This window comes from Dyella sp. OK004 (assembly GCF_900114495.1).
GTDB lineage: Bacteria > Pseudomonadota > Gammaproteobacteria > Xanthomonadales > Rhodanobacteraceae > Dyella_D.
The window spans coordinates 1-57,671 of sequence record NZ_FOZI01000005.1 but is presented as its reverse complement, the minus strand read 5'-3'; the positions used below and the strand labels follow the sequence as shown (position 1 = coordinate 57,671).

Genomic DNA, 57,671 nt, shown 5'->3' with positions numbered 1-57,671 from the left:
GGCAGGCTGTATGCCTGCCAGTCCTGCAACTCGCGTCCTTCCAGTTGGACACCACCGACGATGCCTTTGCGGTCGGCCATTGCCTGTCCATAACCCACGTGACCGAAGCTGTCGACCAGAATGTCCAGCTCGTTCCCCGCGTCGCCCGCAGGCGCCGGCACGGCCACATGTTGCTGTTCGCGCAAACCAGGCTTGTGCACGCGCGATACGTAGTCGAGGTAACGGCCACCGCTGAACACCGTCGCGTAATCACGCACGCCATCAATGGCGAGCTTGCCGCCAGTACGCACCGTCTTCCGGTACAGCACCATGCCGTGATCCTGCGCAAACAACAGTTCGTTGGCCTGCGGCCTGGCCACCGCTTTCGCGGGAGGCAAGTTCTCCCAAAGCGACGCATATGGCCTGGCCATGGCTGCCGGAAACGCCATCAACTTCTGCGCGGCCGGCACATCCGGCAGCGGATGCGTGACATGTGCGCCAATCAGGGCGCGAAAGCGATGGTAGTCCGGCGTCGCTTCACCGGCTTCATTGATCGGCGCACCGTAGTCGTAACTGGTGATCACCGGCTCGAAGTTCGAATAGTCGCCATTGGCATTGGCGCCGGCAGTGAACCCGAAGTTGGTGCCGCCGTACACCACGTACAGATTGAACGAGCGCCCCTGCTCCAGCAGCTTGCGCAAGGTGTCGGTGTAATCGCCGCGCTGAAAATCCTTGTCACCCCAATGCGTCAGCCAGCCGGGATAGCCCTCGCCCACCCATACCGGTGCCTCGCCGGCAATCGCCTGCGCCGCGGCGAAATCCGTATCGCCGTCCAGACCCAAGACGGTGCCCGGCAGATAGGTTTTCTCTTTCTGGATCTGGCCAAGGCCGTCGGAAATGGAGAACGGCCCTTCGATCCCGCGCTCGCGCCACATCGCCTGCAACTGTTTGAGGTAGTCCAGATCGTTGCCGAACGACGCGTACTCGTTTTCCACCTGCACCATCAGGATCGGGCCGCCTTTGGCGGTCATCAGCGGTGCGATGTGCGGTGCGATGGCATCCAGATAACGTTTCACCGCCTGCATGTAGTGCGCGTCATCCTTGTGGCGCACGCGGATGTCTTTCTCGCGTAGCAGATACGGCGGCAGTCCGCCGAAATCCCATTCCGCACACACATAAGGTCCTGGCCGCAGATACACCCACATGCCCTCTTCCTGGCATAGCTGGATAAAGCGGACGAAATCGCGGCTGCCGGTCTTCAGATCGAACACGCCCGGCTCCGATTCCAGAGCGTTCCACATGATGTACACCGCGATGGTATTGAGCCCCATCGCCTTGGCCATGCGGATGCGGTGCTGCCAATACTCGTGTGGGATACGCATCGGGTGCATCTCGCCGCTGCGGATCTGGAACGGCCGGCCATCGAGCAGGAACTGCTGCGCGGAGAGCTCGAACCGATGCGCCCGGCCATCTGGCATCTTCTCCACCGGTGCAACAGCACGACCATCCGCCGCGAGCAGGCGCATGCTAGCGGCACCCAGCGGAAACAAAGCGGTCAGTCGCAGAAAATCTCGTCGCTGCACGGGGATTCCTTTGGAACAGGATCAGGGAAGTTGGACGTCCGACTGTACGGTGTCTGCGGCGCAGATACCTAGTCGCCGCGCCACGTTTTGAGCAAGTTGCCACGCGTCACCGCGCGGCTCTGTCGGCAACGCTTCGCTCGACCGCGCCCAGCCCTGCTCCAGTGCAAACCAGTCGATCGCCGCCGGCTTCCGTCCGGCCAGCGATTGTCCCAGCGATGCGAAGTAACGCTGCCAACGCTGCACATACAAACCGCCGACCAGGCCAGACCATTCGCGATTGGCGTAGTCGTGCAGGCCGCCGCCATCGGCACCGGAGCGATCGCCCCAGCTGGCCAGGATCGAACGCTGATCGTATTCAAGCTGCGCGCGCTCAACGTCATTCCCCACCGCGGCTCGCGCATTCATCAGCCAGCGGCCCAACAGGAAATGCGGATCGCTGGCGAGCAGGCGGTCGAGCGCAGCCATGTCGCCCATCCATTGCGCCGTCAATTCATGAAAGCGCGGTGCGTCCTTCGCTTCGTAGGCTGCCTTGATCTGCGGCAGCAGGCTGCGCGCGCGATTGCTGATCGCCTGCCGTGTCACATCGACCAGATCGTAACGATACGCCGATGTCCCGCGCAGTTCAGGCGCCACCTTCAGCAATGCACAAACAGCGCCGTCAAAACGCCTGGCGTCGTAGCGCATCGCCCGCGGTGACCAGGTAGCGGCTGTGCGTGCCTCCAGACTCGGCCTGGCCGCGAACAGACTGTCCTGCGCCTCCGACCACTCGCCAGAGGGCATCGCGAACGCGGTGCCGCCCAGTATCCGCCACGCCTCGGCGGCATGCGCATCGGCGCCGCCGTAGCGGCTCGCCGCATAGTCGGGCCACCAGCGATCGAGATCGAGTGCTTCGGGTCGCCATGCCAACGCGGTGAACAGCGCAAACGCGGCGGGATCGGTGCCGCTGCCCTCGGGCATATAGGCGATGCCGCGCAACTCGCTGCCCGCTTTGCTGCGCCATGCCGCAAAGCGTTGTACCCACACGGCAGTGTTCGCGCCCAGCGTGGTATGTCCGCCGAAGTTGGGAATAGTGCCGAAGGCATACGGCACGCCCGGCCAATCCTTCTCGCGATCCATGCCGTCGTAGCGGTCCGATAGCCCATCGACCACCAGCAACTTACTTCGATCCACCGCTTCGACCACCGCCCTGGGCGGATTGTGCTGCCAGCCAAGCATCACCCAGCGCGCGCCCGGATGCGCGGCCTGCAAGGCCGTCATCACGCCGCGCGCGGCATCGCCCACCGGCACCTCGCCGGCACGGCCACCTTCGTGCAGCAGATCCATCTTGAACATGGTGCTGTCGCCGAACAGCTCACGTTGATGCCGATAGAACGTCGCCGCGATCCGCGCAAACAGCGGCTCACGCGGATCGAGCCAGTCCGGCCGCTGAAAGCCGACCCACTGTCCCTGCGGCACCAAGCCGACTCCGGGATAGCGTGCGACCAGCTGCGGCGGCACCGTACCGAAGTAGCCAGGGAACACCGGCGTCATGCCCAGCTCGCGCAGGCGCGCGACGATTCTTCGGCCCAGTGCTACACGCCGCTCGAACTGATGTGCCGACACCGGTCCACCGAAAGCCGACATGTTCTGCAATAACCACCATGGCTGGTGGGCGGGCGCCGGAATCCATGCGCGCAAGGCGTCGTCGCTGTAGCCGAACTCGCGGAAGGTGCGCCGGTAAACCTCCTCCGCGCCTACCGGCATAAACACTTCATTGATACCGCGCAGCGCCAGCCGATCGAGCTTGCGCTCCCAGCCCGGCCAGTCGAGATAGGCGTCGGAATAACCGTCGTCGACGTCATTCAGGGCGAAACGATCAGGTACCGCGGCGTGGTGTTCGAGCGGCTGCGGCGGAGCCGGCAAGGTCTTGGGCAGGCGATCCAGACTGTCGCCCGGCCAGCCGATGCTCACCATGGGTACGCGTTCGAGATACGCCTCCACGCCAGTCAGCAGTACAGACGGCGAGGTGCCAGCCACTTCGATGTGCCCTGGCGTGCCGCGGACCTCGAAACGCTCGCCACCTTCGGCGCCCAGCGTCACCAGTTCGATCTGCGACTGGTGACGCGGCAGCAGACGCTTCAGCGCTTCGCGTGCGGGCGCGGTGTCAAATGTCGCCGCGGAACCGGCGAAAGCGGTGGACGGAAGCATCGGCGATAGCAACAGGCACCAGGCAACCACGCCCATGCATGCCATCGCACGATGAATATGGATGCCGGCACATTTCATGAGCTCACCCCGCTCCTCTCTCGCGTCATCACGAGAGACTACTTGCTCTTCCGCTTGATCGAGAAGGCGTCAAGCGTGCGACCGGCACGATCCACCACGATGACTTTCAGTTCCTGCTCGCTGGCTTCCACTCGAGCGATCTGGTCCTGACCCAGCGCGAGAATGGGAAAGTCATTGCCTCGGCTGCCCGGCGCAAAACGCTTGAGGTGATGCAGATGGCCGGCAATGAACAGATCCACTTTGGCCCGGTTCGCCAGTTGCATCCACGCATCGTTATGGCCATCCAGCCAACCCCATTCGGGGTCATGCCCGAGTACCACGGTGAAAGGGCCCGTACGGGTGCGCGCCTCGTCGGCGAGCGTTTGCTGGAGCCAGGCAAACTCTTCCTGACGGTAGTCACGCAGATTGTTCAGCCCGGCATAAACGTTGGTGGCATCCGGTTTGTCCTCGCCGGTGTCGACCACCACCAGATGCACCGGGCCTTGATCGCGCGTGTAGAAATACTTGCCGTTCTGCGAATGCAGATAGTCGCCGAGCGAGCGGGCAAACTCGCCCCGGTATTCGTGATTTCCTCGTACGTACAGCAACGGCAGGTGCCCCTGAAGACCCGCCGCCATCGGCTCCAGGAATTTATCCTTCAATTGATTTTCGTTGACGCCGTAATTGAGGCTGTCGCCGGTGTGCACGACAAAATCCACCGGCGTCTGCTGGACCAGCCGCATCAGCGCCTGAATGCGGCCGACGTCCTCATGCGTATCCGTCATCACCGCAAAACGAGTTGCCGGCTTCGCCGTATCGAAGGTAGTGAAGCTATCGACCGGACTTTCGACCGTGCGCCCGCGATCGGGCCAGTAGGGCTTCAAGGCAATCACCCGCCGCGACGAAACCCGATACTGATAGGTATGTCCCGGCGATAGCCCGCGAATCACAACGCGGTGCATCGTGCCGACCGGCACCAGTCCGTCCACCTGCGGCACGACTTCTTGCTCGATCTTGCCTTCGCCGTAGCTGACCTTGGCATCGCTTGGCGCATCCGTCATCCATGCGATCACCACCGAGGTGTCCGCCATGTCGAGCAGCAGCGGCCCCATGGTGATGGCGGGCGTGCTGTCGAAGGTTTTGTAGGGCGCGTTGGCGTCGTCGTCCACCGCCTGCTTGCTGGATGTTCGGGCCGCCATCGCTTGCGAGCCCATCAGTACGAGCATCAGCACCACGCACCATGCGTGACGAGTTCGCCGTTCGTTATATCGCATACCCACCCTCGAATTGCCGCCGTCCGGATACCCGGCGGCAGAAAATCACCGCTAGCGATGTATTGCCGATCTATCTCACTCAGGTACTGGCAATCGTCTCCAGACGCTGGCGATCCTCATGGATCTCCATTGCGCAAGAGTCGATTGACGGGGGCACCCATCGTTGGCTTTCTGAAAGAGGTGCCCCCTGCGCACGTCACTTCACCATGATCAGCCAGCCCTTGCCTGGCTCCACCGGAATCGCTTCGTCCGGCTTGAACGTCGCCGCCGGCTGGAAACCTTCCAGCGCTGGAGCCACCAACGTGGCCTTGGCCTGTCTGAGACCCAGCGCCTTCCAATCAATGGTCAGCTTCACCCGTGTTGGCTGCGGTGCCCACGATGCCAGCGCGATCAGTGTCGCGTCACCCTTGCGTACATAACTGGTTACCAGCACGTCGTCTCGTCCGGTCTGCACTGGCGTGTCATGCACCCACCAGCCCACCATGTCGGACTGCTCTATGCCAAAGCTGTCCCACAGTTTCCACAGGGCATGCAGATCATTGTCTTTCGCCCCACCCTCGCGCGCCCTTCGGGTCATGCCGAACAACATGCCGCGCCACGGGTTGCCATCGCTCTGCAGCATCTCCCCCATCAGGCCATACGGAATGCCCGACATCTCGGTGAGCCAGTAAGCCGGCGAGGTCTTTTCATAATCGAAGTACTCGCCAAACCACAGTCGGTCGAGGTAGGGAAACAGCTCCATGTACAGGAGTGTGCTGCTGATATGGCCATCACGCTCGTTGTACTGATTGGCGGAATGCAGGTCGATCAGCGGGTTTGGGCGATGTGCCTGCAGAACCTTGCGCACGCGCTTCATGGTGGTGCGGTCGTAGGCAACGTCGTCCAAGTACAGGCCGTCGATGCCAACGTTGCGGGCGAGCCAGTCCAACCCTTCGATGTAATAGTTGTGCCAACGACTCTGCCCTGCGTTGATCACCGCGGCATCGCGATTCTGCGGCACGTGCCAGGCAGCGATGTAGTCACCGTCCAGGTGCTCCTGCAACCACGGGAAACCACCACCCTTGCCGCTGCTGATCACCTCATGCCCAAGGCTTTCCAGCATCGGTAGTTCCGGGGCACGGTCGGAGAGCTCACGAACCGTGTCGTAAATCTTGACGCGCATGCCACGCTGGTGGGCCGCATCGACATACGCCCGCATCGCATCAACCTCCAGGAACGGATAGTTGATCCACGGGTTGATCGGTGTGGCGTGGTGGATATTCACCACACTGGCGCCATCGGCCTTGACCGCATCAACGTCCCGATACCCGTGGAAGTAGCGGTTGGCAAAGTGCTTAGCCGGTTCGATGGTCTTGAATGGCGTGACGCGCAGAACGATGTCGTAGTGCAGTGTCTCGCCAGCTTCCATCTGGCGGGGGCCGCCATAAGCCTCGACCCGATAGTCCTTGTCCTCCCGGTGCAGTCGCACGCCGCCCTGTCCGCGGTTGTCCCACGATATCGGCATGCGCAGTGGCTGCTGATGGTAGAAGTTGGTGTTGAGCGGGCGCAGGTAATGTTCATCACGCAGGTGGAATTCCAGCCCGGCATTGATCGTGCCGAGCCAGGCGCCATCCTGGTTGTTCTCGACGTTCCACTTCCACTGGAAGTCGGCGGGCGCCGCGTCACCCTCCCGTCCCAGGCCCAGCTGGTAGCGCGCGACATCGCGGGCCAGCGGCATTGTCAGGCGCACATCCTTCAATGCGGTGGTCTGCGTGGCCGTGAGTGCGATGGCATAGGTCAGCGTGCCGTCCGCCTCCAGGCTGGCCTTCACCTCGGCCTGAAGAGGGCCGGCGTTACCCGCCACTTGCCAGTGCACGCGGGCCGGCCCGTCCTGCTGCACAGCGGGGTGCCCCGTTGCCGACAACGGGTGCGTACCGGCGGCGTCCTCCACGGTGAACGCAATGGGTGCGGCCAGCACGGCGGTGGCATGATCCGCAAAGCCCGTCATGCGCTGATCGAAGCGGCTGCTGATCTGCTCAGGCAGGCCGTTGGCCGCGAGCGCGATGTCGCGCCCGAGAATACCCAGCGTGTCGCCCCGCACCGTGATGGCGGTAAACGGCTTCACCAGCTCGTCGTTCTGCGCCAAGGTGGAGTTGAGCCAGCGCAGGCGTGTGAGCTTGAACGGGTCATCATCGCCGTGGGCGACTGCCTGCCCGTTGCCCACGGTGATTTCCACAGGCAGGCGCTGCCCGGCCACGCCCGCAGCAGTCATGGTCACCTCGCCGCGATAGACCCCGGGCTTTGCCGTGGCGGGCACATCCAATCCCATCCACAGTGGCTGCACACGACCAGCAGCGACGTTGACGCGCGTAGTGAAGGGCTTGCCGGCATAGTCGATGCCGCCCAGGTTGAAACAGGTGAAGGCACTGGCAGGGAGGATGTCCCCCTGGGGATCTCGCAGGTCGCTGAAGGTCACCTGCAGATGCTCCACATCGCCCACAGGCGCCCATGCGCCAAACTGGAAACTCAGGTATTCGCCAGGCAGCGCACTGTCGCGCAAGCTGCCGCCCGGGCCACGCTTCGCCCAGGTTTCAGGCAACGCATCAAACATGCGGATGGGGTTGGCGCGGGTCTCCGGGAAGATCCATAGCCGCTGCCCGGCATGCGCCTTCAACAACGCCTGCAGCTCCGCGGGCGTCGCCGTGCGCTCCATCGGGGTGTACGCGTCGAAATCATCGACGGCCTCGTAGTTCAGCAGCTTGGCGCTGGGCAGACGCCGCCATGCACTGGCATCCGTACCCAACTTGTGCGCCCAGGCCGGGTCCGCCGTGTCACGCACTTCCGCATAGGTAACGGTTGGGTAGTTGGGTCGACCGGCGCTGACATAGGGCTGGTAATACACCGCGTAGGTACCGGCCTTGCTGGCCTGAAACACCAGTTCGCCGCTGGCACGGTCGATCGTTCCACGCCGCACATTGGCAACGGTCTGTCCATCGGGCCCTGTCACGATGACATTGACCTGTTCGGGGTGCGCATCACGGCGGCGCCATGGAATGACGACATGCACGGCATCCGCAGGCTGGGTCACCTGCACCAGATAGCGATGATTGCCCAGCTGATCAGCATTCCAGCGCAAGGTCGGCGCGGCTGCGGCTTCCGTGCCCGCGTGCGCGCCACCCCACGTCGCCACGCCGAGCAGCACGCCGGCCATGATCTTCAGTCTTTCTTCGTGCTTCATTTCCATCCTCATTGATGAAACAGGCTGCACTCAAATCGATGCACACAGCTCATGTCATGGCGCCGATACGTCAAGGAACTTTCCCGACGCGCGATCAGTGATTCCCGGTCTTCGGCTGCAGCGGAGCCGCACCCTCTTCAGCCGGGAGAAAATGCTTCTTCAATAGATCGTTGGCCTTTTCATCCTGCCCGCTTTCACGGAGCACCTTGACGTAGGCACGCGCCAGGTCGTCGGGCATGTCGGCATTGCCGGGGAAGCGTTCGAACATGGCGATTCTTTCGGCGCCGGATTTTCCAAGCGCCTGCATGGCCATGTTCATCCCCACATACAGGGCCGGGTTGGAAGGATCCACCTTGAATCCGTGCTCGAACGCCTTGGCCGCCTCGGCAGGCTGGTTCTTGATGTCCAGCAGCGCACGTCCCATATCGGCATCCAAGGTTGGCGTGTCGGGCCGGATGCTGGCCGTACGACGCCACTCTTCCAACGCTTCATCCACCCTTCCCTTGGAAAACAGCAACGTCCCCAGCAGGAAGTGTGCGGAGGCATCCGAAGGGTTGGCGGCAATCGCCGCACGCAAGACCGTCATCGATGCTCGCCTGTTCGGAAAGACATAGCCAAGCGGCATCCGGGAGGCTCCCTGCCAGTCCTTCTTTCCCGACTGTCCAAGCTGTTCTCGAACGAAACCCCTGTAGTAGGCAAGCATCGGATGCTTGCCGGGCGAGAGCTCGCCCGGCTCGCTCTGAAGCGAGGGGACATCAGGGTAGGTGCGCGACAGCAGAGCGAGCGAGTCGGCGTAGAGTCCCAGTTGGTTGTACTGGGTCACCAGCTCAAGGATCCTGTTCGGATCCGCCGACAGATGAGCATCAAGATCGGGCATCCGCGAACCCAGGTTCGACAGCTCGTTCTTCAAGAAAGCACTGGTCGGGTACTGTGCCAACGATGCCTCTGCGAGCTTCCGCGCGCGATCGGCATGGCCGTTGGTCCGTTCAAGGGCGACGCGGTCTTCCAGGCAACGTTGCACGCTCGACGGGCCCACCGGGTCAGGGCAGATCCCGGCAAGAACGTTCAGCGCATCCGACATGCCATGGTCACTCGCCAGAAGCTCGGCCAGCAGCAGGCCTCCAGACGTGCGGTAGGAAGGGTCACGATAAGCGGCTTCAAATTCGATTCTTGCTTCGCTTCGATGTCCCAGTGCTTCTTCCGCTATGCCGCGGTAATAGCGCGTCTCTCCGTCCGAGGTATCGCGATCTTCCGCCTGTTTGAGCAGACGAGAGGCTTCTTCGAAACGAAACAGGCTCACGCCAAGTCGGCCTTTGGCCTTCAGAAGCTCCACATGGTTGGGTGATGCGGCGAGCCCGTCGGTATAGATCTCCCAGGCCGCAAGCAGGTTGCCATACAGCTCCTTGTCCCTGCCCCGCTGAAGATAGCTGTCTGCGGCGGCAGCGTAAGTCGGCTGCGCGCCGACATGGACTTGATCCTTTGGCGTCCAGTCGTACTTGCCTTCGGTCTGCGTCAAGAGAACCTGATGGTCCTTGCTCTCCAGCGTGAACGTATATTTCCGGTCGGCCGACCGGACTTCAAAGGCATGCGACCAGGTCTTCGCGGGATCAAGCGATACGGGTTCGTCGAGCACGATGTCGTCACCCTCCCGAACCTTTATCCGAGCATCGGGTATCCGTGAATTGGCGTTGAGGGCAATCGTCAGGGTGTCCTTGCCGTTCTTGCCAGCTTTTCTCGCCATGGACACCACCCCGTTCAGATTCGCACGGGAAATCCCGCCGATCTGCCGCACCGGCATCCAGAACTCACTGAATCGAATGACCTGTTGCGGCTCAAGAAAACCGTAGGTTTCCTGGTTGCGGAACAGCCCGTTCTGCAACTCGATATAGCCACTGTCGTTGTCGGACAGAGCCTGGTGCCACGCAAGCCCCTTGGCATCGGCACCGAAGCTGAAGACCTTCTTGGCCGGCAGATCGGCGAACTCGGCGTAATGGACAACCCCCGCATCCGTGCGCGGGTGATAGACCCCCGTGAACGGCTCCCTGCTCGCGTGGACGAATTGCGACACCGGGCCATCCAGATGATTGCCGACGATGCTGAGATCGCGCCCTTTCTCATTGACCGGCCAGGTATCTATGTAGGTGAAACCATGACTCGCCGTGAATGGCGTGGGATAGAAAATCTTCGAATCATCCCAAACCTGGACACCGGCGTTGTTCCACCAGTAGAACCGATGCCTCACGTCGCTTGGATTTGAGAGTGTGACTTTTTCTTCGAGAACCGTGCTGCCTGGGCGGAGCACCAACTCCACACGCCACTCCATGCCATAGACCCGGTCTCGATTTCCGACAACGATCGATGCACTGCCATCCGGCCTGCTGCCGTACGAGTAATCGACCGGAGAAAGCGTGACCCAGTTATGGGACACGGGGAAATTGAACTCCACCCCGAACGTGGCCCAGACACCGCGATAGCCAATGAGGGCCTTCTTGATGGTGGGATTGGCATAGAACATCGGCTGGCCATTGATCTTGTCGATGCACGTATAGATGCGACCGCCAAGATCGGGCAGGACAGAACACTTCAGATATTCGTTTTCAAGAAAGAGCGTGCGGTAGTCATGAAGGCTCTCGGTCGCACGAACCACCCTGCGCATGGTGTATGGGTAGTTGAACCGTTCTTTGTCTTTCCCGTAGATGTCAAAAGGCGGATTTTCATCCGGCGCTCCCTCGTCTGACGTGGGAATTGACATGCTGCCTTCCCAAACCCTTACCTGGGCATGTGCGTTCAAGCCAGGCAGGAGAAGGCCCAGAAAAAGTCCAGCCAGCAAACGCATGTTCAACTCCTCATGATCCTCATGGGATCTGTTTTTTTCATGCAGGCCGTTTCGGGGCGCCGCCCGGCAGATGCCGGACGGCGCACGAATTCCCGCAAGACACCATGGCGCGTTGTCGCCTGTCGTCTCAGTAGTCGTAGGTGACGCCCAACCGCACATAGCGAGGTGGCTGCAACGTGATCGGCGTGCCATAGGCCGGGTTCATGGTGCCGGTGGTGTCGGTGTACAGCGTGCTGTTCACGCCCAGCGGCGCCTGGCTGTTGGTCACATTGAATACGTCCAGGCTGAAGCCCAACTTGTGCTTGGCAAACGCAGGGCGGTAGCGGACACCGAGATCGAGCTGCTTGATCCACGGCAGGCGACCGGCGGCTCCCGGTGCCGCGGGCCGTCCGTTGCACCAGTGATAGCCGGAGCCATAGCCATCCGGGTCGTTAGTGCCCGTGTTGTAGGGATCCGTGCCATACAGGCCATAACAGAACTTGGGGCCACCCGACATCAGGCTCAGGTTGGCGGACACCATCCACTCAGGGGTCACCTGGTAGTAGCCGAACGCCTTCAGCTGATGCGTATGGTCGTTACCCTGCGGGCCGCCGGAATACACCATCAACCCGGGATAGTCCCACTGGGAGTTCTGCGTTCCGCCCGAGCCACCCTGGCTCGATTGCCCCCAGCCCTCGGTATTGCCGTAGCTGCGCGAGAAGGTGTAATCGACCTTGCCGTACCACCGGCCATCAAAGGGATGCTCCAGATAACCCTCCAGCCCGTAGTACTTGCGCACCATGCGAGGGAAGTGCATCTCGGCGTTGGTCATGCGTACGTCGTGGAACACGCCGCTCAAATCCCGGATCGCGAAGGTATTGGCCTCACCGGGATTGATGTAGTAGCAAGAGGCGTTGTTGGTGGCATCGGCCCCCACGACGCCCAAGGCAGCCGCCTTGGCGAACACCGCGTCGGTATCGCAGTAGTCGTCGATCTGCTGACGCAGAATGCGCAGCGTGAGCTTGCCGCCATAGACCCAGTTCGGTCCTGCCGTCTTGGCGAAGCCCGCCATGAATTCATCCTGGCTCATGGCCTTGATGTTCTCCACGGTGACCGTGCGGGGATCGAACACCTGGCCATAGAAATTGTTGCTTGCCACCGGCCCTGCCACATGGGTCAGACCGGTCGGTGTGCCATCGGCGGCGATGCCGGTGTAGGTAAAGTATTCCCTGGTGCGCAGCACGCCGTTGGCGATGCCACCCGGAGACAGTGGCGACCCGAGGTTGTAACGCCCGGCATTGCCGAACACCTTGAAGCTGCCGTCACCGTTCACGTCCCAACTGAAGCCCAGGCGCGGTGCCCACTGCGGCGTGGTTTGCCGCATATAGGGCTGGCCGAGCTTGTTGTTGTTGGTAAAGCCGTCGTTGCGCAGGCCCAGCGATAGCAGCCAACGGTCGTTGACTTGCCACAGGTCTTCGACGAACTGCGCATTCTGCACAGACGTCAGATCGCCACCATCCGCATTGATGTACTTCATCGCGTAGTAGCCGCTGCCGCCGTTCGGAAACCCGATCAGCGCAGGGACACCCAGGTTGGCATTCAACGGCTTGTCGGGATGACTCGTGTAACCGTATATCCAGTTGTAGCCGGGCCCTGATGTCAGATTGATGGCCCCGTTCGCGCTTGCCCGCAAATTGTCGATGCCGGCGGTGAGGGTGTGGCTGCCCAGTACATAGGTAAGGCTGAGGCGAAAATTGCTGGTCTTGTTGTTGGCGCCTGGAGTGGGTGCGTACCTGACCGTCTGTTGACCGATGTTTGGCACACCGCCATTGAGGGCGGGATTCTGGTTGGTGGCACTCAGGATGTAAGCCAGATCCGGGTTGTAGCCCGGCACCTGGTTGTAGAGGTAAGTCGTCATCTTGCCGTACAGCGCCGTCAGGGTGAGGCTGTCGGTGAGATAACTGGTGAACTTGCCGGACCACATCTTGCCGCCGGTCTGATTGGACTGGGCCTGTCCGTTGAGGCCGGTATCACGCAGGGCGTTGTAGTCGTAGTTGTAGATCGTCCCCGACGTTTTGTAGATGTCGGAGGCACCGGTCAATTCAAGCAGGTTGCTGTCGGTGATGTTCCAGTTGATCTTGGTGTACCACTTCGGCGTTTTGTAGGTGTAGTGCGTATCGGTGCCCGCGGTGACATTGCCCACCGTGTTGCCTTGCCGCTGTTCCATCTCGGCGGAGGCGAACAGAAAGAGGCGATCCTTGATCAGCGGGCCACCCAGATAGATATCGTAGGTGGAACGCCAGAAGTTGTTCTGGTTGTTGGGGCTGTACAAGCGCCCGGCCACCGGGGAAGGCGGCAAACCGTTCGCGTAGTAGGTATTGTTCTGACCCGCGCGCAGGCCAGACGGCTCGTAAAGATACTGTCCACCGAAATGCCACACGTTGGTACCGCTCTTGCCCACCATGTTGAGCACGCCGCCATCACTGCGGCCGTACTGGGCGCTATAGCCGCCGGTGTAAACCTCTTCCTGATCGATCGAGCCATAGGGAAGCGTGATACCGCCGTTGGAGCCCATCGGATCCGTCGTGTTGAATCCGTTGATGTAGTACGCGTTCTCCGTGACCGAAGAACCACCGAAGCTGACCAGCGGCGCGCCATTGATACCCGCTGCGCCGATGGATGAGTTGACCGTTCCCGGCGCCAGCAAGGCGGCTGCCTCGGCGGTGCGCGGCAACGGCAGCCGGGCTAGCTGCTCGGACGTCACCACGGTGCGCGAATCCACCGTGCTCACGTCAATCGGCGGCAGTGCATTGGCCGACACGGAGACGCCCGCCAGCTGTTTGGCGTTCGCCGCATCGCCCGCAGCGGGCTCGCTGCCAAACGACACATCCACGCCGGCGCCCACTTTCAGCTGCACGTCATCGCGATGCTGCACCTCTTTGCCGTCATGCATCACGGTGACCGAATACGTACCGACCGGAAGCAAAGGCGCGTTGTATCGCCCCTGACTGTCGACACTGACGGTACGTGTCAGGCCTGTGCTGCTGCGGATGGTGACACTATCACCCGCCTGCGCCCGGCCAAAAATGCTGCTGGTCGTCGACTGCGCGTGCGCAGTGTTCGCGCCAAGCGCAACCAACAAGCCGATGGCGAGCATGGTTCGCCTGAAACCGACAGCGTTGCCTTCGGCAATAAAGCCACCTTTCTTTTCAATACGCATGGATTGCCTCTCCCGTGGTTCGTTATCGCGCTGCGCAGAAACGACCTCTCCCCTCTGCTACAGGCTGTTGTGGTTAACCGTGAAAACGCCTTCTGCCCACGAACTTGCTTGCCTCTTTTCCAAATTACGAGCGCAAGCGGTCGTCAGCACTCACGATGTCGGCGTCAACTCCAGCGTCAGCACCTCGAACGGCGCGAGCCGTATCGTGCCGGTGTGATCGGTATCGAGTTCCTTCGGCACAACATCGCCGCCGCTCTTCCACACATCGCGCACGCTGAAGCGCCGCGCCGCATCGGCCGGCAGCTCAAGCTGACGTGGCAGATCGATCACCGCCGTCTGCGCCTGCGCGCTCGGGTTGCGGAAGGTGACGATCGACTTCTTTGGCGACCATGCCGCCCAGCCGTACACATCCAGCCGGCCCGGATCGCCACCGATCCAGTGCGTATCGCGCAGCACGTCGGCATTGGCGCGCGACCAGCGCGCCGCTTCAGCCAGCACGTCCCAGTCCTGCGTGCTCAGCAGCGACGGGGTGATGTACATCTCCTGCAGCTGGGTGCCGGTGGCGAAGTACGAATGCACTTCGTTGGCGAAGTCATGGCCCGGATCGGTGTTGAGCTTGCGATTTTCCTTCGCGTAGATGATGCCGTGGAGCATCAGCGAGTTGAGCGGGAACAGCGGGCCCTTCACCACGATGTTGTGGTACGTCTCGCGGTCGCGGTAAGTGATCCAGCGCTCGCGCTTGCTGCCGACACCGGTCAGCTCATCGTCCTCACCGTCGCGCCAGATCGAGTCGGCGTAGCGCAGCCAGAACGGCGACGCGGTGGTACCCGTGGTGAGGTTGATGAAGAGATCCGGCTTGGCCGCGCGGATATCCTCGATCAGCTGGATTGCCGCGCCAAAGTCGCTGTCGAACACGCTGCCCGGAAACACCTTGTTGGCATTGCCGGTGCCGTCGAACTTGAACTGATTGATGCCATCCTTGTGCACCAGTTCCATCACGGCGTCGTGGAAGCGCTGGTAGTACTTCGGACCGGACAGCGCCAGGCCGCGATCAATGATTTCGTAACCCGCCTTGGCACCGTTCTCCGCACGCTCCTTGGCCGGCGGGCCATAGCCGCCCCACGGCGACAGCCACATGCCAGGCGCCGCGCCGTATTTCGCGGCGGCGTCGCGCAGCGGCAGAAAACCGTGCGGGAAGTCCTTGCTGAAATGCCAGCTTCCGCTGCGGTCGTCCCAGCCATCGTCGAACAGGAACGAATCCAGCTTCACCTTACGCTTGACGCTCAACTCCTCACCGAAGGTGTGGATGCGGTCCAGCGCCTGCGCCTCGGTGTAAGGCGTGAAGTAACCGATGTCGTACCACGAGTTGTAATGCAGGAACGGCTGGTACGGCCTTGCCCGCTCGCGCTCGATGTACTTGGCGAAGTCACGCCGCAGCTGATCGCCATGCGTGGTGCCGACCACCGCCGAATAGGTCACCGACTGCCCCTTGTGCAGCGGCAGCTCGCGATCGATCCACAGGCGCACCTGGCTGCCATGCACTTCGCTGCTCGACAGCGGATGCTCGAAGCCAAAGTAATCGTTGCCGGCGACCACCGGCGAACCCGCGACCGTGCCGACCACCTCCGCATCTGCCGCCTTGGACTGCAGCAGATCCACCCGCTTGATTGCCTCGTCCTGTTTCAGCGCGGTGATGGTGACGATTTCGCGCAGATAGTCCGAACCGTCGCGCTGCACCCACTGCCAGTCGATGCGGAAGCGGCCGGCCTCGTCGCCGAAACTCGCCTGCACCGCACTGCCGGGAAGACGCTCCGCCAGGCGCGATGCCTTCGGATCGGCCGGCAGCTTTACCTGCCTGGGCGCAGACAGCACACGCAGATCGCCTGCGCCCAGCTTGCTGCCATCCGACAAGGTCAGCGCGAACGGTGCGCTCACCGCGATGTCCTGATGGTTCAGCCCATCGGTCACCACCATGTCGCTGAGCTTGCTACCGGCCAGCTTCCACTTTGCGGCGATGCTCGCATTGCCAAACTGCTGTGCATCGCCCTGCTTGGTGAATGCGGCCGCCTGCTCATTTGGCGCGGCATTCAACAGGCTGACCATGCCGGCCGCCAACATGGCCGCAAGGAATTTGCGCTGGACGACATAGCGGCCGCGAGACGGCGTCGTGCCATGGGTGCATCGCATAGAACCTGAAATTTGTGACATGCCTGAAACCTCATCCTTGTTCGAAGTCCCCGCGATGGCCCTACACCAGCGCAGGCGAATGGAAAGAGAGGGAGCGCGGCCTGTTTGCCGCGCCCCTTCCAATGGAGCGCGTCAGAACTTCTGCTGATAGCGCAGGTACACGTAGCGGCCGATGTCGTACGAGGCGTTGTAGTTGTAGGGCGTGTCGCTGCCCGCATAGCCACCGTAGACGTATGGACCCTTGCGATTGAAGACGTTGTTCGCGCCCAGCGAGAACGTGCCATTCCACGGCGCCTTCCAGTACACCTGCGCATCGTTGAAGGTGACCGAGGCAATCTGCGTCATCGGCTGCGGGCCCGAGCCCGGCGCGTAGTAGTCCGGCAAGGAGCACGGGAACGCCGAGCGCGAATCCGGCGGCGGGAACGCGCACGGCGCCTTCAGCGGCGAGAAGTAACGCATGGTCCAGTTCGCGCCGAAGTCGTGCCACGACCAGTCGATGGTGAAATTGCCACGCAAGCGCCACACCGACATCGCAGTCTGCGACGAGGCAATGCCCGCACCATGGACCTCGGCCGACCCGAGTGTCGGCAGCATGTTGTAACTATCGACGTAGGTACCCGACAGACCCAGCTTGAACTGGCCGAACGAGTACTTGGGCAAGGCATAGGCAAACGAGAAGTCGTAACCGCTCGTCTTCTGCCAGCCCGCATTGGTTTCCAGATTCAACAGGTTGATGATCTGGTTGGAGCCCGCCTGGCGCTGGAACTGGCCGCAAGACGAGGCAATGCCGAACTGGTAGCAGTTGGCCAGCACCTGGTCATTGGTGATGCCGGTGATCAGGTTGCGGATGTTGTAGCGCCAGTAGTCGAGCGTGAAGTTGAAGCCCTGCAACCACGACGGGCTGAACACCAGGCCGACCTGTCCGTTGTACGAAGTCTCCGGCTTGAGATGCGGGTTGCCGCCGTTGAAGCTCTCGGTGATGCCGGCCGCGTCGGCCTGGGTCACCGGCAGACCCGTGAGGTCGACCTGGCGGAAGTTGGCGCCCACGCCGGGCAACCCGCCAAAACCGGTCAGGCAGCGCTGCGCCACCACCGGGCTGTAGCCGTAGCCGGCCGGCCCGTACACCGCATCGCAGGGATCGGTGAAGCCGCCCGCGTTATAGCGCCCCTGATAGAGGTCGTTGACCGTGGGTGCGCGAAAGCCCGTACCGTAGCTCGCACGCACCAGCAGGTCTTCGATCGGCTGCCAGGTCAGCTTGAACGAGCTGTTGGTGGTGCTGCCGAAGTTGCTGTAGTTCGAATAGCGGATCGCGGCGTCCAGCGACAGGCTGCGGATGCCCGGCAAGTCTTTCGCCAGCGGCGCGTTGACCTCGGCATATGCCTCGTTCAAGAAGTAGCTGCCCTTGTTCGGGCCGACCGCGCCATCGGTGGAGTAACCGGCCGCCGCGAACGAATCCGGGCTGTCGTAGCCGGATACGGTGCGATGCTGCACACCGGTGGCGAAACTGAAATCGCCGCCGGGCAGCGCGAACAGGTTGCCGCCGAAATCGGCCGTCGCTGCCTTTTCCTCGCTGCCGTAATGCTCCACGCTGTTGACCTGCAGATACTGCAGCATCTCCGATGTGAGGGTACCCAGCGCATTCACCGGCACGCAGCCGGCGATCACATTGCCCGGCGTGCCGCAGCGGACCACGCCATCGGCGCCCTTGAACGACGGCCCCAGTCCATCGCGCGCATGCAGCAGGTTGAAGTAACCCGTGCGCGTGTTAACACCGGTGATCTTGCTGTCGTAGTAGTTGACGTCCCAGTTGAACAGGTGATCGCCCATGCTGAAGTTGCCTTCCAGCCCGACGCTATAGCGATAGTTCTTGGGATTGTTGTAGCTGTTGAAGGTGATGCCGGCGAGCTTGCGGTAGAACTTCACATCCTGCGGCGTCACCCCCGGCTGGTTGTACGGGTTGTAGTAGCTGTCGGCCGATAGCAGCGACGGAAAGTCGTCATGTCCGCCCATGCCGCTGTACATGGTGCTGGTGCCCGCCGTCGCCTTCTCGTGGTCGATGTTGTAGCCGGCATTGAAGTGCGCGGTGATGTTCGAGGTGATGTTGTAGTGCGTGTCCAGATACAGGTTCTTGGTTGTATCGGCCGTGCGCAGCATGTTCTGGTGGCCGCTGAGATTGTTGTAGGTGTAGTCGCCGGCATCGGCGAGGCTGCCCACATCACCACCGTCATTGAACACACGTGGACGCACCCGGTGATAGTCGCCGAGGTTGAACGGATCGCCGCCCTGATTCAGCACCACCGCGTGATGGCTGCCGTCGGGGAACGCTGCATTGCTGATGATCGGCTGCAGACCCACATAGGTACGGCCGTAGTAAGGATGGCGGTCGGTCCACGGGTAGCTCGAAAAGTCGCGCGAGCTGGTCCAGACCGGGCGCTGGTTCTGGTAGGAGGCGCTGAACACCACGCCCCACTTGTCGGTGCTCTTGCCGAAAGTGAAGTCGTACTGGCTCTGCATGCCGTCGCCGTGCGGCGAGTAGATGCCGTTATAGGTATTGATCTCGGCACCGTTGTAATTCTTGCGGGTGATGATGTTGATCACGCCGGCAATCGCGTCGGAACCGTAGATCGCCGAAGCGCCGTTGGCTAGCACGTCGATGTGATCGATGACCGAGGCGGGGATGACGTTGACGTTGGTGTAGCCACCGTGCGCGGCACCAATGCGCTGGCCGTCCACCAACACCAGCGTGCGCGGTGCGCCAAGGCCGCGCAGGTTGATGAACTGGCCACCCTGGTTGGGGCCGAGATCGCCGGGTGCCGACATGCTGAGATCGGGCGTGGCGGCGGAAGAGATGTTCTGCAAGATCTGGCCGACCGTAGCGAAACCCTGGCGCTCGATGGCAACGCGATCAATCGTGATGACCGGCTGCGCATCCGCCACGTCGACGCTGCGGATGTTCGAGCCGGTAACGGTGACCTGCTGCAAGCGCACGGCCTTTTCGGGAGCGGCGTCCTTGTCCTGCTTCTTCGCCGGCTTCGCGGCGGCATCCGCCGGTGCGGACGTATCGACCTGCGCGAAGACAGTGCCTGCGAACGCGAGGCCGCCCAATCCCCACGCCAACTGCATGGCCATCACCGACTTGCTGATGGACGAAGCGAGCAGGTGCTTCCCCCTGCCATTGACCGTACAGCCACCGCTTTTCTTTGCACGCATGACTACCCTCTCCCGTGGTTCGCTAGCGGACTGCGCGGACACCTGTGTTGCTCCCCGTCCGGTGCAGTCGTTGATGGTTGCCCGTGGAAACTCCACCGCTCCACAAGCGTGTTTTCGTTACCTTTGAAAGCTCCCTCGCAAACAGCCGCGCCTCCCAAGGCACGGCCGCCTGCTCAACTCAGTTCCGTCCAACTCCGTTTCACCGCATCCGCCAGGCGCTGCAAGCGCACCTGTGGAAGCAGGCGCTCCACCATCTTTCGCTCGACGTAGCCGGTCTCCTCGGCAGCCGCATTGGCGGCGCCGCAGGCCACGCCCAGGCGCAACGTCTGTTCCAGCGACATCCCGCGCACGACGCCCACCGCCATACCGGCCAGCAGGCAATCGCCTGAGCCGACCGTGTTGCGGATCTCCGTCAATACAATCGAGGCGTGCCAGACACCGCTGGCGTCGACGGCGACAGCGCCCATCGCCCCCATGCTCACCACCGGCATCGCTACGCCGCGCGAATACAGTTCGAGCGCGGCATCGGCGGCCGCCGCGAGATCCTCGACGGGATGCCCCAGCAACTCGGTGATCTCGTCGCGATTCGGCTTGACCAGGAACGGCTGCGCCTGCCACGCATGCCGCATCACCGCGCCGCTCGCATCGACCATGCAGCGCTTGCCCATGGCATGCACCTGCGTGGCCAGCTCGGCATAGGTGGTCTCCGCCATGCCGCGCGGCAGGCTGCCGGAAAGAATCAGCAGATCGCTTTCATCGATGCAGCGCCGGAAGGTCAGCAGCAGATCGTCGCGTTGCGCCGCGCTGAGCTGCGGCCCCTGGCCGAGTACTTCGGTGATCTTGCCGGATGCATCCTGCACGGCCAGGCAGGTGCGGATGCTGGCCGCGATCTCGACACCATGGAACAAGGTGCCGCGCTTGCTCAGATGCTTCGCGATCAGATTGCGGTGCGCCGCGTCGACCAGGCCCACCAGCTGCACTCGCTCGCCCAGCGCGGCGATGGTCTGCGCGACGTGTAGCCCTTTTCCGCCGGGATAGACCTGCTCGTCCAGCGCGCGATTGATCTCGCCGCAACGCAAGGCGTCGACCTTGATCAGCCGGTCGATCGCCGTATTGAATCCACCGACCGTGATCATGGCGCGTTCGCCACCAGCGCATTCGCCTCTTCCGCATTGGCCTGCCGCGTAGTACCGCCAATGCCGCGCGTAGACAGGCTGCCGCATGCACTGCCCCAGCGCATGCAATTGCGCAGCGGCCACTGGCGCAGCCAGGCGTGCAGGAAGCCGGCATCGAACGAGTCGCCCGCACCGGTGCTGTCCACGGCATCGACCACATAGGCAGGGACTTCGAGCAGCTCGCCTTCATGCAAGGTGGCGCAGCCAAAGCGGCCGCGCTTGACCACCGTACGTGTGCGCCCGTTATCGAGCGCGGTCAGCGCATCGCGCACATCGTGGTACCCGGTGATCGCTTTCAGTTCCTCCTCGTTGGGCAGGAACAGATCGACTTCATGCAGGGTCTCGCTCAGATCGGAGCCCCACTGCCGCGCCGGATCGAAACCTGGATCAAGTGAGGTGCTGAGCCCCGCCGCATGCGCGCGCGCAAACAACTCGCGGCAACCGGGGCGCAGCGCCTTCTGCAGGTAGTAAGAAGACACGTGCAGGTGATCGGCTTTCGCCAGCAGCCCGGCGCTCACCTCATCCGCATGCATCGACGCGATAGCGCCGGCAAAGGTCACCAGCGAGCGGTCGCTCGGCGTGGAAAGCGACACCGTGACGCCGGTACGCAATGCGGGATCGGGCCGCAGCGACGCCACGTCGATGCCCGCGTCGCGCAAGGCACCGAGGCAGTATTCGCCCCAGGTATCGAGGCCGAGCTTGCCGTGGAATGCCACCGGATTACCCAGCCGCGCCAGCCCCATCGCACAGATCATCGAAGAGCTGCCCGGCGTCATCAGGAAATCGTCGGCCAGCACTTCCTGGCCTGGCGCCGGTGCGGCGTGCAGGCCCTTGAGCACGAGATCGACATTGATCTCGCCCACTACCAGCGCGCGCTTCACGGGGCCAGCGGCTGTCACGCGTCCGCCCCGTGCAGGGTGAAGTCCTGCACTACGCGAGTGAGCACGCCCTGCGAGGGCGTGTCCGGGCGGTCGCCCAGCTGCAGACAGCGGAACATCGCCAGCAATTGCCCCACGACCACGCCAGCCAGATGCGACGGCAGTTCGCCGTCATGGCCAAGGCCATGCAGATCGATCGCCACATCGCCCGGCGCGATCACCTCGGCGGGCAGGTTCTCGCCCACCAGCAACTTCGCCATGCCCAGTTGCTTGCGCGACAACTCGCGCAGCAGATCGAGTTCGTAACCACGCACCGCCGGATCGGGCGACAGCAGCGCCACGATCAAGGTGGACGGACGGATGCTCGACATCGGCCCGTGCCGCAGGCCGAGGAAAGTTTCAGCCATGGTGATGACCTTGCCGCCGGTCATCTCCAGCATCTTCAACGCCACCTCGCGCGCCGCGCCGATGGCGCCGCCGCTGCCGAGATACACCGCTGCTTCGACATCGCGCGACGCGAGTTGCGCCAGCGCGTCGGCCTGCTGCGCGAACACCTGCTCCACCGTCGACGCCAGGCGCGACACCGCAGCTTCGGAGAGTTCATCCTGCGTGCCGAGCAACAGGCCGCTGCCGGCCAGCAGCAAATTGGTAAAGCTACTGGTCATCACCAGGCTGCGGTCGTTGGTGCGCTCGTCCAGCACCACCACGCTGACGCGCGGGTCGTCGTTGTAGCGCGTGGCGAGTTTGCCGTTGGCGTTACAGGTGATGACCAGATGGCGCCAGTCCGGCTTGTCGGCCAACAGGCGATCCACCACACCGCCGCTCTCCGGGCTGTCGCCCGAGCGCGCCAGCGAAATCAGCAAGCCCGGCCCCGGCGGCAGCACGCTGCGCCAATGCGTGAGCAAGGTGCCAGCGGCGATCGCCTGCGTAGAAATGCCGAGCCCAGCCTGCAGCGTGGGCGCCAGACATTCGCCGATATACATGGAGCTGCCGGAACCGGTCAGCACGATGGAAGCGGGCCGCGGCGTCAGTGCCCGCGCGATGCATTCGCGCACCGCCGGCTCGCGCAACAAGGCGGCGGTGCCGCGCCAGGTCGCCGGCTGCTGAAGAATCTCGCGCAAAGTATCGGCGTAGCCCGCCGCCTGCTGCTCCGCCAGGGGGCGCGCACGCAGTTCCACGAGGGCATCATTTGCTTTCGTTTTCTTATCAAGTATTGACATTTTGCCCGATTCGCTCGAATGTGAAACCGTTCTGTCACGGAATTCAGGGTATTCGAAATGAATCAGAGCTTACAAGCCCTTTCGAAAGCTTCCGAAAAGTTTTCGAAATTGTCGCTTTCGCACGGCAAGCGCGCACGTCTGTGGCGCCTTCTCTATGGTCACGGCCCGCGTAATGGCAGCCTGCTGGTGCTGCCGCTGGACCAGGGCCTGGAACACGGCCCCACCGATTTCTTCCCCAACCCGCCGGCGATCGATCCGGAGTACCAGTTCCGCCTGGCGGTGGAAGGCAACTTCTCCGCGATCGCGCTGGGCGTGGGTCTGGCCGAGAAGTACATGGGCGATTACGCCGGCCGCATTCCGCTGATCCTCAAGCTCAACGGCAAGACCAACATCCCCAGCGATGCGGAGGCCACTTCGCCGCTGTTCGCTTCGGTGGAAGACGCCGTGCGTCTCGGTGCCGACGCGGTCGGCTACACCATGTATGTGGGTTCGCCGCGCCAGCACGACGAGTTCCGCCAGTTTGAAAAAGTGCGCCAGGATTGCGAGCGCTACGGCATGCCGCTGGTGGTGTGGTCGTATCCGCGTGGCGAGGCCGTCGAAGCCAAGGGCGGCAAGAACAGCCTGTTCGCGCAGGACTACGCCGCACGTGTCGCGGTGGAGCTGGGCGCCGACATCGTCAAGCTGCACGAGCCCAATGACAACCGCACCAACGCACCTGCCCCGTACGACAAGCTGGATGAAGACGCCAGCACGCGCAGCCAGCGTGTAGTGCGCTCGGCCGGCCGCACCATGGTGCTGTTCTCCGGCGGCGAAAAGAACGACGACGACGCGGCGGTGCTGCGCAAGGTCGAGTTCTACATGGCCTCCGGCGCGCAGGGCGTGATGTTCGGCCGCAACATGTGGCTGCGCCCGCTGGACCAGGCTGTGGCGCTGGTCAAGGAAGTGCACAAGATCATGGCGAAGTACCCGCGCTAACGCCTTTAACGCCCTCTCCCCTCCGGGGAGAGGGCTGGGGCGAGGGGTGGGTGCTCGGAATAACGCTTGCTTTTAGAGCGCTTTAGAACCAACGCCATCGCAAGCACCCGCCCCTCACCTCAATCCTCTCCCCGGAGGGGAGAGGAAGTAAGAGCAGACATCGAGACGTCTTCAATAATGAGCCAAGCCCCCTCCTGCTTCTGCTGCGCACCGCCCACCGGCGTCGGCACTGTGCGCGTCGAAGGCAGCAAGAACCAGCTCAAGACCGCACCCGATGCGAGCAAGAGCGCGCTGCGCCTATGCGACTTCAAGCCGCGCAGCATGCTGCACGTGAAGCAGACGCGGGTGGAGCGCCCGCGCTTCCCGGTGATCGACATGCATGCGCATCTCACCTGGACCGCCAACGTGCGCAACGGCGTGTCGGTGGGCGAAGAGATCACCGTATTCGCACAGCCCGAAGATCTGTTGCCGGTGATGGACCGCAAGGGTATCCGCACGCTGGTCAACCTCACCGGCGGCACCGGCAAGGGACTGGAACAAGCCATCCGCCTGTTTGACCAGGCCGCACCAGGACGCTTCCTCACCCTTACAGAGCCTTCCTTCGAATGGTTCGATCGGCCGGATTACGCGCAGTTGCAAGGCGATGCGATCGAGCATGCGCACCGCATCGGTGCGCGCGGCTTGAAGTTGCTGAAAACGCTTGGTCTCTATCTGCGTGAGCACATCGACAGTGGTCCGCTGGTGGCGGTGGACGACCGCCGCTTCGATCCGATGTGGGAAGCCTGCGCGGCCTACGGCATGCCCGTGTTCCTGCACGTGTCGGACCCGGAGGCATTCTTCCTGCCCACCGACCCCGGCAACGAACGCTACGAAGAACTCAGCCGTCATCCGGACTGGTCGTTCTACGGCCCCGAATTTCCCAGCAACGCCGAGATCCTTGCCGCACGCGACCGCATGATCGCGCGCCATCCGCGCACCACCTTCGCGCTGATGCATGTAGGCAACGGCGCGGAGAATCTGGAGGCGGTGTCCGCCTGCCTGGATCGCTACCCCAACACGGTGGTGGACATCAGCGCCCGCATCGGCGAACTCGGCCGCCAGCCGCGCACGGCGCGACGTTTCTTCGAGCGCTATCAGGACCGCATCCTGTTCGGCACCGACGCGGTGCCATCGCCCTACGGCGACGACGTACCGCAGCAACTGTTCGGCGACGCGCTGTACGAGATCTACTACCGCTTTCTGGAAACTGACGACGAGTACTTCGATTACGCGCCGGCCGAAACGCCACCGCAGGGGCGCTGGTCGATCTATGGGCTGGACCTGCCTGACGCTATCCTGCGCAAGGTATACCATGACAACGCTGCCCGACTTTTGCGCCTGCCGAGCCTCCCTGCATGAGTGAAGACCAAGCCTCCGCCCCTTCGCGTCGCCTGCTGGTGGAGGAACGCCGGCGCCTGATCGTCGAGTACGTCGAGGATCAGGGCCGCGCCACGGTAGAGGAGCTGGCCAGTCGCTTTCGCACGTCCGCCGTCACCATCCGCAACGATCTGGAAGCACTCGCGCGCAACTCGGCCATCGCGCGCTCGCACGGCGGCGCCCTGCCGGCTCCCGCGCCGAGTACGCACGACACGCCGCTGAACATCAAAGAGACGCGCTACCACGCGCAGAAGCTGCGCGTCGGCCAAGCCGCCGCGCGACTGATCAACGATGGCGAAACGATCATCCTCGACTCTGGCTCCACCACCGTGGAGATCGCGCGGCAGATCCGCCAGATGAAGTTCGAGTCGCTCACCGTCATCACCAATGCGCTCAATATCGCGTTGGAGCTGTCGGGCTTGCCGCACATCCGCGTGATGATGCTCGGCGGCCTGTTGCGCGATACCTCGTACTCGCTGGTCGGGCCGGATGCGGAGCAGGCGTTGTCGAAGCTTTCCGCGGACAAACTTTTTCTTGGTGTGGATGGTCTTGATCCCGTGGTGGGTGTGACCACGCCCGATCCGCTTGAGGCCTCGCTCAATGCGCTGATGATTCGTGTCTCGCGGGAGACTATTGCGGTGTTTGATGCGAGCAAGTTGGGGCAGCGGAGTTTGTCTGTGATTACTCCGGTGCAGCATTTGCATCGCGTTATTACTGATACCAGTGCTGAGGCGAAGGTTGTTGAGTCGCTGCGCGGGGCTGGTGTGGAAGTTACGCTGGTTTGAGTGGTTTGCTTTGCGTAGCTTTTGTTGGTCATCCCTGCGTTGGCGGGATTAGCGCGTACTGCGAAGAACGTCGCCCCGCATTACTGCTCCGACGGAGCAAACTTGCGCACACCTTCCTACTCGTCATCCCTGCGCAGGCAGGGATCCAGAGTGGTGCGCTCCGATTGTCGCGTCTGCGTGCCCTGGCTCGCCTGCCGCGGGCTTTGTAGCTGCGCCATTTCCAGTGTCAGGCGTTGGGATGGTTCTCTTCGAGGTCTGATCGTCATTTCCCGTCGAGGCGCCACATCTCCCTCTCCCCTCCGGGGAGAGGGTTGGGGTGAGGGGTGGGTGCTCGAGACAGTGCTGCTACGGAACGCATGTAGGAGCGCACCCTGTGCGCGATCCACGCACGCAGAGCGATCGGGAACGCAGGAAAGGTTGAGGTGGAAGGTAGGTGCTCGATACGGCCCCGCTTTCGCTTTCCCCACCCAGCGAAAGTATCGAATGAAAGTGTATGCACGCCACATTTCTTTCATTACTCTTCGTTTGCTATCACATGCTTTCGACATGCGATATCGGCCTGTCTGCTTTCCGCCCGTGCCGGTCTGTCTGCTTCTGCTCCGTCTCGGGCTTTCGATGCACTGCGTCCATCAACCTTGGGAGGAGTTATGCGACATCTAGCGTGCCGATTGTTTGGGCTTTTGCTTGTCACGTCCTGCGCCGTACCGGCGGCGCAGGCTGCATCGAGTACCGTGCCGCTGGGCGGCAATGCCTTCATTACCCAGGCCTCGCCCACCAAGAACGAAACCATCACCGACACCGGCCTGCATAACTGGGACTCCAACAAAGCCGTCGTCAGTGTCTACTTCGACGTGCAGCAGGCTGGCGAGCTACAACTCGCGCTGGCCGGCAGCCTCAGCGGTGCCAGCCATAGCACGGTGAAAGTTTCTATCGGCGGGCAAACGCGTCTGGTCAGTCTCTCCAGCACGACACCCGCACCCTTCTCCGCCGGCAGCTTCACCATCGACAAGCCCGGCTACGTGCGAGTGGATCTGCAAGGCGTCAGCACCGACGGCGGCTATTACGGTGACATCACCGACCTGCAGATCGACGGCAGCGCCACCGCCGCCGGCACGGTCTACGCCAATGATCCGGCCAATTTCTACTGGTCGCGGCGCGGCCCTTCGGTGCATCTCGGCTACAAGGTGCCGACGAACACGGAGTACTTCTACAGCGAAGTGACCGTGCCGGAAGGGCAGGATCCGATCGGCTCGTATTACATGGCCGACGGCTTCAACGTGGGCTACTTCGGCATGCAAGTGAACTCGGCGACTGAGCGCCGCATCCTGTTCTCTGTGTGGGATTCGCCCACCGGCAGCACCACGTTGGTGAACAAGGGTCGGGGCGTGATCACCAACGGCTTCGGCGGCGAAGGCACCGGCGGCCAGAGCCACCTGCTCTACAACTGGGTCGCCGGCCAGACCTATCGCTTCCTCACCCGCGCGCAACCCGATGGCAACGGCAATACCTTGTTCACCGCATGGTTCGCCAGCGCCGGTGCGCGCGGCAACTGCAACGCGCATAGCAGCCACGGCAACTGCGACTGGCATCTGATCGCCACCTGGAAGTACGTGGGCGACACCCACTACCTGCGTGGCATGTACTCCTTCCTCGAATCCTTCGACCCGGATCGTGGCTACATCGGCCGCCGCGCCGCTTTCGGCAACCAATGGGCCAAACCCGCCGGCGGCGACTGGGTGGAAATCACCTCCGCCTACTACGACGTCGATCCTACCGGCCTCAACAAGCAGCGCCTGGATTTCGCCGGCGGCGTGATCGGCAACCAGTTCTATCTGCGCAACGATGGCTTCTTCACCCCGTCGGTATCCTCGGGCCAGACATTTACGCGCACGGCCAACGGCGTCCCGCCGGATGTGAATCTCGACAACCTGCCCCGATAACAGCTTGCGGCATCGCAGCCGGCCGACGATCTGGCCGGCTGCGATGCACCACCAGTGTCATAGCAAGAAACGGATAGTGATGGCCCCCGTTCATGGCGACCATGTCGCCCATGCAGAACCTATCGACGCGCTACCTGCTCGGCGGTTTCATCCTGGTCGCCGCACTCGGCAACGCACGTGCGGATTGCGAGCTCCCGTTCGCGCCGAAGGAGATCCGCGCCAAGATGCTGGCTTTCCACTACCGTCACCACAACTCAGCGCAGCTGCGCCCGCTCCAGCGCCGCGATATGCCGCTCCAGCCGCGGCCCCAGATAACAGTGCGAACCGCAGGGCAGCAGCCCCACCTCGCCGAACTCCCGCAGATACCAGCTGGGCGCCCGTGAGTTAAACCCATCGTGATCGCCGGCCACGTCATCCTTGCTGGTGAACACTTCCAGAAAGGCGATACCTTCCAGCATCTCGCCGATACCGACCAGCCCCGCGCGGATTTCCGCCGGCTTGAGATAATGCAGCACGTCAGTGCAGACGATCAGGTCGAAGCGCTGATCGAAACGCAGCTCCGCCAGCTGACCGAAACGCGCCAGCCCGATGTTGCGGCTGCGCCCGTAACGCGCCACCACGTACTCGCTCGCATCCAGGCCGCGGTAGTGAATATCCGGCCGCAGCGCACGCAGCGGCGCCCGCCAAGTCGCCTCGCCGCAACCCACATCCAGCACATTGCGGACCGGCCGCGCCAGGTAGTACTCCGCCTGCGCCACCACCATCGCCACCTTGCGCCGCAACTCCGCCGGCGAAGCCACCGCGTGTTGCGGATCGCGATACCACTTGTCGAAATAGGCGCGGTCGTAGGCTTTGGTCATCATGATTCTCCAGCAGACGGCGCATGGTAGCCGAGACGCGGGATCACCTTGCGCTTACATGCACGGGCTCACCATAACGTGCGGATCCGCACCGTCCAGGAGCCCGCCATGCCCATGATCCGCATCCGCATGATCGGCAGCCGCGACCACGCCAACACCCTCATCAACGCCCTCCATGGCATCGACGGCATCGAGCACGTGGAAGAAGTCGACGACCTCATGCAAAACATGCGCGACGACTCCAGCTCCAGCGAACTCGTCGACGACGAAGGCGGCGAACTGGTCTGCGTCGAAGTCCGCGCCCCCGACGCACGACACGCCGATGCTGTGCGCGACGTAGCCGAGTTCGAAGCGCAGCTGCTGGATGTGGTGGTGGAGTTTGTCGAGGAGTTTTAGAAGTGCCTGACGATCAAACCTTCACCCATGGCGCAGCTGTCTTGAGCACCCACACCCCTCCCCAACCCTCCCCTGTCCCACGGGACTAGCTTCGCGTCGCAAGCAGGAGAGGGAGAAGTGCTGCACTAGGCAATGCGAAGCGAGCCTGAGAGCGTGAGCGGTGAGCGCTGGGCAATCAAGCCCCGAAGAAGGCCATCCCAACGCCTGACGCTGGAAAGGGCGCAGCTACAAAGCACACCGCCTGCTCTTCAGGCCATTTCTCTTTGGTTACTTTCTCTTTAGGCCAGCAAAGAGAAAGTGACCCGGACCGCGAGCGGTTCGGAAGCCCGCGGCAGGCGAGCCAGGGCACGCAGACGCGACAATCGGGCGCAACGCCACTGGATCCCTGCCTACGCAGGGATGACAAAGTAGAAGGGCCATCGCGAGCTCACACAGAACTCAGCCTCATCTTCAAAACACCCTGACGCAAATTCATACGAACCCTTAGCAAACCCTTCCCCCGAATGAATCCCTCCCGAATGCGCCCCACCCCACACAACACCCATGTCCTCCCATGACATCGTCCTGCGTTGAAATGCCAAGCCACCACCATCGTCCTTAGCCAAGGAAGCCAAGACGTATGTCACCCACCGACAGTCATCCGCTACGCCGGGCCGCCCACCGCCTGCTCCCCCTGCTCACCTTGACCCTGCTGCTCGGCCCCGCCGCCGCCATGAGCCGCAACGCCGACGCGCTCAGCGCCGAAGACATCGCATGGCTGCGCCGCGACGGCTTCGACCTCGACAGCGCCAGCGTGGCCCGCTATCGCGAACTCGGCCGCTCGCGCTATCTGGACGAGCAACTCGACAACAAAGGCGACGACCGCATGCCACCCGAGATCGCCGAACTGATCAGCGGCTACGAAGTGGTGCGCACACCACCCGATCAACTGCTGGCGTCGCTGCAACAAGAGCAACAGCGCATCAAGGACATGCCCGAGGGCGACGATAAAGTCGCGGCCAGGAAAGCCCAGCAGCAACACGCCAACGATCTGTTGCTACAGGCGCAGCAGACCGAGCTGTTACGTGCGGTATACGGCTCCAACCAACTGAAGGAACAGATGGTGTGGTTCTGGCTCAATCACTTCAGCGTCTACGGCGCTAAAGGGCGCGTGCGCTGGGTGATCGGCGAGTACTCGGAGGGCAGCATCCGGCCGCATGCGCTGGGCAAATTCAAGGATCTGGTGATGGCCACGCTGGAAAGCCCGGCCATGCTCGAATTTCTCGACAACGCGCAGAACGCCAAGGGCCACGTCAACGAAAACTACGCGCGCGAGCTGATGGAGCTGCATACACTGGGTGTGGGCTCCGGTTACACGCAGCAGGATGTGCAGCAGCTGGCACTGATCCTCACCGGCGTCGGTATCGCGCCGAAGCAGGATCGCCCGCAGAAGCTCAACCCCAAGTTCGCCTCGCTCTACGTACGCAATGGCCTGTTCGAGTTCAATCCGGCCCGCCACGACTTCGGCGACAAGGTGCTGCTGGGCCAGCACATCAAGGGCAGCGGCTTTGATGAAGTAGAGAAAGCGGTTGATCTGATCACCCGCCAGCCAGCCTGCGCGCAGTTCATCTCGACCAAGCTGGCCCGCTACTTCGTCGCCGACGATCCGCCGCCAGCACTGGTGGCGAAAATGGCCAAAACCTTCCAGCGCACCGACGGCGATATCGCCAAGGTATTGCGCACCATGCTGGAGTCGAAAGAGCTCACCGCCAGCCAGGGCAAGAAGTTCAAGGATCCGACCCAGTTCGTGGTGTCCTCGGTGCGTCTCGCCTACGACGGAAAGCCGGTGGTCAACGCGCGCCCGATGCTCAACTGGCTCAACCAGTTGGGTGAACCTATCTACGGACGCCTGACACCAGATGGCTGGCCGCTGGATGCCAGCGGCTGGGCAAGCTCCGGACAGATGGCCAAACGTTTCGAGATCGCGCGCGCCATAGGCACCGGCAACAACCGGCTGTTTGTGCCGGAGGGTAGCAACGCGACGGCACCCGGTTTCCCGATGCTGACCTCGCGGCTGTACTACGACGCGATCGATCCGCACCTTTCCACTGCGACGCGCGATGCGCTGGGCAAGGCCGCCTCGCAACAGGAATGGAACACCTTCCTGCTCTCTTCGCCCGACTTCAATTACCGCTGAGGTGGCACTTATGAACCGCCGACAATTCCTGCTCGCCGCGGCGACTGCCGCCGTCGCCGCCCCCTCCCTTTCGTTCTCCGGCCGCCTGTTCGCCGCACCTGCCAGCATGCCGCGCTTTCTGCTGGTGTTTCTGCGCGGCGGTTATGACTGCAACAACCTGCTGGTGCCTTATGGCAGCGACTTCTATTACGAGTCGCGCCCTACGCTGGCGATTGCGCGTCCCGACGCCAACAACGCGAACAGTGCGATCGCACTGGACAGCCAGTGGGGCCTGAACCCAGTGCTTCGCGACACGATCTATCCGCTATGGCAGCGCAAGCAGGTGGCCTTTGTGCCGTTTGCCGGCACCGACGACATGTCGCGCAGCCACTTCGAGACGCAGGACAATATCGAGTCCGGCCAACCGACCCAGCAGCGCAGCGACTATCGCTCCGGCTTCATGGCGCGCCTCTCCGGCGCACTCACCGACGTGCCGTCGATTGCCTTCACCGATGCCCTGCCGCTGAGTTTCCAGGGCGGCAAGAAAGACATTCCCAACATCTCTCTGCGCGGCGTAGCGAAGCCGACATTTGATGACCGGCAGTCATCCATCCTTGCCGAAATGTACAAGGGCACCTCACTCGCCGCCGCCGCGGCGGACGGACTGGAACTGCGCCAGAAGGTGTCGAAGGATCTGCAGGACGAGATGATGAAGGCCAACCGCGGCGCGGCCTCGGCCAAGAACTTCGCCGAAGAAACCCAGCGCATCGCCACGCTCATGCGCCAGCAATACCGGCTCGGCTTTGTCGACGTTGGTGGCTGGGATACGCACGTGAACCAGGGCAGCACCACCGGCCCGCTGGCGAACAACCTCACCAATCTCGGCCAGGGCCTCGCCGCTTACGCCGACGCACTCGGCGACGAATGGAACAACACCATCGTGGTGGTGGTATCCGAATTCGGCCGCACCTTCCGCGAAAACGGCAACAAGGGCACCGACCACGGCCACGGCACGGTGTACTGGGTGATGGGCGGGCGTATCAATGGCGGTCGCATCGCCGGCTCACAGGTAGCGGTGAACGCACAAAGCCTGTTGCAGAACCGCGATTACCCGGTGCTCAACAACTACCGCGATCTGCTCGGCGGTTTGTTCAACCGCACCTTGGGACTGTCCACCAGCCAGTTGCAGGCGGTGTTCCCCGGCGCGCGGCCGAAGGATTTGCAACTCGTGTAGGAGCCCACCCCCGGATCAAGTCCGGGGCAGGCTCTGGGGGCGACCCGGCCCGCAAGGGCCGGGCTTTCATCGTGTTCGGGAAAGGAGCGGTCCGGTCGCGCACAGGGTGCGCTCCTACGGGCATCGCGCTATTTGACCGAGACGACCTCGACCACACCCGCCTGCTCGCCCTGTAGCGTTTCCTGCTTCATCACCAGCGCAACATCCGGGCAATACCAGTCGGTCATCTTCGCGGTGCTTGCCGGCGGCAGCATGGTGTGGCCGGCCACGGTGACGGAGCCCATGCGCGTGATGCGTTCGTAACGTACCGGCCAACACATCAGCCGGCCGATACGCGTCTCCAGCGCCGTGCGCTCACCGACCACTTTCTCGCTCGACGTCACTTTGGCCGACGGGATCTTCACCTGTCCCGCCGGCATGCTGCTGACAGCCGTCTGTGTATCCATGCTCAGCTCGTAGTTCTCGCCCGGCAGATGCTGACCTTCGCCGGTGATCACGCCCGTATACGAAAGCGTTTCCAACCCCTTCGCACTGATGGAGCCGGCTGCGCTGGCATTGCCTGCACGCGCGGCGAGCTGACCGGCCGCGTCGTGCTTGATCACCTTGGCGCGATCCGCCTTCACTTCGACGCGGTATGCGGTGCGGGTTTCGTTCGGCACGCCAATACGGCTGGCCGATGCCAGTGTCGTGACTTCGGCATGGCAACTGCCAGGGCCGTCCTTCTTCACCTGCGCCACACTGATGGTGGCGTGGATACCCGCCGCACCTGGCACGGCCAGGCGGATTTCGCCGCCGTCGTGCATCCATGGCGCTTCGCAGACACCAGCACGCGCAGACAGCGGAAGCACGCCAGCCAGCAATACAGCCAACAAGGCGGAAGAACGAACAACCGGACGAGAGAGAACCAAGCGATCCATGCGTGCCATCTCCGGGGTGGGGAAGGCACGCATCACAACAGACAACGCAAAACCGGACAACTGCCGTTCGCCAGGTCAGGCCACGCGGCGATAGCTTCCAGTCAGCACAGGCTCCCAATGCACGCCGCCATCGAACGAGCTTTCCAGCGTGAGGCGATACGCACCCTCGCCTTCCGGTACATAAATGTGCCGGGTCTGCCCACGCGGCGAACTGCGCAGGAACACCAGGCGCTGCCCATCCCAATACCCCGGCGCCGCCGCGGCAGGCACGAAACCAAAGCTGTCGAACCAGTACAGACCAAACTGATCATGCTCCGGCCCGGCCACGATAAGAGCGTGCGCCTGTAGCGCTGGCTGCCCGTCGCGGGTTTCGCGGTAGTCGAGCACGATCGCTTTGCCGCCCAGTTCCAGACGCGCATCGACCGTTGCCGTCGCCAGCCCACCCGGCCCCCAGCGCGTGGTTGCGATCTGTTCCTCGCCCTGCCATTGGCCGATCAGAAACCCCAATGCTTCCAGCATCGCCATGCCTTTCCTCAGTGGGCGCTCAATGCGCGCCCTGGTTGGTATTGCGCAACGTCATATCGCCAGGCCGTGTGCCCTGCTCCAGCTGCCAGCCCTCCGCCAGATGCAATGTCCAGCCGGCAGCTTCGATCGTGCCCTGTTTGGCCGCCCCCTTGCCGGGAGCCGCGACGGTCAAGCGCTTCCAGTCGGACGACAGCAACGCGCCCTCGCGCACCTCGATCGAACCCCAGTCCGACAGCACCCGCATGGTGGGATACACCGTGCCAGCATCACCAAGCGGCACCAGCGTGCTCGGATTGAACATCACCTGGGGTTTCTGCAGCGGCAACACCAGCAACGCGCCATCGACGAGCGTGGCCTTGTACTGCGCCACCTGCTGCTGACGATGCTGTTCGCGCACCTGTTCCGTCGCGAGCAACGCAGCACCGTCGTATGCAACGGCACGCTGTTCCGCCTGCGCATCCGTCGCTTCTCCGGCCTTGAAGCCAAGCGCGCCGGCAAGCAGTTCGGAAAGCCCGACCTCATGCGCACGTATCTGCTTTCGCCAGTCCGGCACATAGCGATCCAGCAGCAAGCCATATCCAGGGCCAGTGGAATAAGCGAAGGAGCGCACAAAGCTCGGCAACGACACATGCGAAACCAGATCATCCTGGGTCAGCGCCAGGCGTTCCGCCGGCGACGTTGCACCCACCGCTATGCCGGTGTATTCGGCCAGACCCTCGTTGCGCTCCAGCGCACGCTCGCTTTGCGCGGCACCGGCAAAATGCTGATAGCGCACCGCACGAAACAACAACGCATCCTCCGCATGCTGGCGGCGTGTCTTGTCATCCGTCGCAGCCAGCGCCGCCGACAAGGCACGCCATTCCAATTGCATCCAATAGCGGCCTTGCAAGGTATCCAGCTGCGCGTTGCCGCCCTCGCGCGCCGGAGCCAACCCCAACTCGTCCTGCACACGATGAAAAGATTCGTGCGCCATCATCGCGCGGCGCTGACCGGCGTCGTCCGGCACCGGCCAGTTCAACTGCACCCAATGCACGCCAGCCCAGGTCACCGAGGAATTGGCAAAGGGCACGTTGTCGGGCAGCCGCCCGGTAAACACGCCCTGCTCCGGCTTCAGCAGCCCCTGCGCATCAGCCTGATTGGCGATCAGCCGGCGAGTGGACGGCTCGACGAACATCATCGGGCCGCACAGGCTCTTGCCCCAGAGTGCACCGTGATCAGCGGCGCATCGCTGATGCGCCTCATCGAACCAGCGCTTGGCCTGCACCGGATCGAAGGTGCGCGCTTCCACGGCACCAAGCAAGCCGGTGGGTATACACAGACTCAACGCAACAACCAGATACACACGCGAGCAACGCATGAAGCACCTCCGGCAGCGGATCGATGGAACGCGGGATCAAGCAGCGGTACGCGATACCAGCAGATGTTTGGCGATCAGCCCTTGCATATGGCCCAGCGCGCGCACCAGGTGCAAGGTAGCGAACAGCAATACGATGCCTGCGATGCACAACACCAAGGCATCGCCCCAGCCAGGCACATGCGCACCGATACCCCAGTTGATGGTGATGTGGTCGCTGACGTCATCGAAGAGATACGCCACTGGTGCGCCGATGAAGGCGAGCGATACCGACATCAGCGTTACCGTAATTGCGAAGTAAAATATGCCCAACGGCAACATCAGGATCATGTAGAGCAATGTGGTCCAGGTACGGCCGTCGGTGAACATGGTGCCGATGCGTTTCATCAGAGACTGCGCTGGTTGAGTGGGATACGGCGGCCGGCGCGGCATGCGCACGCCCAACATGGTTTCCACCACGCGCCCTTCCAGCAGCGACAACACCCGCACGGTGCCAAAGAACAGCACGATGAAGGGAATGCCGATGATCAGCACCGACAGCCCGGCTGACAATGCCAGACCGGTCACCACCAAGGTGAAGTAGAGAATGCCAGTCGACAGCGCCAGCAACATGTAGAACATCGCACCCCAGGTGCGCGGATCAGCGGCTACACCAAAGAAACGCCCCGCCAGCGAATGCCGTTTCGGCGGTGGCGGCGTGCGCAGTGCGCGCTGGATCTTGATCTCCTGATCGCGATAGATCTCCGCCACTTCCTCTGGTGCGCCATACGTACCGACCACGTGCGCCAGCATGTCCGCTTCGCTGCGGCCGGGCTGCTCGGCCAGTTCGGCGCGCAGATGTTCCTCGGCGTCGTACAACGCATCCTGGATCAACGCAGGGTCCGCACCGCGAAGGGCGGCGCGCAGCTGCTCCAGATACTCCGCAATGGTGCGCGGCGTGTTCATATCACCCCTCCTTGCAAAACGGTATCGACGGAATCGCGGGTCGCGCTCCAGGCGGCTACCCACTCACGCAACACTTCACGACCCAACTTCGTAATGCGGTAATACCGCCGCGGCGGCCCGCTGACCGAGGGCTCCACTTCACTGCCAAGCAGACCGGATGCCTCGAGATTGCGCAGCACCGGATACAACGCACTCTGCTTGCCCGCCAGCACCCCCTCGCCCACCTCTTCCAGACGCTTGGCGATCTGGTAGCCATACATTGGCTGCCGCGACTGACCGAGCACCGCCAGCAACACCAGCGACACGGTGCCCGCCGAGAGCTCCTTCTGGAATTTCTTCAGCAAACTGGCGCTGTCATCCATCGACATACCCTCACGGCTACTTACCCGTGAGTGAATCATAGTATTCAGTTAACACTAGTCCATGCGCCGGAAGTCATGGCTGCTGCGGGCGCCCCCGTGTGGGCATGGAACCAATGTATGTACAGGTTGTACAAACATTGGTTTCAGGGGCCATGAACAAATGAAGCGTTCTCGTTGATTCGAGCCAGATGGAAGTAGAGTTTCCCCCAAAGGAGCCTGCATGAAGAAGTCGAAATTCAGCGAAGAACAGATCGTCCGTATCCTCAAGGAGGTGGAGGCCGGCGCGAAGGTTGCCGAGACCTGCCGCAAGCACGGCATCAGCGAACCGACGTACTACGTCTGGAAGAACAAATACGCTGGCATGGAGGTGTCGCAATTGCGACACCTGAAGGATGTCGAAGTCGAGCTGGCACGTCTCAAGCGCATGTACGCGGACTTGGCACTGGAGCATCACGCTTTGAAGGATGTTCTCTCGCGAAAGCTCTGAGCCAGACTCGGCGATTAGACCTGAGTCTGGCGATGCAAACCCATCATGGCCTGAGTGCCCGGCGTGCTGATCGCACGCTGGGCCTGTCGCGCTCGGCGCGTCACTACCGGCCACGGTTGCGTGATGATGGCCCGTTGATCGCCATGATCGAGGCGCACCTGAAGGACAACCCCGGCCATGGCTTTGGCTTGCTGTTCGATCAGGCGCTTCGGCCCGCGGGCTTTGGCAAGACCCGTAGCTGGCGAGTCTATGTGGCGCTGAAATTCAACTTGCCACGGCGAGGCAAGCGACGTCTGCCCGAGCGCATTCGTGAGCCACTGGAGATCCCTGCGCAGGCCAATCACACCTGGTCGGCCGACTTCATGGCCGATGCACTGTGGTCAGGCCGACGCTTCCGCACCTTCAACGTCAATGATGACTTCAACCGTGAATCGCTACGCATCGAGATCGATACCAGCCTGCCGTCACAACGTGTCATCCGGGTCCTGGACGAACTGGTCGAGCGGCGTGGCGCACCGCGACGGTTGCGCCTGAACAACGGCCCGGAGTTCATCAGTGCAGCGCTTAAGCAGTGGGCGCGGCAGCACGGCGTCGAGTTGCTGCACATCCAGCCGGGCAAACCCACCCAGAATGCATACATCGAGCGTTTCAACCGCACTTTCCGCACCGAGGTACTCGACCGCTACGTCTTCACCACGCTCGTAGAAGTGCGTCGCATGACCGAAGACTGGCAACACCGCTACAACCATGATCGTCCGCACCGGTCGCTCGGCGGTCTCTCACCAATCCGTTGCGCCATGGCATCATCACCAACCTCTATTTCCGGATGACTCGGAAAAACGAGGACGCTTCAAGTTTACGGGGAGTCGACAGTCCCACCTGGATTGATCGAATACCAAATTCAGTAAGACAGCGACAACGAACTCATCCACGTCAAAGCTTCCGGCTGCTTCGGCGCCGGAATGGGGTTGACGGTATAGCTCAGTTGGTTGGAGAGATAAACGCCGCGCGTCACACGGTAGACATAGGACAGCGCATAGTTGCGACTGTAGTCCACAGCGGCGATCCCGCTTGCCTGTTGCATGCGCTGGGAGGAGCGGCTCAATCGATTGAAGGTATAACCCAGCGCGAGCGCGTCATCGGGCTGCCCGAAAGGACCCAGTACGTACAACGTAGCGCCGATATCTCCGGTATAGACGTTACGATCGGGTGGCGCATAGTCGGCTTTTACATTGACGTAAAATCCTCGATACGGCTTTGCCGCATCGGTCTGGAGCAACTGATAGTCGCCGACCAAGTAATAGGCATAGTTGCCATCCGCATAGCCTCCGTGGAACCTTGAAAAACGGCTTTCGTTATACATCACGCCCTGCCGCAGCCATATCATCCGATGGCTGGGAGCGGCTTCGACCTGGTAGCCCAACTCATTGATGAGGAGCGCCTTGGCACCGGGAATATGCCACTTCAGCCCCAGAAAATTATTGTGGTCCCAATCCGCTTGCGCCCCCTCAGGATCCACACTGCGGGTCACACCGATCCGCTCATAGAAATGCTTGCTGGCCGAAGCCAGGCGCAGGTTGATCTCGGGTGCCGTCTTGTTGAAGATGAAGCCGACTTCATAGGGGATGGAACTTCCGACACCTGCCGGCGACGTCGTCGAACTGGTGCCGAGTGCAAAACCATAGAACTGGTTGCCTAGCTCCTCAAAGCCATATTGCAACTGCACGCGCCCCTCGTTGAAACGCTGACTGACATAGAGGCTGTTGATGGCGAAACCGGTGGGATTTTCCCCGGCGTACGAGAACCGTTGCACGTTCGCATTGAACACAAGTTGCGAAGCGCCGGCAAAACCCACCCGGGATAGATCGTAGGTAGCGGTTACATACCCGTTAGCCCGATAAGTAGGATTTTGCCCGATGTAAAGCTGAGGATGCGCACCATGATCCAGCAGGTCGAAGGTTCCGCCCAGAGTGATGCCACCTTGAATCAGCCAGCCATGCTCGGCCGACTTTTCGCGAAACTTGCCCAAATCCGGCGACATAGTTTCACAGGTGCTGATCGCCGGATTGGTGGTGCCTTGCGGCTGCAAGCCGTCGTACCGATGGCAAGGAAGGATATCAGTAGCCATGTTGGCATCGGCGGAATCCGCCGCGACTACAAATTTAGCGTGCGCGTCATTGCAAACGGCCCATGAGACCAGCAATAGGCTTCCAGCTAACACGGGCGCAAAGCAGCGGAGTTTTTTTGACATAGCGGTTTCTCGCACCCGTGCGTGATGGGTGCAAAAGCAATAAGGGTTGCGTGGGGGAAAAGCCTGGGGTGTTCATCATAGTAGCCGCGCTAACCCTCCCCATATACAGTTCCAGAGCCAACCATTGGCACTTGCCTGACAGGCCTGCATTGACTGGTCCAGATGCCAAGTCAGTTTGCGCGTCGAGATCGCCATGATGTGCACGCCGGACGGCCACGGCCGGCTCGAGCTCTCCCGGTTTCTCACGCCGCCTGACCGGAACGCTCCGGTGAATGCTCTAGGCTACCTACGCATCATGTTCACCGTGGACGACATCGACGAGACGCTCGCGCGGCTCCACAAGCGCGGTGCGCAGCACGTGGGCGAAGTAGTTCAGTATCAAGACGCGTATCGGCTCTGCTACATCCGTGGCCCTGAAGGACTTCTCACCGGACTCGCCCAAGAACTCAGAGATGAGCGCCGACACTACAACGCAGTGCGCTGGTGACCGGCGCCAAAAAAAATTAAAGATCGTGGGAATGGGCTCGCGGCAAACGAAGCATTACGACCTTCACATGCCCCACCTAAGCCCGCTCAGGTAATTTAAACCAAGCCTTCTCGTGGATCATCCAACGGAACGACTCCAACGATCAGGTGTGAGCCAAGACGTCGCAAGAAAAAACGCTTCCCCAACAAGGAAGATAAGTACCTCGGCAGCCACCCCACTGCCTCGATTCAATTGACATCGATCGCAAACCGACTGCTACGCGAGCAGTTGATCGGTTTGCCGCGCCGCAACCTCCGAGAACCCACATGAAAACCAACAAGAAACTCTCGCCCATTGGGCACCGGCATCAAAATCGCCGCTACGCGCTCAAGTTCATGACGGCGATAGCCGTGAGCGCATTCGGCGCTATCGCACTCAACACTGCATATGCGCAGTCAACCAGCTCCAGCATTGTGGGCAAGGCCCCAACCGACAGCACCATCACGGCGCACAGCGACAAGGGCCTTACCCGCCACGGGTCCCCTAACAGCAAAGGCCGCTACAATCTTTCCGCATTGCTACCCGGAACCTACCTGGTGTCGCTGGAAAGGGACGGCAAGACGCTCGCCACGGTGCAGGGTGTTCCACTCCTTGCCGCCAGGGCATCCGAAGTGGATTTTGTTTGCGACAACGACCAGTGCACTGGATCGTTCAATCACTGATCGCGCGGACCCTTGGTGTCATGCCCCCGGGGCATGACACCAGACATCTAGCGCCCGCGCCCGGGCCACTTACAGCGAATCAGCCGCTTAGTTGAACGGCCGAATCTCGATCCGGATGTGCGCGTGCGCCACCTGACAGCGATCCACACACCTTAGTACGCTCCAGGCCACGCCCCGCATCAAGCATCAGGGCGTTTGCCTCGGGACTTATCGGCATAGTGGGCGGCAAATTTTTGCCGGCTATAGAACCGACGCTCGGTTTCGTCCCGATGATGATGGTCATCGAAATCATCGCGCTCGGCGTCGCTATTATCCCTTCCCGCCCCTGGCGGCGGCTGCCCAACTTTGCCAGAGAGCGGCATGAGTTCGCGGATCAATTGGACTTCGATAGACGTCACTACGACGAACTCATGGCGTGGCTATGCCAATTTCCAAAAGCGCAATTGGATGGGATGGCGAAGAGCGAACATGACACCGAGGCGGGACAGCTGCCCCGCTACGTCAATGCGAGAGTTCTATCCGTATTCAACGGCAAGCGGCCGACATCAGCTAGACAGCCGCCGCCGCAGCTCGCCACACCATGCACGGAGGCTCGCTACCAAGCGAGTCGTTGTTACAGGTTGAAATACGCAACTGAACCCAATGCGAGGCCAAGAGCTCCGGCCTGAAATGCAATGGATCGCGTGGTCTGTGGAAGTCGCCGCCAATTTGCCGTGATGAGGAACAGCAGAACAAAGGGTATCTGGGCAACAACCAGAAGCTGAAACGTGTGGGCCGCTGCGCCCTCATCTGTTTGGCCTCTGTCCCACCCCAATGAGACCGATGCAATGACAAGGCTCAAAGCCACCAGCGAAAGAACGACCGGCACGATTCCGGAAATACGATTGACTCTCTGACGGTTCATGCGTCGTCTCTAAGTCTGTTTGTGCAGCCGCAGCGTACTCCTACACTCCCTACAAGTCGTCAACTGCGAATGTGTCCGCCTTGGGTCATGCATTCGCCGCGCTTCGGCGCCAGCCAGCTTTGCGCGACTATCCTAAATATCTGGTGAGACGGGCGAGAGATTTGCATCCGAAAACTGTCTCAAGGGCGCCGGGGAATACCGCCATTGGGCGATATTCGGTGCTATTCCCACCAGGGGCGGGCCGATGAGGCGATCGGTCACCACGTTACCTGGCGACTAGCGTGGCCTTCCTTCCCCCGATCATCAGAAATGGCAATTCTTGTCCTGACGACATCTCGATGGTTTCGCCCGTTTCCGGAGCGACGAAGCTCAACGGACCCGTGGGCACTATTCGTACCGGGCCCAGGTCGGGAAGGACTAGCGACCAGTCGCTGCCTTGTTTCGCCAGGACAACCCTGTTCGGAAAGCGCCCTTCAAATTTTTCGTAGCGATACGACCCCAAATGTGCCGCCGCGACGTCGTGATCCACAGCGGCTGGCACGGCGTCCCTTGGGCGAAAGTCAGGCCAGTGGTACGCCATCGCCACCGCCTTGACGAACTCGCCGCCAAGGTAGGAACCGTTATCGCCATTGGTCATGACGACAACACCATTGCCGCTACCTAGAAACATCACGTAGGTACTCTTGAATCCCGCATTGCCACCGGAATGCATGAATCGACGGCGTTCTCCCTCTCCAACAACAAACACACCAAACGCGTAGTTGTTGAGTTTTGGCGTCAGCATTTCCTGCGCTGACGCCGATGACAGGAAGGGACCTCCTTCAAGGGCCGCATGCCGGATGGCAATCAGCAGATTCGCCAGATCCTCGGGTGTCGTCCAGAGTCCTGCGGCGGCCTCCTCCGGATAGACATAGGCGCCACCCTCCACTTCCGTCCCATCGAAGAAATGGCCTGACGCGTGCGCCGGAGCACTGGCAGGCAAGGGTTGCGCAAAAGTGCTGTGGTTCATGCTCAGGGGATCCAGCACCCACTGTTTCATCAATTGCTCGAAGGTCATGTCCACATGCCGTTCAAGAGCAAGTTGCAGCAAGGTATACCCGCCCCCTGAGTAGGTATATTTAGAGCCAGGCGCTGTGTCGATGGTTACAGCGGGAGTGATGGCAGGCGCTTGTCCCAGTACAACCTGGTCCGTCGTGGGGATGGCACTCCCCGGCTTATAACCGGGGAACCCTGAAACTGTCGCGCCCGCGGTATGGGACAGAAGTTTGCGCAGGGTGACTGGGTTTGCTGGCGTCTGCTTGCCTGGAGGGAGTTGCAGGGGTGCCAGATAAGCGTCGACGTTTGCATCAAGATCGACCTTGCCGGCCTGAGCCAGGCGAGCGGCAAGCAACCCCGTTACGCTCTTGCTGATCGAGGCCGCCTGAAACATGGTGCGCTCTGACATCTTGCCGGATGTGGGCGATGGCAGCTCATAGGTGGCAGTCCAGCTGACCTTCCCGTTCTGGATAACGGCAACGCTCACGGCTGGCACACGGTACCGCTTCATTCGCTCATAGACATCGAACGTTTGAGTCGGCTCGCCCTGGATGTTCGTTCTCAACATCAGGCCACCCTCGACGGATGGATGCTTCTCAGCCATATCAGCGCGTCGTGATGTCGCGCAACCAGCCAGCAAGAGAAGGGCTGGGAGCAAAGTGGCGCGCGCTACAAACCCCAGATCCATAAGCATCCCCATAGAGAAACGGCGCAGCAGGCAGCGCCGTTTCAATGCCGCTGGAGCAAAGCACACATGCCCTACCCGTTGGCATATAAACATTGACCCATGCCAAGCAACAAGATGACTAATGTCACCCGTGCGGCGCGCTCGTCACGTCATAATCCATCAAACTTTCGCCGGATCGACCTGATCAAAGTTCAGCTGACTGCGAAAGAAAACTGGAGCAACTTCAGCCTCTGAAACTCATGCATGCGCCCCATTTCGGCACCATCCAGCTTTGCGCGACTATGCTAAGAATTCAGTGAGACTTGAGGTGACGCCATGTCCGCGGATACAAAGACTCCGTTCGAACACGTCAACGACGTCCTTGCGCAACTCAAAGAGATGCGTCACTACGCGAAGAACAACGTCGAAACCCTGACGGCGCAGTGGCTGCTGTTCGACGGTGAGTTGAAGAAGCTCAAGCAGGCCGAGCCGATCGAGACGCTGATGACACGCCAAAGCGAATTGCACGACGCGCTGAACGAGCAGATCGCCGCGCTTGAGGAACTAGCAGTAACGCTGCAACCTCCTCCTGAAGAGGCCTAGTCGGGGCTCCGGCCTAACCTGCAGCCTACTGACGCAATCGCCGTGTGCTCAGCGGTGGGCTGCCTGCGCCGCGGTAACCAATTGCGCAACGCCGGACTGTATTTCAGGAAGGCCAAGGCCGCCATAGCGCAACAACAGACCATCGTCGTGCATGGGCTGGTGCCGGTAGGCACTGAGCAAATGGAGTGCCAGGCCGCTGGCGGCGGCCGTACGTTGCACCTCCAGTGCATTCGGGTGACGCAGCAAGAGTTGCACGCCTACCGTTTGCTGGTCCCAAGTCCATCCGCAGTCGGCAAGTGGAGCAAGCCCTTTTGCGAGGAAGGCGCTTTTTTCAGCATAAACACTACGCATACGGCGCATATGGGACGAAAAATGCCCTTCATCCATGAATCGACTCATGGTCAGTTGCGTCAGCGGAGCGCTGAAGGCGTCGAGCTGGGTACGGATGTTGGCAAGCTGCTCCACCATGGCCTCCGGCACCACAGCAAAAGCGAGTCTCAGCGATACAAACATAGATTTGCTGAGCGTGCCGAGGTACAGCACTCGACCATGTTGATCAAACGAATGTAGCGGCACCGCGGGCTGGCTTACGTAACAAAACTCGCCGTCATAATCGTCTTCCAACACCCAGGCATCGTGCTTTTCCGCCCAATTTAGCAGCGCGATGCGACGCTCCGGACTCAAGGCAACGCCGGTGGGAAACTGGTGCGAAGGTGTGACGCAGGCCAGCCGCGCGTTCGGTACCTGCCGCAATCCTTCATCGACGCACAGGCCCTCGCGATCGACAGCTACAGGCACTGCAGTCGCACCAGCAAGCTCCAGTGCCGCACGGACACCTGGGTAGCCGGGATCTTCCATCCACGCCGCGTCGCCGGGATTCATGAGCAGCAATGCCAGCAAGTACAAAGCCTGCTGGATGCTGTTGAAGATGATCACTTGCCTAGCCGTGCAATGCACACCGCGCAGTTGCGCAAGATGGTGCGCGACCGAGCTGCGCAGCGCCGGAAGGCCGCGCGGATCGGTGAAATTCAAATCGACGCGCCGGAGGTCACGGGCAGCGCGCGCCTGTATCCGTTGCCAGAGCTCCCAAGGAAACTCGGCGGTATCCGCAACACCCGCATTGAACGGCTTGAATTCATGCGGCACGCGACAGGCGACATTGCCAGCTAGTCGGTTACCGCGGTCCGAGAGGGGTAGACCGTGGCTGGGCGCTTCGTTTGCCAGAACGCTGGTTACTGATCGGGCAGCGATAAATGTGCCGCGGCCGACCACGCGCTCCAGCAAACCTTCTTCCACAAGTTGTGCATACACCTCTTCCAGCAGACCACGAGAAACACCATAGTCGGCCGCCGCTTTGCGACTCGATGGCATGCGTTCTCCAGAGGCAAGAACACCTCGAAGCACACCATTACGCAAGGCGAGATAGACGTCAGTGCGGCGCGGATGATTGCTGTGCACTGGGGGTAACAACGCACCTCGAGAACTGCGTGGCATAAGTCACCGATATCGGTCCGTTTTACCCATTCATTTCGGTACTGGAATGCGATCCACGCAACGGTAGCATGGCCCTCGACGCTCCCATCACGCGAGGTGCCAAATGTTTTTCAAAACGCCCACTAGTCGTTCAATGGCCTTCATTGTTACCTGCAGCTTGATGGCTGCCTTGCAACCTCTAAACGGGCTAGCGCAGACTCCAGCAGAAAGAGATGGGCAGACCGATTTCGATTTCCATCTTGGCAACTGGAAAAGCAGCATATCGCGTCTTCAACATCCACTAACGGGCTCCACGACCTGGATCCAGTGCCACGGCACCTTGGCGGCGCGTAAAGTTTGGGATGGACGCGCCCAGATGGAGGAGCTCGAGGCCGACTGCCCCGCAGGTCACATCGAAGACCTGCTGCTGTTTCTATATAACCCGCAAACCCGCCAGTGGAGCCTCAACTCCGCAGCCGTCAATGATGGCGTAATAGGCCGCCCCATGTTCGGTGAATTCAAGAACGGGCGTGGCGAGTTCTACGATCAGGAAGCCTTCAAAGGCAGAACGATCATGGTTCGACAAGTCTGGTCGGACATCACACCGACGACGCACCATTTCGAACAATCGTTCTCAGACGACGGCGGCAAAACCTGGGAGCCCAACTTCAGGGCGACGCTTACGCGAGCGGAATGAATCGTTTACGGCCCACTTCGGATCGAAAGTTGATATCTACCCGGATGCTCGATTGCAGTGGCGACAGCCACCTGATTGGGCGAGCCGGAGGCGGCCAATGGCTGGCTCTGCGCGATCGCCGCCGAGAAGGGCATAGCGGCTGCCAGGCAGCCTTACCGCACCGCAAAATTATGTGTATGGATAGTGGTTGATCTCGCCGCACGCAGTAGATATCCAGCGTTTCATCTGCAGGCCAGCGTAAGTTCGCCGCATAACGCCACAAAGCGCTATAAAGTGTCGCCATGCAGATGCGTAATTGGATCCAATCGGCACGAGTGGCGCACTACGGTGCCGGGCTGACCATTCCGCAGCACCGCCACAGCGAAGCATCGCTGTGCCTTGTGGTAAACGGCTCTTACGCGCAACGCACACGCGGCCATGAAGATATCCACCATGCCGGCCACCTATTGTTCTGCCCGGCCGATGAGCCGCATGGGCAGGTCTTTGCGCAAGGCGGCGCACTGAAAATCCTGCTATATCCCGGCCCTTCCATGCTCGAATATCTTGGACAGCGTGTGGCGCTGGGAACCGCACCCTTCACCTATGCCGAGACCCTGGTAGAACTGGCTGGGCGGCTATGCTCAGAGTTACTTCGCCCCGACGGGTGCTCGGCCTTAATCGTCGAAGAAACGGTGTTGGAAGCGGCAAACCTGCTTGGCCACGCTCCAGCAGCGGATGCCGTGCGCGCACCGTGGCTACGCAGGGCGCGTGACTATATCGAGAGCCGGGCGTTCGATGCCTTCTCCCTGGCCGACCTGGCGCATGCCGTGGACCGGCATCCGATGCATGTCGCGAGAGAATTCAAGCGCAGTTACCAGCGCACCGTCGGCGACTATGTCCGCGAGATTCGCGTGCGCCACGCGGCCGCACTATTACGTCAAGGGCGCCAGCCCCTCGCGGAGATCGCGAGTCTCTGCGGCTTCTATGATCAAGCCCACCTTACCCGTTCGTTCCGAACCATCCACGGAATCACCCCGGGCCGCTATCGCCTCGGGACTCGCCAATCGTAAGTACACGCTAATCCGGTGCAATCCTTACAGGGTTGCCGATGGCAAGCTGCCGCCCATGGCCCCTATCGATCGGAAGTTCTCGTGACAATGTCTCGTCGCGCCCATATTCAACGGTGGCGCTGGTTTCCATGGGGATTCATGGCGATCGCTGTGCTCCCTGGCTTGGCCGCGCAGACCGCCCCACCCGCGCCGACTTTCGACCGTGCCGCATGGCAGGCTGACTACGCCGCACTTAAGACGGAACTCGAGCAACGCTACGCAAACTTGGCATGGTTTGCTTCACCGCAAGGCGGCGTCGATCTGCCTGCACTCGACCGCTACACCGAAGCCACGCTGGCTATCGCCAACAACGACGGTCAGGCCGCTTCCGCCATCGGCAACTTTGTGCGCAGTTTCCACGATGATCATTTTTCAGCGTTACCCATGCTGCAGCCAGGCATCGCCGAAGCGAGTCCGCCAGCCATATCGCTGACCGGCATGGATGCCGCGGCGGGTTGCGCCGCGCTGGGTTACACCTCGGATATGCGCGTATCCTTCTCGGCGCCGTTTGAATCGCTGCCCGGTTTTCACATGACGTCGGATGGTCTGTCATCGGCGTTTCGTGCGGGCGAGATGACTCTGGACGATGGTCGGAAACTGGGTATCGTGCGTATTCATAACTTTCACCAAAACCAGTACCCCCATCTATGCCTCAGTGCCTGGAACACCTTGCAGCAGTCCAGCAAAGCGATTGACCTGGATACGCTGCAGAAAGAGGTAGAGACAAGCTGGTACATCGCGCTTGCCACGCAGCTAAAACACTTCCATGACGACGGCGTTGCGGCGGTACTGGTCGATATAGGCCAGAACAACGGCGGCAACGATAGCGGCGATGCCGCGGCGCGACTCTTTACTGCCCGCCCCGTGCGCTCATCGCTATTACTGATCAGTCAATCCGCGGAAGCCTCCGGTTATCTGGACGAACAAATCAGCGAGATGCAGACCGCATTGTCGTTGAAGCCTTCGCCGGCCATTGCATCCTTACTGCATAGCCATCTGGCGGTGTTCACGGATTCAAAGAAACAAGCCAGCCGCCCGCGCGCCATGCACTGGGTCTGGCATATCCGGCGCGACTGGAAGACCAACGCGTGCAAGCGCCTTATCCCGGCCGGCACATCCGGCGGCCCGGCTGGCTATTTGCCACCCACCCGTGACGCCGACAACGAAAGTGCACGCCGACTGCATTGGCCGCTTGCGATGCAACGTCAATGGGCGGCCTGGACCGGCCCGGTTTACGTGCTGACCGACGCAAAAACCTACTCCGCCGCGGAAATGTTCGCCGTCGTGATGCGCAACAACGGCATTGCGCGCACCGTCGGTGCGACTACGGGCGGCGCGGGTTGTGGATTCATGATCGACGCAAAGCCCGTTGTGCTTCCGCATTCGCATTTGCGCTTCCGCATACCTAACTGCATACGTTTGCGCGCAGACGATAGCGACGAAGTAGCAGGCATCGCACCAGACCTTCCCGTGTTGCCATTTGAGGGAGAAAACAAGCGCGCCTGGGCCACTCGCATTTTGCGAACGGTCGATGACGACTTGAAAATGTCGAGGTAATTACCGCCTACCCGTCTGGACAATCTGCGGACCACAAAGACGAATCGCTTTGCCCACTGCTTTGGGCATCCTTCGCGCTAAGCGCTCATCAGGCCTACACCGAAGCGCTTCACAACAGCGAAGCTGGTACCGTCAGGGCGATGGCGATCGGACCGCTTCTCCGCCATCACCCCGACACGATTCAGAAGCGCACCGACATAGCCGCAGTCAGGTCCTGATCCACGGTGTGTTGGTTGCCGGCCTGGCCGGTATAGCTCAGCGAAAACACCGCATCGGGCGCCAGAGTGAAATCCAGGCCGGCGTCTAACACGCCGACATTTCGACTCACAACCAGGCCGCGCAGGTTATAAGCATTGCCGCCAGCGCGGAACGCCAGCGCGTGATTGACGTCCACATCGCCCATGGCATGGCGCCAGCCGATGCCGGCGCGCGCGTTCACCGCCATCGTGCCGAGTTGGAAGCTGTCAGCAACGAAGTGCACACCCAGGGTGGAATAGGTCACGTCGGCTTCATGGCTGCGGCCCACGAGCGCTGCCGGGCCGCCGGATTCACGGAACGATTCGAAGTTCTGCCGCACCTGGGCCAGCTGCAGGTAGGGCTGCCATGTGTTGCCGCCCCAGCGCATGCCATAGCCGAGTTCGCCGAAGACCTGGGCGGTATGCCCGTAGTAGTCGGTACCGAGCTGGGCCGCGGCCAGTCCGGGAACCTGCACGAACCGGTCGGTGGCAATATCGTGACGCACAAAAGCCGCGCCTAGTTTGAAGGTGAGTTCGCCCCACTGCGTGCCCGCATAGGCGCCATAAGTGGTGTCGTGGGTGCTGGCGGTGGAGTAGCGGCTGTCAGCGGTGAGCGACGAATGGTCGTAGCCAAACAACAGGCCCACGCGCCAACGATTGTCGAAGATCAGCGTGTCGATGCCGCCCATCACGCCGCCCATGTCGCGCGAGAGCGAGCCGGCATTGCCGTTGCTTCCCTGGTGGCCCCAGCCGCCGGCGGCTTGTGCCCACAGATGGCTGCCGTCGGCACAGCCGGCCGCGCAGGAAAGCCTTGCAAAGGTCGCGTCGCGGGCGAAATGGCTGTCCTCGATCATCTGCGTGCCAACCGCGGCGTGGATCTCGCCGGACAGACGGTCGTATCCAGCGCGTGCATTACCCGGATCGGCGGGCCACTGGCTTTGCAGGGACGTCCGCAGCGGGCTCCGCGTCGGCAATGATTGTAAGGCGGTGGCAACCGCCATTTGATTGGGCGAACCGGAGGCGGCGAAAGGCTGGCTCTGCGCGATCACCGCCGAGAAGGGCGTGGCGACCGCCAACGCGGCCCCGATGACGAGCACGCACCTGATGCGCCGATCGTGCTGGGCGCTGGCCCCCGGCGCGCCGAAACTACGGTTGCGAATATGCATACATGGCTCTCGATAATCGCCACCGGGCGTGGCGGTTGCTAAGTATCTTCATCGCACCGCAAATTTATGTGTGCGTGGATCGGGGTCGATCTCGCCGCATACGCGGCAGAGATGTAGGTAGTACGCCCTCACCTCAGTACACACTTTGTTTGTCAAAGGTGTGTATCGTCGATGAAGCATTCCAACCAAATGCTCGATCTGTTGATCAGCGCACAAACTTTGCCGTTTGGCGACAAGCAAAGTGCGTACAGACTTCCACACCCCATCCGGCCCGTCTCGGAGATCGCCGGTGCACAGATGCTGGTCTCGCACGAGCGATTGACCCTCGTGAGCGCAAAGGCACGTCCTCCCACCAACCGCCGTATCAAGCCCGCGCGGCGCGTGGGAAACGTGGACTTAAGCAACGGTCAGCCCGATTGAACGCTCCAGATAGCGCTGCAACGCCTCCCTATCAAAGGTGGGCTCGGCAATCCCGCTGCCCTGCAGGAACTCGGTAACATTGCTGCAATCCCATTGATAGGTGTTCTGATAAAGCTCCACTGTGGACTGGCCGTCGCACATCACGTCCTTGAACAGGCTCAGCAATGGATAGAGTGGAGCTCCCGCATCGTGCTCCCACTGCCCTCGCCAGTCCGCATAAGGAATCGCTTTGAAGTGAAAGCCAAAATGCGATTCAAGCTTCTTGAAAAAAGTCAGCAGCGTAAGGTTGTTGCTGTCGGAATGGATCAGGTTGAATTTTTTGCCGAGCGCTTCCGGATTGCGTGAAATGTGGGCAATGGCACGCACCATGTAATCGACAGTGGTCAAGCCCTCGCGCAGATCATGAAGATCGGGCACCGTGCCATTCGCAATACATGTCTTGACCAGCCGCGACCACCATTGATAACTCGCGCAAACACCCGTTTTGCTGTGAAAGGTGGCGTAACCAAGCCGAAAGGTCATCAGCGGAAGACCGTGATTGGCCGCCAGGTCGGCGATTTTCTCCATCACCCACTTGCTGCGAACGTAGCCGATGTCCGTAATCACAGCGGGGAGATTCTGATCGATGTCGTCATCTTCACGCATGACGCGCTTATGGGTATGCAGATGCCCCCAGCTATACACGGAGATCGTGGAAAGCAGCGCCAGGGGCTTGAGTTTTCCGGTTGCGGCAAAGCCAACGATCTCTCGCAATCCCTGCACGTTGTCCTTGCGCATGTAGGAATACGGTTGGATAAAATTCACGGCACTGGCCGAGTGATAGATGATATCGACCGTGTTGCACAGATAACGATAGTCGTGCGATGCGAGGCCAAACTCCGGCTCCGCCAGATCGGCGGCATAAACCCGTACACGGCCGACGTCCGCCTGATCCAGTCGCACGTCGTATTTGCTCAAGGACTCCACCAGCCTGGCGTGCGCGTGTTCCTGGTCGTGCGATCGGATCGGGCAATGAATGGTTGCGTCCGTGGTGCCAAGCAATTCTTGCAAGAGGTGAATACCGACAAACCCCGTCACACCGGTGAGCAGAATCTGCCTTGGCGTCGTGATCTGCCCGGTGTGAAAACCCTGCTTGAAAGAAACATCCGCCGGCAAATAGACATCATCCAGCAAGGCGCGGATGGGCTCCCCGTCAATGACCGGCGCCGCCGCGCCTTCTCTGCGTTCCAGCTCGGCAGTCAATGTCGCGATGCTCGGGTATTCATAGATGTCGCGAATGTATGCCTTGACGCCAAGCTTGTCTGAGATAGCCGCAATCAATTCGGCAGCCAACAAGGAGTGCCCGCCGATATCGAAAAAGCTGTCATCCGGCCCAAAATCGCCATGACCCAACAGTTCACGAAAGATGCCTGCAAGCATCAGCTGCCGACCGTGATAGACCACCGCTTCCGCCGGTGTATCGACCAGTTTTTCGGCATGGAGTTGAAGCAGCGCCTGCTTGTCGATTTTGCCGTTTGCGGTGAGCGGGATAGCACTGACAAACAGGTAATGCGCCGGCAGCATGTAATCAGGAAGCATAGCCTTCAGTGCGTTCTTTATCGAAACGACCAGGCCATCCACCGGCACTTGATCGTCGTTGACCACCAGAAAGGCCGCGATCTCTTTTCGCGCCGGATCGTCTGGCGTCGTAACAATGACGGAGGCTTTCTTGATCTGAGGAAGCAGCAAAAGCTGCGCCTCGATTTCGCCAAGCTCAACGCGGTTGCCACGGATCTTGATCTGCTCGTCGCGGCGCCCGAGGAACTGCAGGCTTCCGTCAGGCAAAAATCGGGCAAGGTCCCCACTGCGATAAAGCCGCGTTTTGTCACGCGTGACGAACTTCTTGTTCGTCAGCGCTTCGTCGTTCAGATAGCCTCTCGCGAGACCCGGCCCAGCGATACACAACTCCCCCACTTCGCCAACGGCGACATCCGCCAGCGCATCGTCGAGAATCACTACGTCCGCACCGGCAACGGGCACGCCGATCGAAGAAGGCGACTTGCAAGTCGCACTGACAACGCGATGAACGGTCGCGAAAATGGTGGCCTCGGTTGGCCCGTAATAGTCGATGAGTGCATAAGTAATGCAATCGGTATCGACGGGACTGAGCTTTTCGCCAGCGGTGAACAAATACTGTAGTGCCGTCTGGACACGTGAGGTGACGGCAACGACATCGGCCACCATCACCGTAGGTACGAACGCGTGGGTAATGCCGTTACGCCCATAGAAAGCGACGAGTGCGGACGTATCAATGCGTGTCTCTTCGTCCAGTAAATACAGTGGCGCGCCAGCGCAAAGCGCGGACCATATTTCCCACTGCGACACGTCGAAACCGATCTTGGCCATCAAGGTAAGCCGGCTGTCCGGCGTCACCGAGAACTCGCGATTGTGCCAGGCGACGATGTTTTCCAGCGACTGATGCTCAATCACCACGCCTTTCGGCACACCGGTCGTACCGGAGGTGAAGATGACATAAGCAATCTGCTGCGGCGAAGGACGAATCGAGATGGGCGATGCGGGCGCAGTCACCAGTTCATGGATACTGGCGCATTCGCAATCATCCGCGACATAAGCGGTTCTCGATGTCGTAAGCGCCAGCGAGGCGCCTGTCTGCGCGACGATGAATTGTTTGCGTTGCGCCGGGTATGACATATCAATCGGCACATAGGCGGCACCTGCTTTGGCGATACCAAGCAATCCGACGATAAGTGCCGCAGAACGATCCGCCAGCAGTGGAACCAGATCGCCAGGTTGTATGCCTTTCTCGATGAGGTAGGCCGCAACGGCATCGCTCTGCCTGTCGAGCTCTTCGTAAGTCAGCGTTGTTTGCCGATCGATGACAGCCAGAGCACGAGCATGCTGATTGGCCTGACCATGAAAATGGTCAAGCACCGTAGATGTGGTTGCCCCCATGATCCATTCCTCCCTGAAAGCGCCCCGCACTCACGCGCGGCGCCTCGTCCGATGTGATTGGGATATGTGCTTGAGAAAAGCTTTGCGAAGGAGAATTCAGCGCATTCTTTCTATGCCTGACGCCGTGAATGACGGATCAAATTGCATCGTGTTTGACATGGACAAACGTGCCACTCATCACACTTATCGCGTGAGGCTTGGAAGCCGCGACTACGGCAAGTGATTGGTGGTGATCTATAGCTGGAAGCAAGGTCAGTTTTTTTAGACGACTTGTCATTTGCTAAGTTCAGACTTCGCTATCGACTGCGATCGGCTCGATCGCTCAGTAGCGATGCGGTCAAACCCTAGATAAGGCGGGACACCGCGCCGGCGCACCGCAGCAACCCCGGATCTTTGCCATAACACGTACCGCGCATGGGTCCGCATGCCTGCGCATGACCCGACGCAACCTTTCATGGCTTAGTCGGCACTCACGCGAACAAGCCCCTTCAGGCTGCGCCCAAAGAAGACCGCCTAAGACGACATGCACACCGGAGAGCAGTACCACAAGTTCATTCTGAACTCGCCGCGTGACCAGGCGGTGCGCGACCGGTTTCAGAAGATCGCGCTGGAGCTGCTGCCCGCTGGAACCGACATGCTCGACTTCGGTGCGGGCACCGGTATCGATGCAAAGGCCTATGCCGCCAGCGGACATGTCACTTTCGTGTATGAGCCCTCGGAAGCGATGCGCGGGTACCTGGCGCAGTACTGCCGCGACGAAATCGACCGCGGAACCGTTGTCACGGTCACGTCGCCCCTCGCCTGTAAGGTGCAGGGAGTCACGGCAAACTTTGCGGTGCTCAACTATTTCGCGGATCACAGCTCGCTGTTTGAAGAGTTGTCGCGCGTGATCCATCACGGCGGCTTCTTCCTGGCCAGCATGCTCAACCCCTACTACCTCGGCGATGCACGTTACCACTGGTGGCGGGCGAACGTCATGAAGCTTATGCGAAGCGGCCACTACGCCGTCCCAAGTGAAAGCGGCATCCATCGCTTTGCGCCACGTGTCGTGGCGCGGTCAGCCGCACCGCACTTCCGGCTGGAGCGCCTTATTCCGCGTGGTTTCGGAACGGCTACCCATCTCTACATGTTTTTGCTGTTCCGGCGCGCCTGACATGTGGAAGGACTGGATAAGGCCATTCCTGCGCCCCCTGCCGCAATGGTCGACGGTTGCCGTTGCTCCTCCGCAACAGATGGTCACCGCCACCTTGCGTTGGGACGGCAAATCGGCCGATGTCACGGCTGACCATACTGTGGCTTCACTCAAGCCACTGGTGATTGCGACCAGCATCGATGCCGGCCAGGGTCCCGTCATTGAGTACTGCGACAGCGCCACAGGCAGGCTACTCGGCGTTTTGCGCCTGGCGCAGAAGGCGTCAGTCATCACCGAAACCACATCGCTCACGCTCTACGACGTGGCAGCGGGTGAACACCGCTGCCTGGCCTGGCCGCGGCGCCCGTGGAATACCTGGCTGCAGAACCGCCTCATGCAGAAAAACCAATCCGCGCCGCACGCCGGGCTGGAGCCTGCCGCGGTGCAGCAGCTCATGATCGCGTATCTGTGTCCACGGCCGGTCATCCTTGTTTCGGTCGACGCGCCAGGCCATCAGAACATCTTCCCGATGGATCTGATCGGCCCACTGCAGCGGAGCGGCCTGTTTTCGCTGGCGCTACGCAGCACCAATGTTTCCATGCCGGTCATGCGCGAGATGCGCCGGGTTGTCTTGTCCAGCATCCCGGCGACGATGAAGGCGGTCGTCTACAAGCTCAGCGCGCATCACAAGCAGCCGCTTATGGACTGGAATGCGCTGCCGTTTCCCGCGCGACTGTCGCGGGAATTTGGCATTCCCGCCGTGGCAGCGGCGCTGCGCGTCCAGGAGCTGGATATCGTGCATAGCCAGGAGATCGGCTCGCACATGTTTTTTCTTGGCCGTGTCATTTCCGACGAACATCTGGCGGATGGCACCCAGCTGCATCACACCGCCGGTTTTCATCAAGCGTATCGCCGCCGGCTGGACATGCCGCTTGCAGAGGTCTAGCCAACGCATGGCGGATACAGCGTGAAACGAATCCACGAAACCAGCGAACTGACGCCCGATGTCGCGACCGACGTGCCGCCGCATCGGGGTGGCATGCTCGACTGGGTAGGCATGGACAACATCGAGGGGATGGTGCGCTTCGATGCCGGCGACGGCGACATCCAGCGTTGCAGCGCGCGTATCGGTACCTTCATCAACCTGAGTCGGCCCGACCAGCGCGGCATCCACATGTCTCGCCTGTACTTGCTGGCAGACGAGCATCTCAACGCGCATGCGCTTACGGCCTCGACGCTGAAGGACTTGATGCGTGCGTTGCTTAATTCACACTATGGCCTGGCCGATCGCGCCCGTATCACCATAAGCTTCGATCAGCTGGTCCGGCGCGCCGCGCTGCGCAGCGAACATAGCGGCTGGCGTATCTATCCCGTGTCGATCGATGCCAGCCTGGGCGCCGACGGCTTCCAGTTGGGCCTGAGCACCGAAGTGGTCTATTCCTCCACCTGCCCTGCTTCGGCAGCCTTATCGCGCCAACTTATCCAGCAACAATTCGCAAAAGATTTCGATGCCGGCGCAGTCGACCATGCGTCAGTGCTGGCGTGGCTAGGCAGCGAGAAAGGGATCATCGCCACACCCCATGCGCAACGCAGCGTTGCGCGGTTGTGGGTACGCTATGTCGATGGCGCACCGCTCAACCTGATTGCCCTGCTCGACCGCGTCGAACAATCGCTAGGTACACCGGTACAAACGGCGGTAAAACGCCAGGACGAACAGGCCTTCGCCCTCGCCAACGGCAGCAACCTGATGTTTTGTGAAGACGCCGCCCGCCGCATTCAGCGAGCACTCGATGCCGACAGCGATATCGTCGACTTCAGGATCATGGTCGAACATCAGGAAAGCCTGCACGCGCATAATGCCGTAGCGCACGCGAGCAAGGGTCAAGCTTAGCCAGCCCGTATCCTGCAAGTCATTGAGAAGTAACCGTGGTGTTTATCCATCCAGAGGACATAAAGCATGAAAAAGCGTTCTGTTGTAACGGCGACCCTTGGTTCGCTGGCGGCACTCCTGATCGCCATGCCCGCCATGGCCGCGCTCAAGCAGGGTTCGACGGCTCCCGATTTCACGCTTGAGGCCAGCCTCGCCGGAAAGGACTTCAGCTTTTCGCTCAAGGAAGCGCTCAAGAAAGGGCCGGTAGTGGTTTACTTCTACCCCTCGGCCTATACCGGTGGCTGCGATATCGAAGCGCATACCTTCGCGACAGAGAAGGAAAAATTCGATGCCGCCGGCGCCACCATCATCGGCGTCTCGGCCGATAGCATCAAACGGCTCAACCAGTTTTCGTCCGACCCGGATTACTGCGCCGGCAAGTTCCCCGTGGCCTCCGATACCGGCGGCAAGGTCGCTGCCTCCTATGACCTCAAAACGATGGAAGCACAGCCCGGCATGAAGGACGTGCGAGGCGCGGTGATCGACCATGCCTTTATCCCCCGCGTGACCTACGTGATCGGCAGCAACGGCCAGATCGTTGCCACGCTTTCTTCGGACGACGATCACCTCACGCCGAAACAGCATGTGTCGAAGTCGCTGTCGATCGTGCAGAACATCAAGGCAGGCAAGGCGCCCTGATTTCACTTAGCTTGCCAGCTCGCGGCTTCCTGCTTTGAGTGATGGGTTGTCGCGACCTGGCCGCTTATGCAGCGGGCATTTCGGACGCCTGCCGGCGCCCGAGTCACTTTCTCTTTGCTGACCCAAAGAGAAAGTAACCAAAGAGAAATGGTCGGAAGAGCGCGATGTGCTTCGTAGCTACGCCTCTTCCAGTGTCAGACGTTGGGATGGTCTTTCGCCTCGCTCCCTCCCCTGCTTGCGACGCGAAGCTAGTCCCGTGGGACAGGGGAGGGTTGGGGAGGGGTAAGCCCTTGGTTCGCGGCTTCCTACTTTGGCTGTCGGGTGATCACGACGTGATCACTAGCAACACTGTCTCGAGCACCCACCCCTCACCCCAACCC

Annotated in this window: 43 protein-coding genes (1 of these 43 running past the window's edge); 19 read left to right on the top strand and 24 right to left on the bottom strand. The window is 61.3% G+C overall.

Annotation, left to right across the window (positions count from 1 at the left end):
* The 11 genes from BM338_RS18575 to BM338_RS18525 form a co-directional block, all read right to left on the bottom strand.
* On the bottom strand, positions 1-1,562 hold the 5' portion of the coding sequence (locus BM338_RS18575) for a beta-galactosidase (RefSeq protein ID WP_090453621.1). The gene continues 307 nt to the left of window position 1, outside the view; 1,562 of the gene's 1,869 nt are visible here — the first part of the coding sequence; the start codon lies at positions 1,560-1,562; its stop codon lies beyond the left edge, outside the window.
* Positions 1,563-1,583: 21 nt separating this feature from the next.
* Positions 1,584-3,827, bottom strand: coding sequence for an alpha-N-acetylglucosaminidase (locus BM338_RS18570; RefSeq protein WP_255367375.1), 2,244 nt, complete (start codon positions 3,825-3,827; stop codon positions 1,584-1,586).
* Between the two features lie 38 nt (positions 3,828-3,865).
* Positions 3,866-5,032, bottom strand: a complete 1,167-nt coding sequence (locus BM338_RS18565; RefSeq protein WP_177229413.1) for a purple acid phosphatase family protein — start codon at positions 5,030-5,032, stop codon at positions 3,866-3,868.
* 244 nt (positions 5,033-5,276) lie between these two features.
* The gene (locus BM338_RS18560) at positions 5,277-8,297 is read right to left on the bottom strand and encodes a glycoside hydrolase domain-containing protein (protein WP_090453617.1); all 3,021 of its coding nucleotides are present in this window, start codon (positions 8,295-8,297) and stop codon (positions 5,277-5,279) included.
* 94 nt (positions 8,298-8,391) lie between these two features.
* A complete protein-coding gene (locus tag BM338_RS18555; RefSeq protein ID WP_177229412.1) occupies positions 8,392-11,133 on the bottom strand; it encodes a DUF5107 domain-containing protein in 2,742 nt (913 codons plus the stop codon).
* Positions 11,134-11,260: 127 nt separating this feature from the next.
* The gene (locus tag BM338_RS18550; RefSeq protein WP_090453613.1) at positions 11,261-14,332 is read right to left on the bottom strand and encodes a TonB-dependent receptor; all 3,072 of its coding nucleotides are present in this window, start codon (positions 14,330-14,332) and stop codon (positions 11,261-11,263) included.
* A gap of 150 nt (positions 14,333-14,482) precedes the next feature.
* The gene (locus BM338_RS18545; RefSeq protein ID WP_255367374.1) at positions 14,483-16,540 is read right to left on the bottom strand and encodes an alpha-galactosidase; all 2,058 of its coding nucleotides are present in this window, start codon (positions 16,538-16,540) and stop codon (positions 14,483-14,485) included.
* A 111-nt stretch (positions 16,541-16,651) separates the two neighbouring features.
* The gene (locus BM338_RS18540; RefSeq protein ID WP_090453611.1) at positions 16,652-19,729 is read right to left on the bottom strand and encodes a TonB-dependent receptor plug domain-containing protein; all 3,078 of its coding nucleotides are present in this window, start codon (positions 19,727-19,729) and stop codon (positions 16,652-16,654) included.
* A 173-nt stretch (positions 19,730-19,902) separates the two neighbouring features.
* Positions 19,903-20,865, bottom strand: coding sequence for a 1-phosphofructokinase family hexose kinase (locus tag BM338_RS18535; protein WP_090453609.1), 963 nt, complete (start codon positions 20,863-20,865; stop codon positions 19,903-19,905).
* Complete coding sequence (locus BM338_RS18530) at positions 20,862-21,803, bottom strand: carbohydrate kinase family protein (RefSeq protein WP_255367373.1); 942 nt, start codon at positions 21,801-21,803, stop codon at positions 20,862-20,864. The genes BM338_RS18535 and BM338_RS18530 overlap by 4 nt, the downstream gene beginning before the upstream one ends.
* Positions 21,800-22,960, bottom strand: a complete 1,161-nt coding sequence (locus BM338_RS18525; RefSeq protein ID WP_255367372.1) for an SIS domain-containing protein — start codon at positions 22,958-22,960, stop codon at positions 21,800-21,802. The genes BM338_RS18530 and BM338_RS18525 overlap by 4 nt, the downstream gene beginning before the upstream one ends.
* Before the next feature lie 150 nt (positions 22,961-23,110).
* Here BM338_RS18525 and BM338_RS18520 point away from each other — a divergent pair, with 150 nt between their 5' ends.
* From BM338_RS18520 to BM338_RS18505, 4 genes are all read left to right on the top strand, one after another.
* Entirely contained in the window at positions 23,111-23,977 is an 867-nt protein-coding gene (locus BM338_RS18520; RefSeq protein ID WP_255367371.1) for a class I fructose-bisphosphate aldolase, read from the top strand.
* A 177-nt stretch (positions 23,978-24,154) separates the two neighbouring features.
* Positions 24,155-25,375 (top strand): amidohydrolase family protein, encoded by a 1,221-nt coding sequence (locus BM338_RS18515; RefSeq protein WP_090453604.1) that lies wholly within the window; start codon positions 24,155-24,157, stop codon positions 25,373-25,375.
* On the top strand, positions 25,372-26,178 hold the full coding sequence (locus BM338_RS18510; RefSeq protein ID WP_090453602.1) for a DeoR/GlpR family DNA-binding transcription regulator: 807 nt from the start codon (positions 25,372-25,374) through the stop codon (positions 26,176-26,178). Before BM338_RS18515 ends, BM338_RS18510 begins: the two co-directional genes overlap by 4 nt.
* 680 nt (positions 26,179-26,858) lie before the next feature.
* Positions 26,859-28,118 (top strand): DUF3472 domain-containing protein, encoded by a 1,260-nt coding sequence (locus BM338_RS18505; RefSeq protein ID WP_218156389.1) that lies wholly within the window; start codon positions 26,859-26,861, stop codon positions 28,116-28,118.
* Positions 28,119-28,372: 254 nt separating this feature from the next.
* Here BM338_RS18505 and BM338_RS18500 read toward each other — a convergent pair whose 3' ends face one another.
* The gene (locus tag BM338_RS18500) at positions 28,373-28,978 is read right to left on the bottom strand and encodes a class I SAM-dependent DNA methyltransferase (protein WP_090453596.1); all 606 of its coding nucleotides are present in this window, start codon (positions 28,976-28,978) and stop codon (positions 28,373-28,375) included.
* 108 nt (positions 28,979-29,086) lie between these two features.
* Here BM338_RS18500 and BM338_RS18495 point away from each other — a divergent pair, with 108 nt between their 5' ends.
* The 3 genes from BM338_RS18495 (at position 29,087) to BM338_RS18485 (ending at position 32,763) form a co-directional block, all read left to right on the top strand.
* On the top strand, positions 29,087-29,374 hold the full coding sequence (locus BM338_RS18495; protein WP_090453594.1) for a hypothetical protein: 288 nt from the start codon (positions 29,087-29,089) through the stop codon (positions 29,372-29,374).
* 619 nt (positions 29,375-29,993) lie between these two features.
* Positions 29,994-31,550, top strand: coding sequence for a DUF1800 domain-containing protein (locus BM338_RS18490; RefSeq protein ID WP_090453592.1), 1,557 nt, complete (start codon positions 29,994-29,996; stop codon positions 31,548-31,550).
* A 10-nt stretch (positions 31,551-31,560) separates the two neighbouring features.
* Entirely contained in the window at positions 31,561-32,763 is a 1,203-nt protein-coding gene (locus BM338_RS18485; protein WP_090453590.1) for a DUF1501 domain-containing protein, read from the top strand.
* A 128-nt stretch (positions 32,764-32,891) separates the two neighbouring features.
* On the opposite strand, the gene BM338_RS18480 is transcribed toward BM338_RS18485, so the two are convergent.
* The 5 genes from BM338_RS18480 to BM338_RS18460 all read right to left on the bottom strand — a co-directional run bounded on the left by BM338_RS18480 (position 32,892) and on the right by BM338_RS18460 (position 36,866).
* Complete coding sequence (locus BM338_RS18480) at positions 32,892-33,680, bottom strand: hypothetical protein (RefSeq protein WP_090453588.1); 789 nt, start codon at positions 33,678-33,680, stop codon at positions 32,892-32,894.
* A 75-nt stretch (positions 33,681-33,755) separates the two neighbouring features.
* Positions 33,756-34,205 carry a DUF1579 domain-containing protein gene (locus BM338_RS18475; protein WP_255367370.1) on the bottom strand — a complete coding sequence of 150 codons (450 nt, stop codon included), beginning with the start codon at positions 34,203-34,205 and terminating at the stop codon, positions 33,756-33,758.
* Positions 34,206-34,224: 19 nt separating this feature from the next.
* Complete coding sequence (locus BM338_RS18470) at positions 34,225-35,562, bottom strand: hypothetical protein (protein ID WP_255367369.1); 1,338 nt, start codon at positions 35,560-35,562, stop codon at positions 34,225-34,227.
* A gap of 36 nt (positions 35,563-35,598) precedes the next feature.
* On the bottom strand, positions 35,599-36,504 hold the full coding sequence (locus BM338_RS18465) for a sensor domain-containing protein (protein WP_090453586.1): 906 nt from the start codon (positions 36,502-36,504) through the stop codon (positions 35,599-35,601).
* A complete protein-coding gene (locus BM338_RS18460) occupies positions 36,501-36,866 on the bottom strand; it encodes a PadR family transcriptional regulator (RefSeq protein WP_090453584.1) in 366 nt (121 codons plus the stop codon). The genes BM338_RS18465 and BM338_RS18460 overlap by 4 nt, the downstream gene beginning before the upstream one ends.
* A gap of 220 nt (positions 36,867-37,086) precedes the next feature.
* Between BM338_RS18460 and BM338_RS18455 the strand changes: the two genes are divergently transcribed.
* Positions 37,087-38,183, top strand: a protein-coding gene (locus BM338_RS18455; protein ID WP_090453581.1) for an IS3 family transposase whose coding sequence is annotated in 2 segments (ribosomal slippage) — positions 37,087-37,348 and positions 37,348-38,183 — 1,098 coding nt in all. Because the reading frame shifts where the segments join, the coding sequence is not laid out codon by codon here.
* Positions 38,184-38,254: 71 nt separating this feature from the next.
* On the opposite strand, the gene BM338_RS18450 is transcribed toward BM338_RS18455, so the two are convergent.
* Positions 38,255-39,481, bottom strand: coding sequence for a carbohydrate porin (locus BM338_RS18450; protein ID WP_143109343.1), 1,227 nt, complete (start codon positions 39,479-39,481; stop codon positions 38,255-38,257).
* A gap of 298 nt (positions 39,482-39,779) precedes the next feature.
* Here BM338_RS18450 and BM338_RS18445 point away from each other — a divergent pair, with 298 nt between their 5' ends.
* Both BM338_RS18445 and BM338_RS18440 read left to right on the top strand, forming a co-directional pair.
* A complete protein-coding gene (locus BM338_RS18445) occupies positions 39,780-40,091 on the top strand; it encodes a VOC family protein (protein WP_218156388.1) in 312 nt (103 codons plus the stop codon).
* Between the two features lie 305 nt (positions 40,092-40,396).
* A complete protein-coding gene (locus BM338_RS18440) occupies positions 40,397-40,792 on the top strand; it encodes a carboxypeptidase-like regulatory domain-containing protein (RefSeq protein WP_090453577.1) in 396 nt (131 codons plus the stop codon).
* 179 nt (positions 40,793-40,971) lie between these two features.
* On the opposite strand, the gene BM338_RS21445 is transcribed toward BM338_RS18440, so the two are convergent.
* From BM338_RS21445 to BM338_RS18430, 3 genes are all read right to left on the bottom strand, one after another.
* The gene (locus BM338_RS21445; protein WP_143109342.1) at positions 40,972-41,190 is read right to left on the bottom strand and encodes a hypothetical protein; all 219 of its coding nucleotides are present in this window, start codon (positions 41,188-41,190) and stop codon (positions 40,972-40,974) included.
* Between the two features lie 215 nt (positions 41,191-41,405).
* Positions 41,406-41,696 (bottom strand): hypothetical protein, encoded by a 291-nt coding sequence (locus BM338_RS21440; protein WP_143109341.1) that lies wholly within the window; start codon positions 41,694-41,696, stop codon positions 41,406-41,408.
* Positions 41,697-41,961: 265 nt separating this feature from the next.
* The gene (locus BM338_RS18430; protein ID WP_177229411.1) at positions 41,962-43,335 is read right to left on the bottom strand and encodes a serine hydrolase domain-containing protein; all 1,374 of its coding nucleotides are present in this window, start codon (positions 43,333-43,335) and stop codon (positions 41,962-41,964) included.
* Between the two features lie 399 nt (positions 43,336-43,734).
* Between BM338_RS18430 and BM338_RS18425 the strand changes: the two genes are divergently transcribed.
* Positions 43,735-44,001, top strand: coding sequence for a hypothetical protein (locus BM338_RS18425; protein WP_090453570.1), 267 nt, complete (start codon positions 43,735-43,737; stop codon positions 43,999-44,001).
* A 48-nt stretch (positions 44,002-44,049) separates the two neighbouring features.
* Here BM338_RS18425 and BM338_RS18420 read toward each other — a convergent pair whose 3' ends face one another.
* A complete protein-coding gene (locus tag BM338_RS18420) occupies positions 44,050-45,495 on the bottom strand; it encodes a MocR-like pyridoxine biosynthesis transcription factor PdxR (RefSeq protein WP_090453568.1) in 1,446 nt (481 codons plus the stop codon).
* Positions 45,496-45,598: 103 nt separating this feature from the next.
* Here BM338_RS18420 and BM338_RS18415 point away from each other — a divergent pair, with 103 nt between their 5' ends.
* The 3 genes from BM338_RS18415 to BM338_RS18405 all read left to right on the top strand — a co-directional run bounded on the left by BM338_RS18415 (position 45,599) and on the right by BM338_RS18405 (position 48,816).
* Positions 45,599-46,171 carry a hypothetical protein gene (locus BM338_RS18415; RefSeq protein ID WP_255367368.1) on the top strand — a complete coding sequence of 191 codons (573 nt, stop codon included), beginning with the start codon at positions 45,599-45,601 and terminating at the stop codon, positions 46,169-46,171.
* A 281-nt stretch (positions 46,172-46,452) separates the two neighbouring features.
* Complete coding sequence (locus BM338_RS18410) at positions 46,453-47,220, top strand: helix-turn-helix transcriptional regulator (protein ID WP_090453566.1); 768 nt, start codon at positions 46,453-46,455, stop codon at positions 47,218-47,220.
* 15 nt (positions 47,221-47,235) lie between these two features.
* Complete coding sequence (locus BM338_RS18405) at positions 47,236-48,816, top strand: S41 family peptidase (RefSeq protein ID WP_177229409.1); 1,581 nt, start codon at positions 47,236-47,238, stop codon at positions 48,814-48,816.
* Positions 48,817-48,997: 181 nt separating this feature from the next.
* Here BM338_RS18405 and BM338_RS18400 read toward each other — a convergent pair whose 3' ends face one another.
* Positions 48,998-50,149, bottom strand: coding sequence for an autotransporter outer membrane beta-barrel domain-containing protein (locus BM338_RS18400; protein ID WP_177229408.1), 1,152 nt, complete (start codon positions 50,147-50,149; stop codon positions 48,998-49,000).
* Between the two features lie 240 nt (positions 50,150-50,389).
* Between BM338_RS18400 and BM338_RS21435 the strand changes: the two genes are divergently transcribed.
* Positions 50,390-50,638 carry a hypothetical protein gene (locus BM338_RS21435; RefSeq protein WP_143109339.1) on the top strand — a complete coding sequence of 83 codons (249 nt, stop codon included), beginning with the start codon at positions 50,390-50,392 and terminating at the stop codon, positions 50,636-50,638.
* Here the strand turns inward: BM338_RS21435 and BM338_RS18395 are convergent.
* A complete protein-coding gene (locus BM338_RS18395; protein WP_090453560.1) occupies positions 50,615-53,590 on the bottom strand; it encodes an amino acid adenylation domain-containing protein in 2,976 nt (991 codons plus the stop codon). The two genes, BM338_RS21435 and BM338_RS18395, sit on opposite strands and share 24 nt — an antisense overlap.
* A 523-nt stretch (positions 53,591-54,113) precedes the next feature.
* Between BM338_RS18395 and BM338_RS18390 the strand changes: the two genes are divergently transcribed.
* The 4 genes from BM338_RS18390 (at position 54,114) to BM338_RS18375 (ending at position 57,291) form a co-directional block, all read left to right on the top strand.
* The gene (locus BM338_RS18390) at positions 54,114-54,743 is read left to right on the top strand and encodes a class I SAM-dependent methyltransferase (protein ID WP_090453558.1); all 630 of its coding nucleotides are present in this window, start codon (positions 54,114-54,116) and stop codon (positions 54,741-54,743) included.
* A gap of 1 nt (position 54,744) precedes the next feature.
* The gene (locus BM338_RS18385) at positions 54,745-55,668 is read left to right on the top strand and encodes a flavin reductase (protein WP_090453556.1); all 924 of its coding nucleotides are present in this window, start codon (positions 54,745-54,747) and stop codon (positions 55,666-55,668) included.
* A 21-nt stretch (positions 55,669-55,689) separates the two neighbouring features.
* Positions 55,690-56,613 carry a GTP cyclohydrolase FolE2 gene (folE2, locus tag BM338_RS18380; protein WP_090453554.1) on the top strand — a complete coding sequence of 308 codons (924 nt, stop codon included), beginning with the start codon at positions 55,690-55,692 and terminating at the stop codon, positions 56,611-56,613.
* A gap of 66 nt (positions 56,614-56,679) precedes the next feature.
* On the top strand, positions 56,680-57,291 hold the full coding sequence (locus BM338_RS18375) for a peroxiredoxin (protein WP_090453551.1): 612 nt from the start codon (positions 56,680-56,682) through the stop codon (positions 57,289-57,291).
* The last annotated feature ends 380 nt before the right edge of the window (positions 57,292-57,671 follow it).

What these genes read in the sequence shown, in the direction of transcription:
- BM338_RS18475 (WP_255367370.1), bottom strand. Translation starts at nt 34,205, where the DNA reads ATGGCGATGCTGGAAGCATTGGGGTTTCTGATCGGCCAATGGCAGGGC.
- BM338_RS18470 (WP_255367369.1), bottom strand. Translation starts at nt 35,562, where the DNA reads ATGCGTTGCTCGCGTGTGTATCTGGTTGTTGCGTTGAGTCTGTGTATA.
- BM338_RS18465 (WP_090453586.1), bottom strand. Translation starts at nt 36,504, where the DNA reads ATGAACACGCCGCGCACCATTGCGGAGTATCTGGAGCAGCTGCGCGCC.
- BM338_RS18410 (WP_090453566.1), top strand. Translation starts at nt 46,453, where the DNA reads ATGCAGATGCGTAATTGGATCCAATCGGCACGAGTGGCGCACTACGGT.
- BM338_RS18540 (WP_090453611.1), bottom strand. Translation starts at nt 19,729, where the DNA reads ATGCGTGCAAAGAAAAGCGGTGGCTGTACGGTCAATGGCAGGGGGAAG.
- BM338_RS18415 (WP_255367368.1), top strand. Translation starts at nt 45,599, where the DNA reads ATGTTTTTCAAAACGCCCACTAGTCGTTCAATGGCCTTCATTGTTACC.
- BM338_RS21440 (WP_143109341.1), bottom strand. Translation starts at nt 41,696, where the DNA reads ATGAACCGTCAGAGAGTCAATCGTATTTCCGGAATCGTGCCGGTCGTT.
- BM338_RS18375 (WP_090453551.1), top strand. Translation starts at nt 56,680, where the DNA reads ATGAAAAAGCGTTCTGTTGTAACGGCGACCCTTGGTTCGCTGGCGGCA.
- BM338_RS18480 (WP_090453588.1), bottom strand. Translation starts at nt 33,680, where the DNA reads ATGGATCGCTTGGTTCTCTCTCGTCCGGTTGTTCGTTCTTCCGCCTTG.
- BM338_RS18440 (WP_090453577.1), top strand. Translation starts at nt 40,397, where the DNA reads ATGAAAACCAACAAGAAACTCTCGCCCATTGGGCACCGGCATCAAAAT.
- BM338_RS18490 (WP_090453592.1), top strand. Translation starts at nt 29,994, where the DNA reads ATGTCACCCACCGACAGTCATCCGCTACGCCGGGCCGCCCACCGCCTG.
- BM338_RS18515 (WP_090453604.1), top strand. Translation starts at nt 24,155, where the DNA reads ATGAGCCAAGCCCCCTCCTGCTTCTGCTGCGCACCGCCCACCGGCGTC.
- BM338_RS18420 (WP_090453568.1), bottom strand. Translation starts at nt 45,495, where the DNA reads ATGCCACGCAGTTCTCGAGGTGCGTTGTTACCCCCAGTGCACAGCAAT.
- BM338_RS18570 (WP_255367375.1), bottom strand. Translation starts at nt 3,827, where the DNA reads ATGAAATGTGCCGGCATCCATATTCATCGTGCGATGGCATGCATGGGC.
- BM338_RS18385 (WP_090453556.1), top strand. Translation starts at nt 54,745, where the DNA reads ATGTGGAAGGACTGGATAAGGCCATTCCTGCGCCCCCTGCCGCAATGG.
- BM338_RS18390 (WP_090453558.1), top strand. Translation starts at nt 54,114, where the DNA reads ATGCACACCGGAGAGCAGTACCACAAGTTCATTCTGAACTCGCCGCGT.
- BM338_RS18425 (WP_090453570.1), top strand. Translation starts at nt 43,735, where the DNA reads ATGTCCGCGGATACAAAGACTCCGTTCGAACACGTCAACGACGTCCTT.
- BM338_RS18555 (WP_177229412.1), bottom strand. Translation starts at nt 11,133, where the DNA reads ATGCGTTTGCTGGCTGGACTTTTTCTGGGCCTTCTCCTGCCTGGCTTG.
- BM338_RS18485 (WP_090453590.1), top strand. Translation starts at nt 31,561, where the DNA reads ATGAACCGCCGACAATTCCTGCTCGCCGCGGCGACTGCCGCCGTCGCC.
- BM338_RS18450 (WP_143109343.1), bottom strand. Translation starts at nt 39,481, where the DNA reads ATGGCTACTGATATCCTTCCTTGCCATCGGTACGACGGCTTGCAGCCG.
- BM338_RS18550 (WP_090453613.1), bottom strand. Translation starts at nt 14,332, where the DNA reads ATGCGTATTGAAAAGAAAGGTGGCTTTATTGCCGAAGGCAACGCTGTC.
- BM338_RS18565 (WP_177229413.1), bottom strand. Translation starts at nt 5,032, where the DNA reads ATGCTCGTACTGATGGGCTCGCAAGCGATGGCGGCCCGAACATCCAGC.
- BM338_RS18535 (WP_090453609.1), bottom strand. Translation starts at nt 20,865, where the DNA reads ATGATCACGGTCGGTGGATTCAATACGGCGATCGACCGGCTGATCAAG.
- BM338_RS21435 (WP_143109339.1), top strand. Translation starts at nt 50,390, where the DNA reads ATGAAGCATTCCAACCAAATGCTCGATCTGTTGATCAGCGCACAAACT.
- BM338_RS18395 (WP_090453560.1), bottom strand. Translation starts at nt 53,590, where the DNA reads ATGGGGGCAACCACATCTACGGTGCTTGACCATTTTCATGGTCAGGCC.
- BM338_RS18560 (WP_090453617.1), bottom strand. Translation starts at nt 8,297, where the DNA reads ATGAAGCACGAAGAAAGACTGAAGATCATGGCCGGCGTGCTGCTCGGC.
- BM338_RS18510 (WP_090453602.1), top strand. Translation starts at nt 25,372, where the DNA reads ATGAGTGAAGACCAAGCCTCCGCCCCTTCGCGTCGCCTGCTGGTGGAG.
- BM338_RS18460 (WP_090453584.1), bottom strand. Translation starts at nt 36,866, where the DNA reads ATGGATGACAGCGCCAGTTTGCTGAAGAAATTCCAGAAGGAGCTCTCG.
- BM338_RS18545 (WP_255367374.1), bottom strand. Translation starts at nt 16,540, where the DNA reads ATGTCACAAATTTCAGGTTCTATGCGATGCACCCATGGCACGACGCCG.
- BM338_RS18430 (WP_177229411.1), bottom strand. Translation starts at nt 43,335, where the DNA reads ATGGCTGAGAAGCATCCATCCGTCGAGGGTGGCCTGATGTTGAGAACG.
- BM338_RS18500 (WP_090453596.1), bottom strand. Translation starts at nt 28,978, where the DNA reads ATGACCAAAGCCTACGACCGCGCCTATTTCGACAAGTGGTATCGCGAT.
- BM338_RS18495 (WP_090453594.1), top strand. Translation starts at nt 29,087, where the DNA reads ATGCCCATGATCCGCATCCGCATGATCGGCAGCCGCGACCACGCCAAC.